This is a genomic window from Bacillus cereus group sp. N8, from assembly GCF_016483685.1.
GTDB lineage: Bacteria > Bacillota > Bacilli > Bacillales > Bacillaceae_G > Bacillus_A > Bacillus_A proteolyticus.
Genome location: NZ_JAEHBK010000019.1, coordinates 1 through 57671, shown reverse-complemented (window position 1 = coordinate 57671; position 57671 = coordinate 1). Strand labels below are relative to the sequence as shown.

The following is a 57671-nucleotide window of genomic DNA, read 5'->3' as shown; positions in this document are numbered from 1 at the left end:
CAAGATGCTTTTGTTATTGTAGGTGATTTCACAGATACAGGATCGTTGCAACAATATGATCGTTTCATGCAAGTGTATAACGAAAATGCAAATAAAGATGCGGTACGAATGAATTCTCTTGGTAATCATGATTATTGGAACGGTTTATCTGAAGAGGGAGCGCAGAAGCGTTTTTTAGAAAAGACAGGAATGGAATCGATTTATTATCATAAAGTGGTAAAGGGTTATCATTTTCTTGTTATGTCTCCAGAGAATGGAACAACACATGGATATTATTCGGACAAGCAAATTAATTGGTTAAAAGAAGAAATGGCAAAGGCACAAAAAGATGATCCGGAAAAACCGATTTTCGTATTTTTACATCAGCATATTAAAGATACAGTATACGGTAGTCATGAATGGGGAACACAAGATAGTGCAAAAATTAATGCAGTGTTAAAAGAGTACCCGCAAGCCATTACATTTTCAGGTCATTCACATTATCCATTAGATGATCCAAGATCGATTCATCAAAAAGACTTTACATCTGTTGGTACATCTTCTGTAAGTTATATGGAAGTTGAAGGTGGTAAAGTTCAAGGGAATATCCCGTCAGGAGCTAGCACGTTAAGCCAAGGGCTATTAGTAGAAGTGGATGATAAAGAAGTAACAATTAATCGCCGTGATTTCCATACGAATTCTTGGACAGGCGAGCCATGGAAAATTCAGTTGCCATCAAAGAAAGAAACATTTACGCATGTAGAAGATCGCGATAAAGAAAAGCCATCTTTCAAGAAAGATGCAAAGTTGGCAGTATCAAATGTAACGGAAAACGCAGCAACTGTGACATTCCCACAAGCAGTGGATAACCTTCTTGTTCATTCTTATCGCGTACAAGCGAAGGATAAGCAAACAGGTGAAATTAAAAATAAGTTATTAGCATTCTCAGAGTTTTATCGTGATCCAGTGCCAAAAGAACTTACATTCACACTTGCAGGATTAGATGGCGGGAAAGCATATACACTTGAAGTAGTCGCGATTGATTCGTTTGGAAATGAGAGCGTGCAGCCATTAACTGCAGAAATCACAACGAAAAAAGATAACATTGATCCGAATGTAAAGGTGCCAAAGGCAGACGTTTTTGATGTGAATTTCTTAGATGGTACATTTAAAGATAACTCACCGTTTGGGACAAAAGGTGATGTGAAAGGGAATGTATCTATTGAATATGATAAAGCGTTGAAAACAAATGTAATGAAATTAAATGGAAAAGCAAATACATTTGGGTATCTTCCATTTTCAGCAGCACAAAAAGAAAAAGTAGCAAATTCATTTACGTTAGAAACTGTATTTTCAATGAATGAAATTCGCGGACAAGGTATTTTGCAAAATACAGAGAGTGGTGGAATTGGTTTTGAGTCTACAGGAAGTGGCTATGTAGAATTATGGGCTCATATTGGCGGAAGCTATAAACGTGTGGGTGTTCAATTAGAAGCAAATAAAACGTATCATTTAACAGGAACATATAACGGCAGTGAAGTAGCAATTTATGTAGATGGTAAAAAAGTAAATAGTCAGCCAGCTCAAGGGAAAGTATATCACCCGAACGTACCATTTGCACTTGGTGCAGATCCTGATAGTAACGGAAATGGCGGTATTCCGTTAAATGGACAAATTACACTCGCAAAATTATATAGTAAAGCATTAAGTTCTTCAGAAGTAGTAGCGGCATATAACGAGTTTTCTACTCGTACAAAATTAGAGCAAGCAAATACGTTATATGAAGAAATCGGAAAAGCGAAAGAAGTATTGGCAGGTACTTATGAATTTGGTGAAAATCCAGGTCAATATTCTCAAGAAGCTTTTAAAGAATTACAAAAAGGCTATGACAATGCAAAGAAAGTGTTTGAGAATATAGCGAGTACAGGAGAACAAATTGTTCAAGTGTATAATGAATTAAAAACAGCAAACCAAACATTTGTACAATCAAAAGTGGCAGAAGAACAGCCTAAAACCCCGAAAGAAAAATTACAAGCGAATGTTGAATTTGCAAAAGCTTTAGTAAAGAAAGCGCAAGATGGAAATATAAAAGATGGTTCAGTTAAATCATTAAGTCAAAAAATCACTGTTGCAGAAGCTGTGTTAAAAGATAAAAATGTAAAAGATGAGTATGTAGAATCAATGAATCGTACGTTAGAGCATGCTATTTCACTCGTTGAAAAAAGTATCAATAAGTAAGGTATAAGAAAAAGAAGCTTATCATGATAGGCTTCTTTTTTGTTATACTAAAAGTAGTATAGAAAAAGGGAGCGAATAATTTGGAAGAGAAAAAGCTAAAAAGAATTCTTGAATATGTATGGATCGCCGTTGTGCTCCTTGTAGGATATTATTTATTAAAAGATAAAAGTATATGGGTTCTATTTCTAATGACATTTTTATTAGCGGGATTAGGAACGCTATTTATTAACTTTTTCTTTGATAGTGTAAACGCGTGGAGAAAGAAAAAGAAAGAGACGAAGTAAGGGAGAATAAAGTGAAACTTTAATCAGTGGGAGTCTTACTGACCGGCAAATAGCGGAATAAGTATACAAAAGTTGATCGGTATATTTTTCGTTTTACAATCGTTAATGAAAATAGCTCGCCTTTATTATAGGCGAGCTATTTTTTTATGCTTCTTTTGTCTCATCATTTGTTTTTTTAGTAGCTAAATGACTATGTTTTCTAGAGTAGAAGAAGTAGACGCATAAACCGACTATAAGCCAAACTGCAAAGCTGATCCATGTTGTTTTGGACAAATTAAACATTAAATATAAACAACAAAGAATAGCGACAATCGGTAATACAGGTACGAGTGGTGTGCGGAAGCCACGTTTTAAATCAGGATGGGTTTTTCGTAAAATAAGTACAGCAAAGCAAACGAATGTGAAGGCTGTTAACGTACCGATGTTTACTAAATTCGCTAGTAAATGTAGGTCTAAAAGTCCTGCTAATAAAGCTGCAAATACCCCAGTAATCCATGTGTTTAGTAAAGGGATTTTCACTTTTTTATTTACGCGTGATAACGCTTTTGGGAGTAAGCCGTCTCGGCTCATCGCATAAGAAACACGAACTTGTCCATACATAACGACTAAAAGAACGGTTGTCATTCCTGTCATCGCACCAACTGCAAGCAGCCCCGCAATTGTATCTTCACCAACGAAATGTAGTGCAAATGCAACTGGATCAGAAACGTCTAATTGCGTATAAGGAACCATGCCTGTTAAAACGAAAGATACGATCATGTATAAAACTGTACAAATAAGAAGGGAACCGATAATGCCAATTGGTAAATCACGCTGCGGTTTTTTCGTTTCTTCTGCCGCGGTTGCGATTGCATCAAAACCTAAAAAGGCGAAGAAGACAGTGGCAGCTCCAGTAATAATACCGTCGTACCCGAATGGAATGAACGGTGTCCAATTTTCAGGCTTTACATATTTTGCACCTGCTACGATAAAGGCGATAATAACTGCTAATTTTATAAGGACCATAATATTATTAATGCGTGCGCTTTCGCGTATACCAAAACTTAAAAGCCCAGTAATGAGAAGTAAAATACAAACAGCGGGTAAATCAATGAGACCACCTTTCCCTGTACCAGGGGCCGAGGAAATAATGGTGGGAAGGTGTATATTGAATCCTTGAAGCAATGATTGTAAGTATCCAGACCAGCCAACAGCTACTGCTGCAACAGCGAGTAAATATTCGAGCATTAAACACCAACCAACGATAAAGGCGACAACTTCTCCGACAGTCATATATGCATAAGTGTAAACACTGCCTGAGACTGGTATAGAAGAAGCGAATTCGGCATAACAAAAGGCTACACAAGCACAAGTAAATGCAGCAATAAGGAATGATAGCATAATACCAGGGCCAGAATGTTTCGCCGCTACGATGCCTGTTAATACAAAAATCCCTGTCCCAATTACGGCGCCGATTCCTAAAAACGTTAAATCGAGTGCCGTTAATGTTCGATCTAGCTGCCTTGGTGATTCAGTACTAAGCGCTTTTTTTCGTAATAATGACTTCACTTTGGACTCTCCTCCTTTAGTTTTCATCTCCATAACTGCGAATATAGTACGAGCCCATTGGAAAAGAGTATGTAAGTGAATGAAGATACAGTTATGGTATGTAGTTTTTTAAAATTTCTGGGTTAATCTTATTATAATTCAGAATATTTTGTCAAATAAAATTTTAACAAATAAAAAGCCGGTTGTAAGGAGAAACTATGTGCAGAAATAGATGCAGGTTAACAAAAAGATTTACTTTATATAGTAGGAGAAGATGCTATGTTATTTTATTTTGAACTTGTTGTCATTTTACTTTGTACGAAATTAGCTGGTGATATTAGCGTTAGGCTTGGCCAGCCTTCTGTACTTGGTAAGTTAATCGTTGGTATTATTATCGGTCCTGCTGTGCTTGGTATTATTAATAGCTCAGAACTTATTGATGAGCTTAGCGAGATTGGTGTTTTGCTACTTATGTTTATGGCGGGACTCGAAACAGATTTAGAAGAGTTAAATCGGAATTTAAAAGCTTCCTTTGCAGTAGCGGCTGGTGGAATTATTTTCCCTTTCATTGGTGGATATGTAACGGGACTGCTTTTTGGATTGATGCAATCCCACGCTATTTTTTTAGGATTATTACTTTGCGCAACATCGGTTAGTATTACGGTGCAAACGTTACGTGATTTAGGGAAGATGAATACGAGAGAAAGTACAACGATTTTAGGAGCGGCTGTATTTGATGATGTGATAGTCGTTATATTATTAGCGTTTGTAATGAGCTTTTTAGGAACGCAAGATGTGAAGATAACACTTGTTATTGCAAAGAAAATTATTTTCTTTGTAAGTATTGTTTTTATCGCATGGAAAGTAGTTCCGTGGATTATGAAAATGCTCGTACCACTTCGCGTGTCGGAAGCGTTAATTAGTGCGGCTCTTATTATTTGTTTCTCTTTTTCATATTACAGTGAAATGATGGGAATCGCAGGTATTATTGGAGCATTTGCAGCAGGAATTGCGATTTCTCAAACCGAGTATAAACATGAAGTGGAACATAAAATTGAACCGATTGCGTATGCGATATTTGTACCAGTTTTCTTCGTAAGTATTGGGATGGAAATTACATTTCAAGGTATCGGAAGCCAACTTTGGTTCATTATCATTATGACGCTCATCGCAATTTTCACAAAGCTAATTGGATCAGGTTTAGGAGCAAGATTAACAGGATTCAATTTACAATCTTCTATTAGTATTGGTGCAGGAATGGTATCGCGCGGAGAAGTAGCGCTTATCATCGCAGCAAATGGACTTACGGCGAATTTATTAGCGAAAGAAAATTTCACAGCGATTGTTATTGTTGTTATATTAACGACGATTATTACACCACCACTTTTAAAGAAGTATTTTGTATAGGAAGAAAGGGCTTATCTGATGTAGGTAAGCTCTTTTTTTATTAGAAAAAGCAATAGTCATATAGCGTGAATAGGTTGTAATTATGGTAAAATCTACGTATATGATAAGGCGAGGAGAAAAATAGGTGAAGATTACGAGGGGAAAAGTTATAGGTGTAGTTACACTTCTTTTATTGTGCATGCCATTTATTGTAGGAAAAGAATCAAAGGTGAAAGATTTTCCGGTTTCTATGTTTTCTTCTCACGTGGAAGGTCGTTATCCACAAGAATATAAATACACTGCATTTTTACCAGACTTTGCAGTTTGGATAAAAGGATGGGAAAAGAAGTGGACAGAAGGGGAAAGAACCGTTTATCAAAAAGGGAATCGCACTGTAAATGTGTTCCATCCTCCTGGTGATGATGGCTATTATCTCTATGAAGAAGGAGAAAATGCGAAATGAAAAGCAACCGTAAGAAGTGGAGGTTAAATAGTGAAAGCTTCAACATTACTATTTAAAATTGAAAATAATATGAATCAATTTTCACCAGCTGAAAAGAAGGTTGCCATGTACATAATGGAGAATGCAGAGATTGTTCCGAACTTAACTACGAAAGAAGTGTCAACGAATGCAGGCGCAAGTGAGGCGAGTGTTGTTCGCTTTTGTAAGTCGATTGGGATTGGGAGCTTTAAAGCATTTAAAATCGCGCTCGTTCGTGAATTAACGATTGCTGATTATAATATTAATGATTTTTCAGTGATGAATACGGAAGATGGACCGTACGATTTGTTTAATAAAGTTACATATGTGAATAAAGCTGCAATTGAGGCGAGCGTTACGGCGATAGATAAGAAGGAACTTGAGAGAGCTGCAGATCGTATTGTAAATGCGGATAAAGTTATATTTTACGGAGTAGGTGGGTCAGCTACACCGGCGATGGACGGAGCTTATAAATTTACTAGACTTGGATTTACTGCGATGATGCTATCTGATTTTCATATGATGTTGCCGCTTGTGACGAATTTAAAAGAGGGCGATATATTTGTGGCGATTTCAACATCGGGTCGTACGAAAGATGTACTTGAAATGGCGCAATATGCGAAGAAGCGAGGAGCTACAGTTATTGCGATTACAAAGCTAGATCAATCATCTCCTTTATATAAAGCGGCAGATATTCGCCTTTGTATGCCGGATGTAGAGCAAGACCATCGCATTGCAAGTATTGCTTCACGAATGACGCAGCTAAATATAATTGATGCTTTATATGTTATTACTTTTAACCGTATTGGTAATAATGTGATAGATCAATTTATGGAGACGAGAGAAGAGGCTTTGCGGTTACGGAAGTTAAAGTGAAAAGATGGGGCAACCCATCTTTTTTGTGTGGCTGGACATAAATTCGTCATGAAAAGAAAGAAAATTTCATAAAATAAGAAAGTAATATTGATTTTAAATTTCTTAAAGTTATAATAAAAATGTGAAATTAAATTTCGAAGAAGGTGACAATATGTTAGAAAATTTATCTACAGAACATCGCAATGAGAAGACGATGAATTTAGATGAGATGAGCATAAAAGAAGTGTTACAAAGTATGAATCAAGAAGATCGAACTGTTGCGTTAGCAGTTGAAAATGAAATAGAAGAAATTGAGAAGGTTGTACAAATTGTTATTAAGTCTTTTGAAGAAGCTGGACGGTTAATTTATATTGGGGCTGGTACGAGTGGTCGTTTAGGTATTTTAGACGCAGTGGAATGTCCCCCGACATTTGGAACAGATGACAAAATGGTGCAAGGATTTATAGCAGGTGGATTGAAAGCGTTTACTAAAGCGGTGGAAGGTGCCGAAGATCGGGAAGAGTTAGCAGAAGAAGATTTAAAAAGTATTGGATTAAATGAGAAAGACACGGTCATTGGAATTGCAGCAAGTGGTAGAACACCTTATGTAATTGGCGGATTGAAATATGCAAGTAGTGTGGGAGCGAGTACAGCGAGTATTTCTTGTAATAAAAATGCTGAAATAAGTAAATATGCAAAACTAAATGTGGAAGTAGAAACAGGCGCAGAAATATTAACAGGCTCAACACGTTTGAAGGCTGGCACAGCGCAAAAACTAGTACTGAATATGATTTCTACAGCGTCTATGATTGGTGTAGGAAAAGTGTATAAAAACTTAATGGTAGATGTTCAGTCTACAAATGAAAAATTGGTAGAACGTTCAAAACGAATTATTGTGGAAGCGACAGGCGCTAGTTATGAAGTAGCTACAGAGTATTATGAGAAAGCAGAACGTAATGTGAAAGCAGCAATCGTTATGATATTACTACAGTGTGAATATGGGGAAGCACTAGAAAAATTAAAAGCGGCGAAAGGATTTGTGAAGAAGGCACTTTAAACTATGGGGAGGGGGATTCTATTATGAAGAAAGAAGAGATAATGGCCAGTAGGATTACGGAGCAGCTTGGGGGAGTAAAAAATATTCGTGGCATTGCTCATTGTATGACGAGGTTACGACTAACGCTTCATGATGAAAGTAAAGTGAACATGGATCTTTTGAAAAAGGTTGAAGGCGTTATGGGCGTGATTGAAGATGAAACACTTCAAGTTGTCGTTGGTCCAGGAACGGTAAATAAAGTAGCGGCTGAAATGGAAGTTTTAACAGGACTCAGAATTGGTGAAGTGGCAGATCATCACCTTGAAGATCTTGGGCAAGAGATGAAGTCAGAGATTAAGAAGAAAAATAATACACCAGTGAAAAACTTTTTACGCAAAATAGGAAGTATTTTCATTCCGTTAATTCCGGGGCTTGTTGCGTCAGGTATTATAAACGGGGTCGCTAACTTTGCGAAAAACGCAGGTGCTGATCCGAATGCAACGTGGCTACAAATGTTACTACTTATTGGCGGCGGTATCTTTACATTCTTAGGCATTTTAGTCGGTTGGAATACAGCGAAAGAATTTGGCGGGACACCAGTTCTTGGAGCAATTGCTGGTATTTTAATTTTTAACCCGGCAATGGCGAATGTAAAATTATTCGGTGAAGCGCTAGTACCCGGGCGGGGGGGATTATTTGCAGTTATTTTTGCAGCATGGCTTATGGTTGTAGTTGAAAGACAAGTTCGAAAAGCAGTGCCAAATGCAGTTGATATTATCGTGACACCGCTCATTACTGTGTTAGTGGTGAGTATCGTAACGATGTTAGCAATTCAACCGGTAGCTGGTTTCTTATCTGAAGGAATTACAAGCGGAATTAATGCGATTTTAAATATTGGCGGAGCGTTTGCTGGAGCTGTGCTTGCCGGAACATTTTTACCTCTCGTTATGGTCGGCTTGCATCACGGTTTAACACCGATTCATATGGAATTTATTAATCAAACTCACGTAACGCCTTTATTACCAGTATTGGCAATGGCAGGTGCTGGGCAAGTAGGAGCGGCGATTGCGATTTTTGTGAAAACAAAAAACAAACGACTTCGTAATGTAATTAAAGGTGCATTACCAGTTGGTTTTTTAGGAATTGGCGAACCGTTATTATACGGGGTTACATTACCACTGGGGAAACCGTTTCTTACTGCTTGTCTAGGAGCCGCTGTTGGTGGTGCATTCCAAGCAGTTATGAAAACAGCAGCACTCGGAATCGGTGTATCAGGATTATCATTAATTCCGTTAATTGCCGATAATAAATATTTATTATATTTCCTTGGATTAGTAGTTGCATATACGTTCGGATTCATCTTTACGTACTTCTTCGGATTCAAAGAAGAAATGGCAGAAAACATATAGAGAAAGGGATTCCTTTCTCTTTTTCTATTCATAGAAAGGGAGATTCATATGATAGGAGTTTCAATTTATCTTTCAAAAGAACGAGTAACGAAACAAGAAGAGTGGCTAAAAGTAGCGAAGCAAAACGGGTTTTCATCTATTTTTACATCACTCCATATACCAGAGGATGATCCTGGTACATATAAAGAGTTGATTCAAATACTTGGGAAGCAGGCTCTTGAAAATGAAATGGAATTAATGGTCGATGTTTCTCCAAAATCGCTACACCATTTAGGAATGACGTACGAAAATATGGAAGAGTTAGTAGAGTGGGGCATTACTGGTTTACGAATGGATTATGGCATCACACCGAAAGAAATTGCACACGTATCTCATAAAATGAAAGTAGCTTTGAATGCGAGTACGATTACAGAATCATTTTGGAGAGAGTTACTTACGGAAAATATCCGAGTAGATCGTGTAGAAGCGTGGCATAATTTTTACCCGCGTCCAGAAACAGGACTAGCAAAGTCATTTTTACAAAAACAAAATAAGTATTTACATGAGTGCGGAATAAAAACGATGGCATTTATTCCGGGAGATGGTGAAAAACGCGGTCCATTATATGAAGGTTTACCGACATTAGAAAAACACCGCTATATGCGGCCGCTTGAAGCGTATTTAGAACTTGTGCAAGAGTGTGACGTCGATAAAGTGCTAATTGGGGATATAAGCGGGAGCATAGAAAGTGTACAAGAAATCGCAATTGCGAGTAATGGAATTATTCCAGTGAGATATCAATCATTTATAAATGATAGCGACACTGTACAACTGTTAGAACGAGTGCATACGAACCGGCTTGATCCAGCTCGTGATGTCATTCGCTCTGTAGAATCGCGCGAAGAAAATAAAGTTGTATTACAACCAATGAATACAATCTCAAGAAAGAAAGGCAGCATTACAATTGATAATGAATTGTACGGTAGATATGCTGGTGAAATGCAAATTGTTATAAATGATTTACTTGAAGATGAGAAAGTGAACGTTGTCGGAATGGTTATGGAAGAGGACGTGTCTTTATTGCCGTATATTGATGCTGGAAAAAAGTTTCAACTTTTTCTGTGTGATAGAGTAAAAGCTTGAATTAGAGCTATTTTGTAAAAGACATTATTCGTAAAACGGATAATGTTTTTTGTTTTCTTTAAAAAAAGCATTTGACGAATGAAAAGAAATACCGTATTGTTTTGTCTTGTGAATAAATGTTCACCATAACAAAACAAAAGGGAGAGTTCAAAATGAATCAATATATTGGGAATTTAATTATTCGTATCGTGTTAGGAGTTACGTTCTTTGCACACGGTTTAGCAAAGTTTCAATCAGGTATAGATAACGTGGCAGGATGGTTTACAAGCATCGGTTTACCAGGTGTTCTTGCGTATGGCGTAGCGACAGTTGAATTAGTAGGTGGTATATTATTAATTATCGGTTTAGGTGTCCGATACGTAGGATTGTTATTCGCTCTTATTTTAGCTGGAGCTATCGTAAAGGTAAATGGAGCAGCAGGATTATTAGGAGATGGAAAGAATCCAGGATATGAATTAGATCTTGCATTATTATCAATGGGTGCGTACTTATTCGTTGTAAAAGCAGAAGGATATGTAGATCGTTTCTTAAAAGAGAAAGTAATGAAAACGAAGTAAATTTTATTTATAAATTGTTGACTTAAAGAGTTATTGTAACTATAATAGTTACAATAACTGAATTAAGAATAAAATAATTTGAATATTTCTTTACACAAGATGTAACTAATTTAGTTACATCTTGTGTAAAGAATAAATAAACGAGGGAGGAAGTACTATGCCTAAATCAAATTTAGAAATTATTCGAAGCACATATGAGGGATCAGCTTCTTCGAATGCAAAACATTTAGCGGAAGCCCTCTCCGAAAAAGTAGAATGGACAGAGGCAGAAGGTTTTCCTTATGGCGGAACGTATATAGGTGTAGAAGCTATAATGGAAAATGTATTTAGCCGTCTAGGATCAGAGTGGAATAATTATAAAGCGAGTGTAAATACGTACCATGAAGTAAACGAAAAAGATGTAATTATTGCTGAAGGTGTTTATTCAGGGGTTTATAAAGAAACGGGAAAATCATTTGAAGCAGAATTCGTTCATGTATGGCAGGTTGAAAATGGAAAAATCGTAAAATTTAAGCAATATGTGGATAGTTATATTGTGCGAGAAGCGATGAAGGTTTAAAATGAAATAAGGAAACAAATGGAATCGGCTGTGTGCAGGCGATTCCATTTGTTTATGTGATTATTAGGGGAATGGGGAATACATAATATGAAAAAATGGATTATAGGGACAATTACAATGATTGTAATTGCGATAGGAGCTGTATTCGGTGGTACGAAACTTCTTAATTATATAGAAGAAGAGGAGAAGAGTCTGAAAGCACAAAATGTAACGGGGCAACAAGGGAAGAAAGAAAAGGAAGCGAAGCAACAAGCTAGTGAAGATGAAATTATTTCTACAATGCATAGGATGGTACATCAAAAAGTGAAGTCCTCTGAAAAATGGGGATTTATTGAAATGACAAATAAGGAAATTCGTAGTGCGAAGGAAGCAGTAGAAAGCAGTACAAATTTCAAATATAAATCAAAGCTACTTTCTACGTTGGAGCGCTGGGAGAAAGGCGATTTTTCACAAACGGTTGAGGAGCATAACTTTTTGTGGGAAATTCAAGGTGGTGATACTGGAAAAGCAACAGAACGTTTATCGCCAGAAGAAGAAAAGCAGTATGTGAAAGAAATGAAAGGTAAATAAAAACATCGCCACTTTGGTGGCGATGTTTGTTTGATTAAGAATGTTTTCGCATTAAAGCTCTAGTTGGCTGAACAGTAACAGTTTTGAAATGGGAAAATAAATAACATCCTGTAACGACGATAATTGTACCGAAAATTTGAATCCATGTTAGTTCTTCTCCAAGGAAAATAAATGCTAAAATCGCTGTAAAAATGGGATTGAAGTTTAGAAAAATACCTGATGTTGTAGCTCCTAATTTTTTTACGCCAATATTCCAAAACACCATACAAAGAACTGTAGAAATAATTCCTGTATATAAAAGTGATGTAATGAAAGAAGAATTAATATTGGAAACAGTGAAGCTACCTATGTTAAATGGCAGTAATAAAATAACGCCGAAAATACCAGAATATAATGTTGCCATGAGTGGTGTAGTTGTTTTTGTAGCCCATTTACTGCAAACAGAATAGATTCCCCAAATACAAACTGCCGCCATCATCCATAAATCTCCGCTATTAAAATGTAGTGAAAATAAAAGTGAGAAATCACCTTTTAATAAGACAAGAACCACACCGAAGAATGAAAGAATCATGGATAAAATTTGAAGAGTATTTACTTTTTCTTTTAGAAATAACACAGAAAATAATGCGATGGAAATCGCGTTTAATGTAGAAATAAGACCTACATTTGTAGCAGATGTTTTTTCTAATGCTAAAAATTGAAAGATGTTAAAGAGGGCGACCCCTGAAATTCCCATCAGTATTAACGGAAGTATTGCAGCGCGCGGCGGAATAATTTTCTTTTCTTTAAACCATACCATCGGTAATAAACAAACAATCGCAATCATCCATCTTAAATTTGTCAGTGTCATTGGTGATGCATGATCAACGAGCGATTTCCCAACGACGAAATTTCCTCCCCATAGTAAGCTCGTTAATAATAGTAAAAAGACGTAAAAATAAGGCATGTTAAAATCCCCTTTGTTGTAATCAATATGAATTGTAAATAATTTTAGCATTTTTCTTTATTTTGTAATATATTCTTTTGTATAATGGTTAAAAATCGATAAAATATTTTGTTTGGTTTATGTTTTGGAGAAAATTATTTAGTTTCGTTTGAATTAAGGTATGTTTTTTCGAATAATCATCGGTAAGAAAAAAGGGGGAATTATAATGGAGTCATCTGTTATTAAAGTGTTAGATGATTTAGATGTACAAATTTTAGATATATTGCAGAAGGAATCACAAGTAAGTAATGCAGAGCTTGCACGACGCGTTAATTTATCAGCGGCTGCGATGCATGCACGCATAAAAAGATTGGATGGGGAAGGTTTTATTGATAAGCAAGTAGCAATTTTAAATCAAGAAAAGCTTGGTTTTGATTTACTATGCTTCATTTTTATGAGTACAAATATTCATCAATCAGATAAGCTGGAAGTGTTGGAAAAAGAATTAGAAGCGATGCCAGAAGTGTTAGAATGTCACTGTTTAACAGGAGAGTATGATTATTTATTGAAGGTTGCAAATCGTGATCGTAAAGAACTGGAGCAGTTTATTAGAAAGTTGAACAAGCTTGGTATTACACGGATACAGACGAGTTTAGCGCTTCGTGAAATTAAATATTCGACGGTATTGCCGATACGAAATGAGGAACCGAGCATCGATTAGATTGCTTGGTTTTTTGTTTGTGTAATATTCAGGAAAGTGATTGACGGGGAGAAAAGAGAGATGTATTATTATATAAAATTATGAATTAAAATTCATTAGAAGTTATAAATATTAATACCAGAGGCAAGGGGATATAATATGAAAATTTTTAATGCGGTCACAAGTGATGTGCAAGAAATTTATAATCTCATTGAAATTTACGCAAAAGAGGGAGTTGTTTTACCGCGTTCTCTTTTGTCTCTCTATCAATATTTGCAATGTTTATATGTTATGAAAGAAGACGGGAAAATTGTTGGAGTTGCTGGATTGCATGTATTAGGGGAAGACCTTGCAGAAGTACGATCTTTAGTCGTTTCGCATACATATGCAGGGAAAGGGATAGGGCGCATGCTCGTAAATCATGTGATGGAGGAAGCTACGAAAATAAATGTGAAAAGAGTGATTTCCTTAACGTATGAAACAATATTTTTTCAAAAGTGTGGATTTGATTTTGTAAATAAAGAAGCATTGCCAGAGAAAGTGTGGATTGATTGCAGACATTGTCCAAAGGTTGATTATTGTGATGAGGTGGCGATGGTTCGGTATGTTGGGTGAAAATTTTATAGAGAAAAAGAGCCCACTATTATGTAAATAATAGTGGGCATCTATATTTCAATAAGAAATGAGAGTGTTATTAAGAATTTGAATTCGTTTGTCTCACGGCAAAATTATAAAGTGGATCTCTAAGTTCATAGTTATACGTAAAACCGTCGACAATCCCTACAACTTTATCGTTATCATAAAGGTCGAGCATAAATTGTGCCATTTGTTTTGCAGTGTGGAATTTCGGTACAACATTATCGTATTGAAATTCATCAATATCAAATGAGCGTTTCGCAAATTCTGTTTCAGTTGCAGCAGGGGCTAAAACTTTTGCTTGCAGTTTTGCGCCTTGTTCTTTCAGTTCGTGGGACAGTCCTTCTGTAAATGCACTTACATAGAATTTCGTAGCACAATACGTAACAGCATTAGCCACAATCGTATATCCACCGCCCGATGAAACGTTAATAAGCTGTGTTCCATCAACCATTGAATAATCTCGAACGAAAAGGGAAGATAGTATTGTTAGTGCTTCTATATTTAGATGCAACATCTTTTCTATTTTATTTAAATTTTGTTCAGCAATTGAGGCGAAATTACCAAAGCCTGCGTTGTTAATCCACGTTTCAATTTGAAAAGTTTGTAGGCTTTCATAAAGTTTATAAACATTTTCAGTGACGGATAAATCAGTTCTTCGAATGACAACATCCAACTCTGGATGGATTTCGTTAATTTTTAATTTTAATCCGTCTAATTCTTCTTGTCTTCGAGCTACAAGTATTAAATTTTTTCCGCGAGATGCAAAGGCTAAAGCCGATTCATAGCCAATTCCGGAACTAGCACCAGTAATAACAGTATATTTCATATAAAATCCCCCTAAGTTCAAATTAATTTAGTATGGTTAGATTTTATTTGTTAGAGTATACTCTAAGTCAAATGTTTTTTATAAAGCAGTCAAATATATGATGGTAAATGGCATGTGGAGGGAGTATGAGTATGTACACAATTAGCGAGGTAGCGAAATTATTAGGAGTGAGCACACATACATTACGTTATTATGAAAAAGAGAACATATTAATTGCAAACCGCGATACAAATGGGAATCGACTGTATGAAGAATCGCATATAAAGTGGTTGCAGTTTGTAATGAAATTAAAACAAACGCAAATGCCGATAGCGAAAATAAGAGAATACGCTAGATTATATTTAGAAGGGGAGCATACAACAGAAGCTCGTTTACAACTGTTAGAAGATCATAGGAAATCTATTCAAACTCAAAGAGAAAACTTAGTAATTACAGAGAAGATGCTCGAAAATAAAATTATTGCATACAAAGACTCGTTGAAAAATAAATAGATTAAAAAATACTCTGTTCCTTGTTACGTGATGAAAAATGGATCTGATCTATGGGTATTTCACCATAGTGTGCCGACAAATAAAAAAGAGCAGTTAGCAAAAGCTAACTACTCTATTTAAGGGATCTCCAAGGGGGAATGGAGAAAATATTATGTTACTCTTATTATTAACAGATTATTTGGAAATATACAGGTGAAAATGAATTTTTTTCCTCAATGTATTTCGTTTCGTTTTTTATTATGCTGCTGTCCATATTCAGTATGAAAATTTACAGTTGACATATTGTGAATTATTCACATACAATATTAATGAATGACATTCAGTCATTTTAACTTTTGAAAGGGTGCTGATAATATATTTTTGGATGCATGCAAGAAGGTTAGGGGAGACGAGAATTCATTGATTAAGGATGTTAAAAGTACATTAAATAATTTTTGAATTTAGTTAACTATGTAACGAAATAAATGATAAATGAGGATGATAGTTGTTTTATATAGTAGTGATTGAAGAGTATATTTTTTTAAAACGAAAATGACTGATAGTCAGTCATAAGAGGTGGTAAGTATGAAAAATAAAGCTTGGTTATATGTGATATTAACATGTATCTTTGAAATATTTTGGGTGTTTGGTTTTAATACAGCTTACACTTGGTGGCATTGGGTCATTATTGTAGGAGTTATTGCTGTTGATTTTCATTTTCTTTCTAAAGCGTGCGAACATATTGCAACAGGGACTGTATATGCTGTGTTTGCCGGAGCTGGTACGGTAGGTACTTTCCTAATGGATGTATTCCTTTTCGGCGGCAGTTTCAGTGTAGGAAAACTATTCTTTATCGTGATGGTCGTAGCAGGCGTTATCAGTTTAAAACTGGCTGATAATAAAGAAGAAACCGCGGAAGAAATTGTGAAAGGAGCTGCTTAAAAATGGGTTGGATTTTCGTATTTTGTGCCGCAGTTAGTGAAATAGTCGGTGTGATAGGCCTTAAAATGTATAGTAAAGATAAGACGTTAGCAAATGGAGCGATTTATATAGGTGGATTTGCAACTTCCTTCGCATTCTTATACACTTCTTTCTTGTTCTTACAAGTAAGTGTGGCTTATGCGGTTTGGATTGGCATTGGAACAGCAGGCGCAGTTTTATTAAATATGTTTCTGTTTGGTGAATCGAAAAGTAAGGCGCGTTTGATTAGCGTAGCTCTTATTGTATGTGGAGTTACGGGATTAAAGGCCCTTTCATAGGAAAAGGATATTAAAGTTAAATCTCCTAACGATCTGTTGGGGGATTTTTATTATGAAAAGTGCACGATGATTGACAGTACAGCTAGTTATTCTATAAAATGAGTGACAGTCATTCAATACGCGTGTGAAAGGGTTCAGATGATGAATAAAAAAGAAAAAATTGTCTATGCAGCTATTGACGTGTTTCAGGAAAAGGGCGTTGAAAAAACGAAGATTTCTGATATCGTGAAATTGGCTGGCATTGCACAAGGAACTTTCTATTTATATTTTCCTTCTAAGTTATCTGTTATGCCTGCAATAGCAGAAGTGATGGTTGAGAAGATGATACTTGCAGTGAAAGAAAAAGTACAGAACGATGCACCTTTTTCAAGTAAAGTTGAGCAAGTAATAGATGCAGTGTTTAACTTTATAGCTGAATATCGTGAAATACAAGCGTTAATGTATGCGGGTCTTGCATCTACTGAACATATAAAAGAATGGGAAGCTGTGTATGAGCCTCTTTATATGTGGCTAAGCGAATTTTTAAGCGAGGCAAAAGAAGCTGGTGAAATTCGTGATTCGGTTCACGCAGAGCGAGCGGCCAAGTTATTTATTGCTCTTGTTGAATCAGCAGCGGAACAAGTGTATTTATACGATCACAAAGATGATGAGCAAGTGGGCTTGCAAAAGGCAGAAGTACTAGATTTTTTAACACATGCATTACATATAAAGAAATAGTAAGATGAACCTGTCTGAAAAGGTAGGTTCATTTCTGCGGGAAACTGAATGATAGTCATTCACTCTGTATTTATATATGTGTGGAAGGGTAGAGTGAAATTCTAATGAGTGGGGGCATCTTCACTCATTATTAGCCCACAAATAGCAGGATAAAGAAAAAGCTTCTTGGGCATTATTTTTTGAGAGGAACTTACGGGAAGAGGTGTTAAAAATTGAAGAAACCGATAAAAGAACAAAAGATGGTATTGATCATTCTTTTGAGTAATATATTTATCGCTTTTTTAGGGATTGGATTAATCATTCCGGTTATGCCGTCCTTTATGAATGATATGGGTTTAACAGGGAAGACGATGGGTTATCTCGTTGCAGTGTTTGCAATGGCTCAGCTTATTGCTTCACCTATTACGGGGCGCTGGGTCGACCTTTACGGTAGGAAGAAAATGATAATCATTGGATTATTTATTTTTGGTGTTTCAGAGCTTCTTTTCGGATTAGGAACAGATGTATGGATGCTCTATGCAGCGAGGGTGTTAGGTGGAATTAGTGCTGCGTTTATTATGCCTGGTGTTACGGCATATGTTGCTGATATTACATCTATTAAGGAACGTCCAAAGGCGATGGGATATCTTTCAGCGGCTATTAGTACCGGATTTATTATAGGGCCTGGAATCGGTGGGTTTATTGCAGAATACGGTATACGTGTACCGTTCTTTGTGGCAGCAGTGATTGCTTTTGTCGCATGCGTGATTTCTATATTTATTTTGAAAGAGCCGTTAACGAAAGAAGAACTTGCAGAGATTTCCGCTAATACGAAAGAATCAAGTTTTATCGGGGATTTAAAGAAATCATTAAATCCAATGTATGCAATCGCATTTATTATTGTATTTGTACTCGCATTTGGATTATCAGCATATGAAACTGTGTTTAGCCTGTTCTCTGATCATAAATTTGGTTTCACGCCGAAAGATATTGCGGCAATTATTACGATTAGCTCCATCTTTGGGGTAGTTGTGCAAGTATTTATGTTTGGCAAGTTGGTCGACATGTTCGGTGAAAAAGTATTAATTCAAATATGTTTAATTGTAGGTGCAGTATTAGCATTCGTCTCAACTGTAGTTTTTAATTATTGGATTGTACTTCTCGTTACTTGCTTTATTTTCCTAGCATTTGATTTACTTCGTCCAGCTTTAACGACGTTTTTATCAAAAGCAGCCGGAAAAGAGCAAGGATTCGTTGCTGGTATGAACTCGACTTATACGAGTTTAGGAAATATCGCAGGACCAGCGATGGGCGGAATATTATTTGATATGAATATTCATTATCCATATGCATTTTCAGGAGTTGTTTTAATAGTTGGTCTCGGCATTACATTTATGTGGAGAGAGAAACAGCTAGCTGAAAGCTTTGCGAAGTAATAAAACCCCTTACGACGGTAAGGGGTTTTTGTTTTATAAACTTAATCCAAACCGCTTTAATTCAATAAAAATCCCCTCTAATTGCTTTCCTTTATCCGTTAAAGTGTACTCTACACGAGGCGGAACTTCTGGATATACTTTTCTTGTTATAATCCCTTGTGCTTCCAATTCTTTTAGGCGAAGAGATAATGTTTTCGGACTAATCCCGTCCATTGATTTTTGTAAATCACTAAAGCGTAATGTTCCTTCGATAAGAAGGTCGCGAATAATTAAAAACGTCCATTTTGTACTAATTACGTCAAGTGTTTTAGCGATAGGACAAGGTATGCCTGGTAAACCTTTCGTTAATTCAACTGGATCTATATTGTTCATGGAACTAGCCTCCATAAAATTTTTTTGGATGAATTTGCTTTATAGTATCACAAAACTATACTTTTGGTAACTATATGAAAAAAATATCACTACTTCCATAAAGGAAGTTAATGCATATACAATAGCAATACGAAACACAAAGGGTTTGTATGAGGAGGTGATTTTCATGGAGATAAAAAAGTTGTTTGGGTTCCTTAGTTTGTTTGTTATTTGTATTGTGCTTGTAGCATGTAGCGGGGAACAAAAAACGGAAATCCAGTTATTAAAAGAAATGCCACAGCCAAAAGCAATGACAATTGATCCTTCACTCAGTAAAAAGGAAGCGACAGAAAGAGTTCATGCAGCACAGCGTTTTTATGCATTTTGGGATACAGGTAAAGAGGAACTTATTCCGCAGACTGTTACTGAAAATTTTTTCGATAATACATTGCCGAAAGGGCGACCACAAGGCACGGAAGGATTAAAGTTTGCGGCGCAAAACTTTCATAAAGTTGTTCCTAACATACATTGCGAGATTGAAGATTTATTAGTCGTCGGTGATAAAGTAACAGCTCGTCTTTCTTTTACAGGCACTCATAAGGATAAGAAAATCAGTTTTTTTGCAATTGATATTTTACATGTGAAAGACGGAAAGATAACGGAGGATTGGCATTTAGAAGATAATCTTACGCTGAAACAGCAACTTGGGTTAATAGCTGAGGAATAAAATAAGGGAGAGAAAAGCGATGAAAAATATATTCATTATAAATGGACATGAAAAATATGGTACGAAAGAAGGACGATTAAATAGAACGCTAGTTGATTATATGGTAACGGTATTAAACGAGAATCATCATGTGAAAACGACAACGATTCAAGATGGCTACAATATTAAAGAAGAACAAGAGAAGTTTTTATGGGCTGATGTTGTAATTTATCAAACACCAATTTATTGGTTTAGTGTACCGGGATTATTTAAAACGTATATGGATGAAGTATATGAATACGGTTTGTTCTTTAAAGGTGCAGATGAATATGGAACTGGTGGTTTATTAAAAGAGAAAGAGTATATGTTTTCTACAACTTGGAATGCACCTGAAAAGGCATTTGGAGATAAGACGAAGTTCTTTGAAGGAGAAAGTTTAGAATCAGCACTTAGTCATTTACATCGCGTGCAGAAGTTTCTTGGTATGAGTCCATTAAAGAGTTTTGCTTGTTATGATGTGGTGAAGAATCCGGATATTGAGCAATATTTATTGAACTTGAAAGATCACTTAGATGGAGTAATTAAATAATAGTTTGTATCTTTGTGCGCAAGAAGGTACTACTAAGGATGTAGTACCTTCTCTTTCATGAAATACGTTGAAAATCTTTACTTATACAGGACTGTTTTAGTTTTTTTGATTTGATTAGATGTTTAATATCAGAGATGTTATCGTATGAAAGCTGAGTATGATAATAGTTAATATACTCAAGTAATGCAAAAATATAAATAAATAGAGTGAATGATAGCCCACCTAAAGGTAAGTGGGGGTACCAAATTACAAAATCAATAGTAAACGTAATAAATCCTGTGATAATCAATGCTATATTTATCTTTTTAAGTACTTTTAAATATTGAATCATCCTAATAGGCGTAACAGATGTTTTTTCTTTTTTTAATCTTTTCCACTTTACGTACCAGTAAGCAGTTCCTTGTAATAAGATAAACTCTAAAAGAAGAAATGAGACCCAAAAAGAATATAGGGAATATAAATGTAACGTAGGATAAGCATAATTAAGTAAGTAACTTGTGAAAATAAAAGTAATGACTGAAAATAACTCACCTTTGTATAGATAGGAAAGTCTTTTTTCTAGGGTGCGTTTCATGGTTCTTCTCCTTTTACCCAGCTATTTGCGGGCAGTAAGACCCACACCCAAAAATTCAGCGGAAGCAAAGAAGTTAGGTGGGGGATCAACTGCCCGTAAAAGCCCGATTGGTGAAGGCTAATAATCAGTGGGGATGAACAAAACCCCCACTGATTAAAGTTTCACTTTATAAAAACTCACATTTTAATACGTGGATGGCTGTATCCATAACTTCGCAAAATTTGCCCAACCGAATGAATCAATTGTTACGTTTTTTAAAGAAGAAGGGTATGTTTTTCTTTTTAAAACGTGATAGTTAAATAAAATGATGTGTTCTGCTTGTAAAAACTCTTCGATCTCATACATAAGTTTATACCGTTTTTCTTTATTGTCTTCTAATAAAAAGGTATCAAGTAAACAATTAATTTGTTTTGCATAGTGCGGGTCCATAAACCGATTTACGAAGCAACTTTTATTTTTAAATACATTTAAAAATGCAATTTCATGATCGGCAGCAAATACTTCTCCCATTAAAATAATATCGGCATGTTTATCGATAGAGCGATCCGTATAATCTGAAACGAGAAATGGATGAAGTTCTACTTGTATACCTAAATTTTCACAACGTTCTTTTAGGAAGTCTGCGTCATTTGCACTATCTTTAAATGCGAAGAAGTATATATGGATTGTTTCTCCATTATATGTGCTCTTTTTTAAATGCTCTTTCGCTTTTTCAAGAGAGTAGGACCTTTTAGGAATTTGGCGACTTCTTTCAGGGAAAAAGCTCGATGCAGCAATTGTTCGTCTGCCTTCTATGTTTCGAAGGATCGTTTCAACGTCATATATTTCTCTCCAAGCTTTACGAAAGTAAATGTCATGGTGGGGACCGGTTTTTGTAAAGTTGAAGCTAGCATAAATACAACCTATTTCTTCTATTTGTATATCATGCCTTTCATTTTCCTCTTCATTAGGTAGTTCATAATCAGCATCGATTTGTACATGATCTGGAATACGCCAAAACTCAATGCGGTCTAGTAAAGCTCGCTCTTTAAAATAATGGGTGAAAGCTTCAAGTATGATATTGTCTTCAGAGTAATGAGCAAGTTTAAAAGGTCCAGTACCTATATAATGATGATCTTGAATACTAGCATCACACGGCAAAATTGCTAGTTGCATGGAACTTACATAGTGTAAGAAAAATAAATTTGGTTTTGCTAAATGAAATCGAATTTGCAGTGGTGATGGTGTTTCAATTTGGACAATTTCTTCTGTTAACCATTCGAAAGGAGAATGCACTTGCTTTAATCGTTCAAATGAGAATTGTACATCTTTAGAAGTTAAAACTGTTTCGTTATGAAAATGTATATCCTTTCGTAAGTAAAAGGTCCACGTAAGCCCGTCTTCACTTAATTCCCACGTATGTGCAATGTGAGGCTCCATCTTTTCAGTAACATCGTTATAAACGACTAACGTGTCAAAAATTTGACTAGTAAGATGGCTCTCTGTTGTGACAGCTGCAAAAGCCGGATCTAGCGGCATTACTTTTCGTGATATGGGGATTTTTAATATATCATACATATCATTTGAAGGTTCATAGCCAAAATGATGATGGAGTTTACCTTCAATGTTTTTATGAAGTGCGGGAGGCAGTGGCTCTTTTAAAAGAAGAAAGATATCCTTTAATTTTTCTTGCGCTAACAGTTCATCTGTATAGAATTCAATCGCTTCTACGAAACTATGTATAAATAGAATTTCTGTTTTATTCCCGCGACCTTTCCCTGGTGTCCAGCGAATTAATTGTTCCTCGCTCATTTTCTTTAATAAAATTTTTACGTTTTTCGTACTGCAATATAAAACATCGGCTAATTCTTGTAAGCTATTTCGCATATGTTGTTGGTCTTGTGCATGTAATCTTAAACGAATGTAATAGTCCATAACTTTCATATATACACTTCCTTCTATAATAAAGTGAAACTTTAATCAGTGGGGGTCTTAATGCCCGTTAATGCGGGATAAAAGGGGAAACTCTTTAGAATATTCTAACCTTTTTCTTCCTCTTTTTCAAAGTAAAATAAGTAAGCATAAGGAGGGGGAAACAATGGGATTTTGGAGTATGCATCGAAATATAAAAATTAGAATTATAACTTCGTTTTTAACACGTACTGTGTCCACGATGATTTTTCCATTTATGGCGATTTATTTTTCAATAAAGTTAGGTAGTGCGATGGCTGGTGCGTTACTACTCATTAATGTCATAGCTTCATTAGTAATTGGTTTATACGGTGGATATGTTGGTGACCGACTTGGACGTAAAAAGGTAATGATTATCGGTCAAAGTATACAAGTCATTTCCATTGCTTGTATGGGAGTTGCGAATTCGGATTATGTAGATTCACCGTGGCTAACATTTGTGTTTATGTTAGTTAATAGTTTAGGATCTGGACTTATGAATCCTGCGACAGAGGCGATGTTAATCGATGTGAGTACACCTGAGAATCGAAAGTTGATGTACAGCATTAACTACTGGGCGATTAATTTATCAATGGCAATTGGAGCGATATTTGGTGGATTACTATTTGAAAACTATAGATTGCAATTGTTTATCGGATTAACAGTTATTGCAGTTATTACTTTATATGTGATGGCTGTATATATGGAAGAAGTGTATGTAGCGAGAAAAACGGTAGAGAAGAAACATGTATTAAAAGATATGGCAGATAGTTATAAAGTCGTGATGAAAGATAGAGCGTTTTTAATTTTTTGTGCAGCAAGTATATGTACATTATCTTTAGAGTTTCAAATTAATAATTATTTAGGGGTACGTTTGCAGAAGGAATTTGAAACGGTGCACTTTTTATTCGGGAATGGTTTTACATTTGATTTAACAGGCATTCGAATGCTGAGCTGGATTTCAGCAGAGAATACAATTTTAGTTGTATTATGTTCAGCGCTTCTTATTAAAATGCTGAAAAGCTTCAACGATTTGAAAATCTTATATGTAGGTTTATTCATTTATACGATTGGCTTTACAATACTCGGAACGAGCAATAGCTTATGGATTTTATTAATTGCAGGGCTTTTCCAAACGGTAGGTGAGATGATGTATGTGCCAGTACGACAATCTATTATGGCAAATATGGTGCCGAATGAGGCAAGAGGTTCATACATGGCGATTAATGGAATGGTCTTTCAGGTGGCGAAAATGAATGGAGCATTAGGTGTTATGTTAGGTTCATTTATTGTATCTTGGGGCATGAGTGCTCTGTACTTTATCGTTGGTATGAGCAGTATTTTATTATTTATGAAGGCGATTGGGAGAGAGAAGTATGAGGACGAGAGGGAGGTTCCTCAGATTGGATAAAACTATATAAAAAGCGAACCAGTTATACTGGGACTCGCTTTTTATATAGTTTTTAGAACGGATCAACTTCAGCTAAATTTGGAGTAGTGCTAGGCTGTAGCAAAAGATTTTTTAACGTTCCTACTTCAGAAAGAGCGACTAATATGTAGCCACTAATCAGTACAATAAGCCCAATGACGCGTAACGTTTGTAAGCTCACTTCACGATTATTCGTTGCTGTTGGATTTGGGGGCGTTGAAGGTGGATTGTTATTCATAAATAAGGCTCCCATCTTTTTATATTTATATATGTGTAAAATCATTATTTAACTTATGGATAGGAATTGTATAGTCATTTTCACTATATGAGAACTGCCTATGAAGAGTGAATAGAAATTTTAGGACAAAAAAAGAGGCTGTGATGTGCAGCCTCTTTTCTCGTTAAAATGAAGAAAGTCGTTTCTTCGTTTTTGGTACAATAATAAATTTGATCCAGAGTAACCCGATACCCATAATGATAAGGCTATGTAAAAATTGTACGGTAGCAATGAGTATAACACTTGAAAATACAATGAGTTGAATGATTAGCAATATAAAGATTAAGCGAAGAAATTGGTTCATTCGTTTTTCAGTATTAATTGGATATAATGCTACAATAATATTTCCCGAAAAAAATTTCCACAGGGAACGTAGCTGCATAGAAATCATGTATAGGACGATATATGCGATGGCGCCTTTTACGTATATGTTTGGTATAAAATATAAGGCGAAGGCACCAATCAATCCTAAGCGAATATATATACCGAAATAATCATTCCCACGTAAAAACGCTAGTGTATGTAAATAGAAGAAAGTTGCTCGTTTTTTATGTAATAAAGGTTCAATCCAATTTGTAAGCCATTTTCTTTTATTTACTTGCTTATTCAGTTGCGGAACATCGGTGAAAATGCTAGCAAATTGATAAAAACGAACGTCCATTTTTTCTTCTTGTTCGATTATGTAATCCCACGGTATTCGTTTTGTAGGCTGTTTTTTCGTATATAGAAGCAGGAAAGCAAGTAGTAAGAGTAATCCGGCCAATATGAGAACATTTGCTGAGTAAAACAGCATGTAAATGATTAGGGCGTTACAAGTAATACGAATAATGAACCATATGTTTTTTTCATGACTATCACGCCACATCCAATGTATGTACATATTCCAAGCTTTCGTAATCATTAAAACGATAAAGATTGTACATAAGAAAGGTACAGTTACTTGTAATGATTGCAGTGCAAGTGGAACGAGAATCAGGAACGTAAATAATAATGGGAAAAGCTGAATGATGTAATTATATAGAAGAGATTTTTTAAAATAAGATGTTAATTTCTCTTCTAATGCAAGCAAATAGACAGCATCAGGTTTTTGAATAAATGTACGGATTGGGCATCTCGTTATAATGAATGTCAGTACAACGGTGATGAGTAGTAAAGATATTCCTTTAGAAGGAGATGTTTTTAGAAACTGAGCATAGTAGTATGCGCCAACGCATGAAATAAAGATAAAGCTATATAGTAAACCGTTAATCATACGTGCAAAGTATGTAATGATATTTTGCATATGTTGTTGGAAGCGACTGCTCCATAGTGATTCAATTGACATGTTTTTCACCTCTTTGTTCTATTATATATGTTTTATTAAGCAAAAAACGAGCAAATTGCGTTACGCAACTTGCTCGTTTTTCTTTTCGTTATTTTTTTTCTGATCACGATTCATTAATGGATAGAAGGCAAAGCCAATTACGAATAAACCGATTCCGAGAAGGAACGTTTTTATATCGGATGCGCCTGTTTTAATAACCCATAGCGCATAGCAAAGCGCGATCACTGCGACTATACCATCTGTAATTCTTGCCCGCATTTCATTTTTATACGTTTCACCAGTTGCGACTAGTTTTAACTGGAAGATTGGTGAGACGAGATATGGAATGAGGTAGGCCAGTGTTGATACGGTAATAACGAATGTATAAGCTTCTGCAATTGTTCCTGATAATGTTGAGAATAAGAACACTTGCGACATAATGTTTGTTAATCGTAGTGAATGAATTGGACTTCCTTTTTTATTTGTTTTCGCGAAGAAGGAAGGGAAGAAACCTTCTTTTGCTGCTTGATAAGGTACTTCTGAGCTTAATAAAATCCAGCCTAAGATGGAACCGAATAGGGAAGTAAGAGCAAGTAATGCCATAAGTTTCCCACCGCCATGACCCATTGCAGCGTTTAATGCATCTGCTAATGGACGTTCCGAAGCTTGTAATTTATCAACGTGAAGTACACCCATTGTTAAAATTGTAATTCCTAGGTAAATGGCAACTGTAATTAGTAACCCTGCAACTGTTGCACGCTTTACTGTTTTTGGAGAAGTAGCACGATTTGATAAAAGAACTGCTGATTCAATTCCGATAAATGCCCAAAGCGTTGTAAGAGCCGCTAAATTCACTTGTGAAAGGAGACCGTGTGATACGCCTTCTTTATCGATCATCGGTGTGTACCATTGTCCAAACTTTGAAGCTTCGAACGCAAATAACGTAACGACAATGAATAGAAGGAATCCAGTTACTTTCGTTGTTGTTGCTAAGAAGTTTAGTTTCCCAGCTCCGCTTACACCGTTTGTTAATATTAAATGAGTTCCCCAAAGTAAGACGGAACAAATAGTAAATGTAATGAGCTTTCCAACTTCTATATCGAACGAGCCGATTGAAAATAATAGTCGCGTATCTTTCATAATCGGGAAGAAGAGTGATAAATATCCCGCGAAAGATGTAATGATGGCAACGTTACTTGCCCAGTTTGCAACCCAATATCCCCATACCATGCTGAAACCAGCCATTTTCTTTCTTTTTGGTGTTGAGAATAAAGCATATGCATGACTTTGTGGTCCTGTCGTTAAATCAGGACGACGAATTGCTAAATTACCGAAAACAAGAGCTAGCATTAAAACACCAAACCCTGTTGTTAACCAAGCTAAAGTGACACCGAGTGGGCTTGCTGTTTGTGCCAACGTACTTGGCACCATGAAAATACCAGCGCCAACCATGTTACCGACAACGAAAGCTGTTAGTACCCAAAAGCCCCATTTTTTTTGTTGCATAGAAAATACCTCCAAAGTTAGTATAACCAAGTCAAGCGAGGAGATATGTATGTCTTCCGAAGTCAGGAAGAGAAGTCCCAAACAAAACAAAAAAAGCACGTAATTTGCCGCTACATGCTTTCTATCTTATAAGAAACCCACGACATACCTCTCGATAGCTCTCCACAAACGGAAACGTTTGTGACAGTTCTGCACTTATTAAATGCAGACCCAGCAAGCGTGCATGGTGGACACGACTTACTTCGGCAATCATTCCTTTCTCATTTCTTCATCAATGCCACTACATCTCCTGAAATGATACTCTTAATGACTGCAACCTCTACCTCACCGAGATACGAATGAGGATTTAAATATTAAATTAACGTATTTAAGAGTAACAAATGTATTTTTATACGTCAATGGATATAGCAATAATCAGATTATAGAGAAGAGTTTGTGATTAAAAGGGAGAGGGATTATTATGTAATATCGAATTTTCATAATATAATAAATGTTATTGGCGCTAGAAGATTGAGAAGGGGATGAATTATATGTCTGCATGTAATAAAAATTCAGTAATAGGTGTACTAGACTCGGGAGTTGGGGGATTAACAGTTGCGAGTGAAATTATAAGACAATTGCCTAAAGAGAGCATTTACTATATTGGTGATAATGAGCGTTGTCCGTATGGGCCAAGAAGTGTAGAGGAGGTACAATCTTTCATATTTGAAATGGTTGAGTTCCTCAAGCAGTTTTCATTAAAAGCTCTAGTGGTAGCATGTAATACTGGTGCAGCTGCTGCATTGACTGATTTGCAAGAAGTACTATCCATTCCAGTTATTGGTGTTATACATCCGGGAGCAAGAGCTGCAATTAAAGTGACAAAGAAAGGGAAAATCGGGGTAATTGGAACTGTAGGTACGATAAAATCTAATATGTACGAAAAAGCATTACACGAACTTGATACATATTTGGAAGTGCATAGTCATGCGTGCCCGACTTTAGCTACAGTTGTAGAAAATCACTTAGAAGATACAGCATATGTAACGCAGCAAGTAAAACAAGCTTTACTGCCATTAACGAAAGAAGATATAGATACGTTAATTCTTGGGTGTACGCATTATCCACTTTTAGAGTCCTATATAAAAAAGGAGTTAGGAGAGGCTGTGACGATTATTAGTTCTGCAGAAGAAACAGCGATAGAGTTAAGCACAATTTTACAACACAAAGGAATTTTGTCGGACAATCTGAATCCGAAGCATCGATTTTTTACAACAGGCTCTGTTTCATCATTTGTACATATTGCCGAGCGATGGCTAGGGTATCAAATTTCTGTAGAATATGTGAATTTACCTATGGAGAAACAACTCGTGAACTAAATTGTATAAAAAGAAGCTGATCTAAAACTAGATCAGCTTCTACATATAAGATTAAACTAAGTTTAATACAGTTACTTTTTCACGTGTCATAGACTCAAGGCTCTTACGAATACCTTGTGCGCCCATACCTGAACCTTTTACACCGATGAATGGGAAGTGGTCAGGGCCGCGCTCTGTGCGTCCGTTAATTTGAACAGAACCAGTTTCGATTTTGTTAGCAATTGCAAATGCTTTGTTAATGTCTTTTGTGAAGACACTTGCTTGCAAGCCGAACTCTGATTTGTTAGCAATTTCAATTGCTTGCTCATCTGAAGAAACACGGATGATTGGAAGGATTGGGCCAAATGGCTCTTCCCAAGCAACTTTCATTTCTTCTGTTACGTGGTCGATTAATGTTGGGTAAATTAAGTTACGCTCACGTTTGTTACCGATAACGATCGTTGCACCTTTTTCTACAGCATCATCAACTAAACCTTGAACGAAGTCAGCAGATTTATCGTCGATTAATGGAACGATTGTGCTGTCTTGTTCTGGAGATCCAACTGATAGTTCAGCTACTTGCGCTTTTACTAAGTCAACAAGCTCGTCCGCTACGTTTTCGTGTACAAGTACACGTTTAATAGCTGTACAACGTTGACCAGAGTAAGAGAATGCACCGCTTACGATATGGTTTGCAGCATCTTGTAAGTCAGCATCTTCACGAACGATACCAGGGTCTTTACCACCAAGTTCTAATACAAGTGGAATCATTGAAGCTTTTTTCGCTAAGTGTTTACCTGTGTTTGTACCACCTGTGAACGATACCATATTGATACCTTCGTGTTCTACTAAGTAGTCACCAATTACAGAACCGCGTCCTGTAGCTACATTTACAAGACCTTTTGGAAGGCCAGCTTTATGAAGTGCTTCAACCATTTTAATACCGCTAATTGCACCTTGAGTTGCTGGTTTGAAAATAACAGCGTTACCCATAATTAATGCTGGTGCAAGTTTTGCAGCAGATAAGTTTACTGGGTAGTTAAACGGTGCGATTGCTAATACAACACCAAGTGGTGCGCGTTGGATAATCGCAAGTTTTGATTTTGTTCCGCCAGGGAAGCTATCGCCCATCATGCTTTCTCCGTGCATATGTAGAGCTTCTTCAATTGTGTAACGAATGAAGTCCGCTGTACGAACAACTTCTTTCTTCGCATCTTTATATCCTTTACCGACTTCTTTCATAATAATATCGGCAATTTCATCTTGCATATTTACGAGCTCATCAGCCCATTTATATAAAAATTTTGCGCGATCTTGTAGAGAAGCTTCAGCCCATGATTTTTGAGCTACTTTTGCAGATGCAATTGCTTCATCTACTTCTCCGCGAGTAATTGCTTGTACTTGCCCAATTACTTCGTGTAAGTATGGAGATGGAATGTCGATTGTTTGTCCTGAAGAGCTTTCTCTCCATTCTCCGTTTAAATAAAATTTGTACGTATTGCTAGTTGTCATGATTAGTCCTCCTAAAATAGCAACTTGTAAGAGTGAGTATAAGGTGATTGTAGGGGGTTTGATAATATTTTTCAAATGAAATATTTGTGAAAACGATTTCTTATTATTTTTTTAGTTTGTATGCCCTTTCTTGCAGAACATTCCCTCATTTCAAACTGTAAGTAGAATGCATCACTTTCATTTTTTGTGATAAAAGATTATTTTAAAACGAAAAAAATAATTGACAGAATACTCAATAAAGTTGTAAGATTATAAATGGAAAATAAATGAAGGGGGTGTGCGTAATGATTGTAATCGTAAATGTAATGGGCTTAGCTGTATTAAACGGCGGAAAACATTCATATTATTACGCAACCCGTGCGGATATATAGGACTTTTTTGTCTTATGAGAAGCGTACGTTGCGTATATCGTAACGTACGCTTTTATGCATTTTTGTGCATATCGTCAAGCGACGGTATGCTTTTTTTTGTCCAATTTGCTTGTTTCCATACTTTGTATGGTTACTATAAAACTGAAATTTGGAAGGTGGAAAAATGTGATGAGATTGTATGGGTTACGAAATGTAAATGTGATGGGTTTGGATAGCGGATAAAGAAATGAGGGTTAAACGAAAACGAGAAGGGAGAGGTTACGTTGTTTTCAGTATTACTAAAGTTAAGATGGTTTTTTAAAGAGCATTGGAAGAGATATAGTATCGCAATTGGTGCGCTTTTAATTGTAAATATAGTTGAAGTCATTCCCCCAAAAGTACTAGGGGTTACGATTGATAATATAAAAACAGGAACGTTAACGAATGCAGCAATTATGGAGTCTATTCTTATTTTAATAGGAGTTACGATAGTTGGATATGGCCTTACTTTTGTTTGGCAACATCAATTGTTTGGAGGTGCGTTCGTACTTGAGAAGACGATGCGCTCGAAATTTATGGGGCATTTGCTCAAGATGACACCGACGTTTTATCAAAAAAATCGTACTGGCGATTTAATGGCGAGAGCAACAAACGATTTAAAAGCAATCGCTATGACAGCTGGTTTCGGTATATTAACGCTTGTAGATTCTAGTTTATATATGCTTACAATCGTTTTTATGATGGGATTTACAATAAGTTGGGAGCTTACATTAGCGGCCCTTATACCGCTTCCGATTATGGCATATGCGATGAATATATATGGAAAGAAATTGCATGAAAGATTTACAGTTGCGCAAGATGCGTTCGGTGATATGAATGATAAAGTACTTGAATCAATTGCTGGCGTGCGCGTGATTCGTGCATACGTACAAGAGAATGCAGATCAGGAAAGATTTCATCATTTAGGAGATGACGTCTACGAAAAAAATATGAAGGTAGCAAGAATCGATGCGTTATTCCAACCAACTGTGAAAATGCTTGTCGGACTTAGTTATTTAATTGGTTTAGTGTACGGTGCATACCTTGTATTCCAATCAAAGGTGACACTTGGTGAGCTTGTTTCCTTTAACGTGTATTTAGGGATGATGATTTGGCCAATGTTTGCAATTGGTGAATTAATTAATGTTATGCAAAGAGGAAATGCGTCGCTCGACCGTGTGAATGAAACGTTAGCGTATGAACCAGATGTAAAGAATCCGAAAAATCCAAAGCTTGTACAAGAGCCGGATTATATTCAGTTTGATGAAGTTTCTTTTTCATATCCTTCATCAGCTGAAGAAAATTTAAAAAAGGTTTCTTTTACATTAAAACAAGGAGAAACGCTAGGGGTTGTCGGAAAAACAGGAAGCGGAAAAACGACGCTTGTACGTCAGCTTCTTCGTCAATATCCGCTTGGAGAAGGGGATATTGCAGTTTCTGATGTGACATTAGATAAAATGACGAGTGAAAATGTACTCGGGTGGATTGGATATGTACCTCAGGAGCACATTTTATTCTCAAAAACAGCGAGGGAAAATATTTTATTCGGAAACAGGGAAGCGACTGAAGAAGAGCTCGAGAAAGCCATTGAAATTGCTGCGTTTACAAAAGACTTAGAGTTTTTGCCAGAAGGATTAGAAACGCTCGTTGGAGAGAAAGGTGTTTCGTTATCAGGAGGGCAAAAGCAAAGGATTTCGATTGCGAGAGCGGTTATTCAAAATCCAGAAATATTAATTTTGGACGATTCGTTATCAGCTGTCGATGCTCGTACGGAAGCGGCGATCATTGAAAATATAAGAACGGAAAGAAGCGGAAAGACGACGATTATTACGACGCACCGTTTATCTGCAGTACAACATGCAGATTGGATTCTCGTTATGGATGACGGCGAAGTCATGGAAGAAGGCACGCATGACCAGCTTCTTCGAAACGGAGGCTGGTATGCTGAGCAGTTTGAAAGACAACAAGGTGAAAATGAAAGTACGGATAGTGGGGTGAAAATATGAGTGTTTCAAAACGATTGTTTCAATATGCGATGAAAGTAAAAGGGACGATTTTTGCAGCGATGGCGATGTTATTTATTTTCGTTATCGCAGAGCTTGCCGGTCCGTTCGTCGCTAAAACGATGATTGACGATCATATCGTTGCGATAGAGAAATCTTGGTATGAGACAGAAAAGAGTGAAGATGCTGTTTCATATAATGGCGCCTATTATAAGCGAAGTGATCGCTTTGAACAAGGTGAGAAAAAAGGAAAAGAAGTACGCGTGATGCAAGTCGGTTTTCAATATTACTTTGTACCAAATAAAGTGAATATTGAAGGGTCACGTTCTGTAAAAGATGATATGATTACCGTTCAAAATGGTAAGGCGGTGCAAGTGTATAAAGCGAAAGCATTAACGAAGGAAGAAGTGTTTGCGTTTTATAAGCCAGAAATAAACCCCTTACTATTACTTGGTGGAGGCTATTTTGCTCTATTAGTAATTGTGTCATTATTTGCATATGGAAAGCAGTTTTTCTTACAGAAGGCAGCGAACAAAATTATTCAAATTATGAGGGAAGATGTCTTCTCTCATATTCAAACGTTACCGATCAGGTACTTTGATCATTTACCAGCAGGGAAAATCGTTTCGCGTGTAACGAATGATACAGAGGCCATTCGGGATTTATACGTAACAGTACTTGCGACATTTGTCTCCAGTATCATTTATATTATCGGGATATTTGCTGCGCTATTTTTACTCGATGTGAAACTTGCGTCGTTCTGTTTATTAATTATCCCGATTTTAATTGTTTGGGCGATTTTATATAGAAAGTATGCATCTGTATACAATCATAAAATGCGTTCACGTTTATCCGATATTAACGGTACAGTGAATGAATCAATTCAAGGGATGCCGATTATTCAAACGTTCCGTCAAGAACGTGAAACGAAAAAAGAGTTTGAAGAATTAAATGGCGATTATTTTAAGTATCAAAATAAAATTTTAAATTTAAATGCAGCAACTTCGCATAACTTAGTGTCTGTATTACGAAATATCGCTTTCACGGGTGTGATTTGGTATTTCGGGGGAGCTTCATTAAGTGCTTCGGGCATCATTTCTCTAGGGATACTGTATGCGTTCGTTGATTATTTAACGAGATTGTTCTCACCAATTACAAATATGGTAAATCAGCTTGCTAACTTAGAACAATCGCGCGTTGCATCAGAGCGTGTCTTCGAATTGCTAGAGGAAAAGGGAGAGGCAGTGGAAGAAGATCGTATGCCTCGCTTAAACGGAAATGTGAAATTTGAAAATGTTTCGTTTTCTTACAATGGAAAAGATGAAGTGTTAAAAAATATTTCTTTCGAAGCGAAACAAGGAGAGACGGTGGCACTTGTTGGTCATACTGGGTCAGGAAAAAGTTCCATTATGAATGTGCTCTTTCAGTTTTATGAATTTCAAAAAGGAAAGCTTACGATTGATGGTCACGATGTAACAGAGATGCCGAAACAAGCAACTCGTGAACATATGGGAATTGTACTACAAGATCCGTTTCTATTTAGCGGGACAGTGGCATCCAATGTTAGCTTAGAGAATGAAAAAATTTCAACAGATCGCATCGTAAAGGCGTTACGTGACGTTGGTGCTGAAAGGTTTGCAAACAATATAGATGAAGAAATTACGGAGAAAGGGAGTACACTTTCAACCGGAGAACGACAACTTATATCGTTTGCTAGGGCGCTTGCTTTTGATCCGGCGATTTTAATCTTAGATGAAGCAACGTCTAGTATTGATACAGAAACAGAGGCGATGATTCAACAAGCACTAGAAGTTGTGAAAAAAGGAAGAACGACGTTTATTATCGCTCACCGACTTTCAACAATTAAAAGCGCAGATCAAATTATTGTGCTTGATAGAGGAACCATTTTAGAAAAAGGCTCTCATGATGAGTTAATGAAAAAGCGCGGACGTTATTACGATATGTACAAAACGCAAATGGAAGGAAACCAGAGCGCTTAATACAGGGAAGAACTTGCGATTGTTGCAAGTTCTTTTTTGTTGGCAAAATGTCGGCGATAAAGGTACATAATAAGAAGTATTATTTTACCTTTCCTACAATAAATGCTATATTAAAAAATGTTACTTATTTTTTGTATGTAGCGTTATTTTTCCCTTTTGTTTGATTATGAAGAAAAAGGATAAACTAAATAAGAACATTTTCATTGAAAAATTGCTCAAGATTGCATACAATCAATATAGTTTTTAAATTCCTATCAGAATACTTGGAGGATTACCATCATGAAAAAATTATTTTCAGTGCTTGCAGTAACTACATTAGCGATCGGGATTGTAGCCGGCTGCGGTAAAGAAGAGAAAAAAGATACAGCTAGTCAAAACGCGTTACAAAAGATTAAACAAAGCGGTGAACTTGTAATTGGTACAGAAGGTACATATCCACCATTTACGTTCCACGATTCAAGCAATAAATTAACTGGATTTGACGTTGAACTATCGGAAGAAGTTGCAAAACGTTTAGGTGTAAAACCTGTATTTAAAGAAACACAATGGGATAGCTTACTTGCTGGTTTAGACGCAAAACGTTTCGATATGGTTGCAAACGAAGTTGGTATTCGTGAAGATCGTCAAAAGAAATACGATTTCTCTAAACCATACATTTCATCTTCAGCGGCATTAGTTATCGCAAAAGATAAAGATAAGCCTGCTACATTTGCTGATGTAAAAGGGTTAAAAGGAGCACAATCTTTAACGAGTAACTATGCAGATATTGCTAAGAAAAACGGTGCAGAAATCGAAGGTGTAGAAGGATTTAGCCAAGCGGCAGAATTATTAGCTTCAGGACGCGTTGATTTTACAATTAATGATAAGTTATCAGTATTAAATTATTTAGAAACGAAAAAAGATGCAAAAATTAAAATTGTAGATACAGAAAAAGAAGCTTCACAAAGTGGATTCTTATTCCGTAAAGGTAGCGATAAGCTTGTACAAGAAGTAGATAAAGCGTTAGAAGATATGAAAAAAGACGGTACGTATGACAAAATAACGAAAAAATGGTTCGGTGAAAATGTTTCTAAGTAGTGTAGAGGTCTCAGATCGACTGTCTACTTGGATAGATATTATGCAGTCTTCCTTCATGCCTATGCTGAAGGAAGCTGTATTTACGACAATTCCATTAACGCTTATTACATTTATTATCGGTATTATACTTGCGACGCTAACAGCGCTCGCTCGTATTTCAGGTAGTCGTATTTTACAATGGATTGCTCGTATCTATGTATCTATCATTCGCGGAACGCCACTTCTTGTACAGTTATTTATTATTTTCTATGGTCTTCCAACTCTTAATATTGAGGTTGAGCCATATACAGCAGCAATTATTGGTTTTTCATTAAATGTTGGTGCATATGCATCTGAAATTATTCGTGCTTCTATTCTTTCAATTCCGAAAGGACAGTGGGAAGCAGCTTACACAATTGGGATGACATATCCACAAGCATTAAAACGTGTTATTTTACCGCAAGCAACGCGTGTATCAATTCCGCCGCTTTCGAATACATTTATTAGCTTAGTGAAGGATACTTCATTAGCATCGTTAATTTTAGTAACAGAAATGTTCCGAAAAGCGCAGGAAATTGCGGCAATGAACTATGAGTTTTTAATTGTTTATTTCGAAGCAGGTCTAATTTATTGGGTAATTTGCTTCTTATTATCTATCGTGCAACAAATATTAGAAAAACGTTCAGAACGTTATACTCTAAAATAACCCTTTCATAAAAGGAGTTTTTGTTTTTATGATTTCAATTCAACATTTACAAAAAAGTTTCGGAGATAATACCGTACTAAAGCATATAGATTTATCAGTTGAGAAGGGCGAAGTGGTTGTTATTATCGGGCCATCTGGATCTGGTAAAACAACGTTCTTACGTTGCCTCAACGTGTTAGAAACGCCGAACGCTGGTAGCATTCGTATCGGCAATAAAGAGCTTGATTTCGCTCAAAAAGTATCGAAGAAAGATATTGTAAATCTTCGTACACAAACAGGAATGGTGTTCCAAAATCATAACTTATTCCCGCATTTAACAGCACTTCAAAATGTAATGGAAGGGCTCATTACAGTGAAAAAGATGGGGAAAGAAGAAGCGAAGAAAAAAGCAAACTACTTCCTTGAAAAAGTTGGTTTAGCAGATAAAGTGGATTTATATCCGTTCCAATTATCAGGCGGACAACAACAGCGCGTTGGAATCGCTCGTGCGCTTGCGATGGAGCCGGAAGTGTTACTATTTGATGAACCAACATCAGCACTTGATCCTGAACTAGTTCAAGAAGTTTTAAAGGTTATGAAAGAACTTGCTAAAGAAGGAATGACGATGGTCATTGTAACGCATGAAATGCGCTTTGCTCATCAAATTGCGAACCGTGTTATTTTCATGGATGGCGGTGTCGTTGTCGAACAAGGTACACCGGAAGATGTATTTACAAATCCAAAAGAAGAACGAACGAAGAAGTTTTTACAAATGTTGCAATAAATTAAGGAAGGTCTCAAGGCATATGCCTTGAGACCTTTTTGCCATATATATTTATTTTTGGAATCCGCCAAGGCTTTGCTCAGCCATTGCAACTAAACGTTTTGTAATTTCTCCACCAACAGAACCGTTAGCACGAGCCGTAGAATCTGCTCCTAATTGTACACCAAATTCTTGAGCGATTTCGTACTTCATTTGATCGATTGCAGCTGTTGCTCCTGGTACTACTAATTGATTGTAAGAACTTTGGTTTGCCATAGGAATATATCCTCCTTAGAGTTATAAAATTTTTTTTGGTTGGACTAGCTGGATTTGAACCAGATTATCGCCCCGTTTGGCGCTAATCCATCGGTAATTAAGTTTGTACTCATAGTATGGATGTTACCTAGAAAGATATACAAAATAATAATTTGTAAATTTTGTAAAAAAATCTTCGCTATTTTGTAAATTATGAAATAAGAGTAATCGTTGTATTTTTAAGAAAGAAGGCTAAACTAAGAGCGAAATCATCTGCGTTTAAATTCTATATATAATCAGCTGTGCTTACAGCTTAGTAAAATAAAAATTACATTGGTATCAGCTTCATAGTTCTGTTTTAATCCGGGATGGGGCAGGAAAAGGTACTGACTGACCGCTCCTATGCACGGCTAGAATCTAAAAAACATATGGAGGAATCACGATGGGAATTTGCCCGCTTTGCAATGCATTAGAATCACAAACATATTCTTGTCAAAATTGCCAAGGAATACTCCAAGATTATGGGAAAGCTGTAGATTACATAGATGATTACAGTGCGTATATGGATCAGGAATTATTAAGTGCGGTAGATGGTTTAACACATAATAATTCAAATGAATATTGCAATCATATTTTTTATTGCGGAGTATGTAATGTGGAAATGGAAGTTGTAGTGAAGTTTGTATAAAGTGAAACTTTAATCAGTGGGGAGTGTTCATCCCCCACTGATTATTAGCCCGTACCAATCGGGCGTTTACGGGCAGCAGGATTTCCGCTTAACTTCTTTGCTCCAGCCGAATTTTGAGGTGGGGGTTTTACTGCCCACAAATAGCGGGATAAATAGAAAACTTCCACCTTATGAATGAGGTGGAAGTTTTTGTTTTTTTATTTGTGAGTTAATCATAGGGGATGGGATATTTTCAGTGTTAGGTGCAGGGTTTGATTGTATTTGAGATACTTTTTCTTTCGAATCGCGCAAAGAATGTTCAGTTAAATAGATGGCATATTCATAAAATAATTGGCGCGTAAGCTCGCTTTGTTCTTTTAACTTTTCATCTTGGAATACAGTTCGCCCTGGTTTAGAATTTGCCTCAAATAACCACGGATTTTCCGCTGTATCTAAACCGATATCGAAACCAATCTCTCCAATGTTCCCAGTTACTTGTCGATCAAGTGCATAGCTGATTTGTAAGGCTGTTTGTTTTAGTTTATTTTCAATTTGAACCTGCTTTGTTGAATCGGGAAATAGTTCCTGAAGTAATTTCGTATCACCGCCGCTATTTACATGAGTTGTTAAGCTACCTTTACCGGCGATTTTTGCGACGATTGCACTGACTACCCAATTACCAAAATGGTTTTTATTTGTATGAATGCGAAAATCGACGGGTTGCCCTTCAAAGCGGAGCAGTGAGATACCTTGTTGTACGATAAATTTTTTTAAATCATGTCCTTTTAACACATGGTTAAGAAGTGCTTCTAATGATTGATACTTTCTTAGTTTATTTTGTTCATTTTCACGATAACGACAATAGTAGCGATTTTCAGTTTGAGAATAGAGTATTTGATGAATGTTTCTTCCGAAGCTACCATGTATCGGCTTCATATAAATGTACTTATACGTACCGAGAAGTCGTTCTACTTGTTCAAAATGTTGAAATGCTTCTGTTTTTGGTAAGAATGGTTTCATTGAATCTTCTTTCATTAGAAGGCGATGCACTTCCCATTTGTTGAAAAACCCTGGATTAAACCATGGAATCGCATAGTCGCTTTCTAATCGTTTTTTTGCTCTTATGATAGGTTTGTAATTTTCTGCTTGGCGATTTGGTAAACGGTCGTAAATGACATTTGGTAAAGGGACTTTGTTTTTTACCCATTTGCTATCTTGAAAGAAGTACCCTTCAATTGTTTCCTCTGCCCAGTTTATATGTTGAAGGCCAAAGACAAATACAAATGGCTGCAATGTGAATGGTGGTGTTAATAACTCACCGAGAGAGATGGAACGACTCCCTAAAGGAGAATTAGAATCATCGTTAAAGCCAGTTGTGAAAATCCCGATTAATGGGCCGAAAACAATGGTTTGATTGTGTAAGAAGGCATGGATTGTTGCTGAATGCGGTAGTAAAAGATTGGCTGCAATTTGTTCGCCAATAATGATTTCTCGCGTGAATGAATAGTGAATTTTAATATTCTCACATGCAATATAACGTAAGCCAAAGGAAAGGGATGTAATTGGCGGTGTAATAGAAAAAACGTAAGGTAAAGTAATACTATTTGGATGCTCATCTGAAATACTTAATGTATATATGTGTTCTTTCAACGGGGGGCTCCTCCTTTCGTTATGGTGTAAATCGGCTAAATTTTAATGGACCATGAAAAATTTGTTCAGCCAGTTCGTCGTTGTACCTAGTATAAACTTCGTAAGAAGGCATCGTATTAACGTACATAAGCCAAATGGCACCTTTTTGATCCATAATGGTAGAAAGCTCTAATTCAAATAATGACGAATAGGACTGATCGAGTGTTTTGAACACTTCATTTACAACATCATGCAAAGCATCTTTCAATAATTGAACACCAGTTGAAGAAAGCAAATATTTAATTTTGGAAAATGGATGTATCATGGAACGCTCTGTTACGGGAAGTAAAAATTGTGCTGGGAATGAAGCTTTTTGTATGAATTGACCGAGCACTACCCAGTTCTGTTCTTTATTTTTTTGCATAATGGTTCGAATATGAATCGGATATGATAGTTGATTTGGAGCATGTAACATTGGATGAATCATATAACGGGATGAGTGTATGTTCGATTGGCACCATGATATAAAGTCATCTGTCCGTTTGAATTGAGTAGAAGTACGATGCTGTTCATTTATTGTATCGACATGAAATGTTTTATGTTTGTAAGTGACTCGATATAAATTTTCATTAGAATGTATATTGATTGGTCTTATAATAATATCTCTTGTTTCTAGTAGTAATTTGAAAATTCCTTGTACCGTTCCTTTTTTAATTTTTGGAATGTAAGGGGAAAGACGTTTGTTAGTAAGAAAAAGATTGTGTAAATCACTTGGATTAATAAGTGTGTTATTTAAAAAAGTAGTCGAGGAACGTTTGCGTAATGAATGAATAATCGATTTTGCTTCGTGGAATTCTGTATCTTCTTTGAAATGACAGCGATCATATATGTATGAAGGAATGGGAAAGGTTTGATCTATCCAATTTCCTGTATCTGTATCATAAATAAGACCAGAAACAAGATCTGTCTTTGAATCAATGCTAAACGGTGTGAATTGAGCAACGACGTTATGATACAGACGAGCTCGCTTAGCGATTTCGGTGTAATACATTTGCTCGTGATGAAATTTAGAAGTTAAAAGACCAAGAACCAACGAAATCACTCCTTTATTAACAAGATGTTTGCACAATAGGCGAAGCTATATATTGCAAATACATTTTTATACCATTATACTTTTGTCCGTATGACGATATGCTATAGTTTTGGAGAAGTGAAAGGTTGATTATGATGAATATATGGTTGAATATGTTAACAACGACAGGACTCGGGGCGATTATTGGAGGATACACAAATCATTTAGCAATAAAAATGTTATTCCGTCCTCATCGTCCGATTTATATTGGAAAGTTTCAAGTTCCATTTACGCCAGGGTTAATTCCGAAGCGTCGCGATGAGCTTGCGGTTCAATTAGGAAAAATGGTTGTAGAGCATTTGTTAACGCCAGAAGGAATTGGAAAGAAGCTAACAAATGAAGAGTTTCAAAAAAGTTTAATCCACTGGGCACAAGCAGAAGTGGATAAAGTAATTACGAATGAACAGTCGTTACGACAAATGTTAGAAAAATGGGATGTAGCACATGTAGAAAAAGAAGCAACTGGGAAAATCGAACATGTGATTACAGAAAAGATTCAGGCATTTTTAACGGAGTACTATACATATACATGGGAACAAGCTTTACCTCATTCTGTACATGAAAAAATAGAGAATACGATCCCAAATGTCTCGGCGTTTATTTTAGAGCGAGGAATTAAATTTTTTGAAAGTGAAGAAGGGAAAGCGCGTCTTTCAAAAATGATTGATGATTTTTTTGCTTCTAGGGGAACGCTGCTTAACTTAGTCGGGATGTTTTTAGGAAATGTAAGTGTAGTGGATCGTGTGCAGCCAGAAGTCATTAAGTTTTTAGGGCAAGATGGCACAAAGCGGCTTTTAACTGATGTACTGCAAAAAGAGTGGGAAAAGTTAAAAGGAAGAGATGTAAAAGAATTAGAAACGTTTGTAGAAAAAGAAATGATTGTGAAATCCATATTGTCAGCAGTTAAAGTTGAGGAAACAGTGAGTAAATTTTTAAATCAATCTGTTCAGCAAGTATGTGAGCCAGTTCGAGAAACAATCATGGAAAAGGTAGTCCCAAGTGCAGTAACGAAAGGATTGAAGTGGGGGACAGAAAACGTAGAAAGTATATTAAACAATCTCCACCTTGCGGAAATTGTCCAGCAAGAAGTGTCTACATTTTCAACGGAGAGACTAGAGGACCTAGTCTTGTCCATAACGAAAAATGAATTGAAAATGATTACGTATTTAGGGGCATTATTAGGGGGAATGATTGGACTCGTGCAAGGGGTGTTACTTCTGTTCCTTAGGTAATAAAGCGAATACATAGAAATAAAAGTGAAATTTCTTCACATCTCTTGCATAGTTTGATATGGTAAGAAGAGGTGCGTATGTAAATGCACTTAAAAGGCGGTGCGAGCGAAAAGCGTTAGCCTTCTAAAGGAGGAAAAATAAAATGACAAAAAACATTCATGATGTTGCATATGAATTACAAAAAACAATCGCTGAAAACGAAGATTTCCAAACATTAAAAGCAAGCTACGCAGCAGTACAAGGAGATGCAGCTTCAAAGAGCTTATTCGATGAGTTCCGCATGATGCAACTTGGCCTACAACAAAAAATGATGCAAGGTCAAGAAATTACTGAAGAAGATAACCAAAAAGCACAAGAAGTTGTAGCTCGTATTCAACAAGATGCTAAAATTACAAAGTTAATGGAAACTGAGCAACGTTTAAACATCGTTATCACTGACGTTAACAAAATTATCATGAAGCCACTTGAAGAATTATATAACGCGCAACAACAAGCGTAATAAGGGAAGACGCTCCTAGTATAGGGGCGTCTATTTTATTGTAGAAAAATGTAAGGGTTTTCCTTTTGTTTGTCAAAAAACTGTCAAATTCATATCGTTGGAAAAATAATGCATTTGTACTATAATGATAAGCGGGATATATTACACCACGTTAATTAATGTGGTGAAGTATATAAAATAAAAATCTTTATTACACACATTATGAAATAAAGGGATGATTAGTTTGAGTACAGGTGTAAAAGCAAACGACGTGAAAACAAAAACAAAAGGAGCAGATCTTGTTGTTGATTGTTTAATTAAACAAGGTGTTACACATGTTTTCGGTATTCCAGGAGCGAAGATTGACTCTGTATTTGATGTACTGCAAGAAAGAGGACCAGAGTTAATTGTTTGTCGTCATGAACAAAATGCAGCATTTATGGCAGCTGCTATTGGTAGATTAACAGGGAAACCGGGTGTGTGTCTTGTAACTTCAGGACCAGGGACATCGAATTTAGCGACAGGTCTTGTTACTGCGAATGCGGAGAGTGATCCCGTTGTTGCTTTAGCTGGTGCGGTTCCACGTACGGATCGATTAAAACGTACGCACCAATCTATGGATAATGCTGCACTATTCGAACCAATCACAAAATATAGCGTAGAAGTAGAGCATCCTGATAATGTGCCAGAAGCGCTATCAAATGCATTCCGAAGTGCGACTTCCACAAATTCAGGAGCTACTTTAGTAAGTCTTCCGCAAGATGTTATGACTGCGGAAACGACTGTAGAGTCTATCGGTGCGCTTTCTAAGCCACAGCTTGGAATCGCTCCCACACATGAAATTACATATGTAGTAGAAAAAATAAAATCAGCGAAATTACCAGTTATTTTACTCGGTATGAGAGCGAGCACGAATGCAGTAACGAAAGCGGTTCGTGAATTAATTGCTGATACAGAACTTCCTGTCGTTGAAACATATCAAGCAGCTGGCGCGATTTCACGTGAGCTAGAAGATCATTTCTTCGGCCGCGTTGGATTATTCCGTAACCAACCAGGTGATATTTTACTAGAAGAAGCCGATCTTGTTATTTCAATCGGTTATGACCCAATTGAGTATGATCCGAAATTCTGGAATAAACTTGGAGACAGAACGATTATTCATCTTGATGACCACCAAGCGGATATCGATCATGATTACCAACCAGAGCGTGAATTAATTGGCGATATCGCTTTAACTGTAAATAGCATTGCAGAGAAATTACCGAAGCTTGTATTAAATACGAAATCAGAAGCAGTTTTAGAACGATTACGCTCGAAATTATCAGAGCAAGCATTAGTTCCAAATCGTGCTTCAGAAGGTGTTACGCATCCACTTCAAGTTATTCGTACACTTCGTTCTTTAATTAGTGACGATACAACCGTTACATGTGACATCGGTTCCCATTCTATTTGGATGGCGAGATGTTTCCGTTCTTATGAACCACGTAGATTATTATTTAGTAACGGTATGCAAACGTTAGGTGTTGCACTTCCTTGGGCAATTGCTGCTACTTTAGTAGAACCGGGTAAAAAAGTAGTCTCAGTGTCAGGTGACGGTGGTTTCTTATTCTCAGCGATGGAATTAGAAACAGCGGTACGTTTAAATGCTCCGGTTGTCCATCTCGTATGGAGAGACGGTACGTACGATATGGTTGCGTTCCAACAAATGATGAAATACGGCAGAACATCAGCTACAGAGTTTGGCGATGTTGATCTTGTGAAATATGCGGAAAGTTTCGGGGCATTAGGTCTTCGTGTCAATACACCAGATGAATTAGAAGATGTATTGAAAACGGCATTAGAAGCAGACGGTCCTGTCATTATTGATATTCCAATCGATTACCGTGACAACATTAAATTAAGCGAAAAATTATTACCAAACCAATTAAACTAATGGGGGCAGACTTGAGATGAATGTTGCGCAATTAATTGATATTGATGAAAAAAGAACGAAAACGAGTAATGAAGTATATCAAACATCTACAATGCTTGCGCTATTAGATGGTATATATGATGGTGTTATTAACTTTGAGGAATTGAAAGAACGTGGTGATTTTGGCATCGGCACATTTGATCAATTAGATGGTGAAATGATTGCGTTTGATAATGAGTTTTATCATTTACGTTCAGACGGTTCAGCGGAAAAGGTAGAACCGGAAGAAACAACACCTTTTGCGACGGTAACGTTTTTTGAAAAAGAAATGAGTTATACGGTAGAACACCCGATGAATCGTGAAGAAGTTGAAGCGTTATTACATGAATTGATGCCGAGTAAAAACTTATTTTACGCTATTCGAATGGACGGTACGTTCCGTGAAGTAAGAACGAGAACTGTTCCAAGACAAGAAAAACCATATACGCCGCTCGTTGAAGTGACGAAATCACAACCGATTTTTTCGTTTAAAGATACGGATGGGACGATGGCTGGATTTTGGACGCCGGATTACGCGCAAGGTATTGGTGTAGCTGGTTTCCACTTACATTACATTGATGATGAAATTCGCGGGGGTGGACATGTTTTCGATTATGTTGTAGAAAACTGTACGATCCAAATTTGTCAAAAAGCTCATATGCATTTAGCGCTTCCGGAAACAGCTGACTTTATGACGGCTGAACTATCAAGAGAAAACTTAGAGAATGATATTGCGACTGCGGAAGGTGCGGAGTAAAAGGAATCGAAATCATGTATTCTCTATATAAGAACCGAAGTCTTGTTCAGGCTTCGGTTTTTTTATTGATGCGCAATCTTCTCGTGAAATTCCCCTGTACCGCCTCATTATGTTTCATTTGTAAAATGAAAACTCAATTTTGAAGCAAAAGAAATATAAATTTCTCCCTAAACATATACATCAAAAGGATAGGGGGGATATGATGGGAAACTCAATTACTATTAGTTTATGCATGATTGTAAAAGATGAGGAACAAACTATATCGAAATGTTTAGAATCGGTCAAAAGTGTTGTGGATGAAATTATTATTGTAGATACAGGTTCAACAGATGCTACAAAAGAAATTGTGAAGAAGTATGATGCGAAAGTTTATGATTTTCAATGGATTGAAGATTTTTCAGCGGCACGAAATTTTGCATTTTCTAAAGCTACAAAAGAATATATTCTTTGGCTAGACGCAGATGACATAATAGATACGGAAGATATAAAGAAATTGTTGCAGTTAAAAAGTACGTTAGATCGTAGTACGGATGCAGTATCTATGAAATATTATTTAACTTTTGATATAGAAGGAAATCCAACACATTCTTTAAGGCGATATCGATTAGTCAACAGAAGTAGAAATTTTCAATGGCATGGATTTGTTCATGAATATTTAGAGGTGTATGGAAATCTTATAAATAGTGATGTAGGGGTAAGTCATAAAAAAATAAAAGCATATACTAATCGTAATTTGAAAATATATGAAAAGCATCTTGAGAGTGGAAAAGAATTTAGTCCCCGTGATGTGTACTATTATGCAAATGAATGTAGGGATCACAGATTATTTGATAAGGCTGTTAAGGGGTATTCTAAATTTTTAGATGAAGAAAAGGGTTGGGTTGAAGATAATATTCAAGCGTGTTTAAAAAGAGCCGAATGTTATTTAGAATTGGGGGACTTAAAAAAATCTATACAGTCTTGTTTGCAATCATTTACGTATGACACGCCTAGAGGAGAACTTTGTTGCCACTTAGGACGTGTATTTTTGCAACAAGGGGAATATTCTAAAGCGATATATTGGTACCATGCAGCAATTGACGGGCCAAGGCCAAAGGATTCTCCGTTTGTCCGAGAAGAGTGTCATACATGGTTGCCGCATATTCAACTATGTATTTGTTATGATCGAATACAAGAATATGAAAAGGCAATTTATCATAACGAACAAGCTGCGGAGTTCATACCTAATAATCCAAGCATTGCATATAATAGAAAATATTTTGATAGTTTATTACAAAAATAGTATTTAATAATACTAGATAATCATTTTGGCTGCTGAGAGGAGTTTGATTCATGCTCACAAGTATAATTATATTGACTCATAATCAATTACAATATACAAAAGAATGCATCCAAAGTATTAGAACTTATACAGTGGAACAAGAGTATGAGTTAATAGTTGTGGACAATGCGTCAACAGATGGTACTGTAGAATGGTTACAAAAACAATCGGATATTATGCTAGTGGAAAATGCGGAGAATATGGGTTTTCCAAAGGGATGCAATCAGGGGATTAAAGAGGCAAAAGGTGATAATATTCTATTATTAAATAATGATGTGGTCGTAACTGAAAATTGGCTAAGCAACTTAATTCGGTGTTTATATGAAAGTAAGGATACTGGAGCGGTAGGGCCCGTAACTAATAATGCAGCTTACTATACTGCTATACCAACCTTTTATAAAGATATTGAAGGAATGCAGAAGTTTGCAACTTTATATAATCAAAGTGATAAAGATAAATGGGAAGAACGTATGAAATTAATCGGATTCTGTATGCTTATAAAAAAATCAGTGTTAGATGAAGTTGGATTATTAGATGAACGATTTACACCGGGGAATTATGAAGATGATGATTTGTCACTAAGAATGTTTGAAAAAGGATATAAATTGTATTTATGTAGAGATACATTTATTCATCATTATGGAAGTGTCTCATGGAAAGAAGATAGTATGAAATTTTCTGTAGTTTTACATGCGAATAATATAAAATTGTATGAAAAATGGGGATTTTATGGTGAAAGTTTATACATTCATTATGATTTACTAGCGATATTAGAGCGATTTGCACCTGATAAAGTAAATATTCTTCATATAGGAGCTGGATGTGGTGCCACTTTATTAAAAATAAAAGGGTGTTATCAGGCAGTTTCTTTATTCGGAGCAGAAAGTAATGAAAAAGCGGCAGCTCTTGCAAATAGGGTAGCTCCTACAACTTCTGCTGAATATGACAAGTTACATGAGGTATTTACAGATGAAAAATTCCAGTACATCCTACTATCACATCCCATTGAGCCAGCGAAATTACCGCATGTCATACAATCTATGTCACAACTGTTAACGCCAACAGGAACTTTCATTATGTCGAAATTCAATTTGGATAATTATTATGCATTAAAAAAATAATACTTTTAAGATTTTCTCTGTGGAGATGAACTGTATTTGGCAATGTTGGAGGAACAACGGTTTCTTTTATAGAAACAAAACCGAAATCCGAGCCCGGATTTCGGCTTTTCGACGTGTGATGAATTATGAAAAAAGAGCTATCCTATAAGCTGGTTTCGCATACTTATAGGATAGCTTCTTTACTTTGAAACAAACGGATGCTTTTCATAATAAAACCGCCATGGGTAGTGAATGGCTTCTTCTGCGTAATCAATATTAATACGAGGGCCAGCTATTATGTTATGTGTGGATGATAAATGTTCTTCTTTTGGAACTAACTCAATATGTAATGTATCACTTTGTAATGATACCCCGCGTTCTTCTAAAGTGATTCCGAGTGCGCGGCATAGTTTTCCAGGTCCATTTGTTAAGTTTTTATATTGCTTATTCGTAATATCGGTTTTGTTGTAGCGCGCTAGTTTCATTTCTTCGATTCCGTCTATAGGCTCAAGAGCACGAATGAGAATTCCTTGCGGGGTGCCGACTGGTGCTGTAATTACGTTAAAACAATGATACATACCATAAATAAGATATACGTAAGCATGTCCGGGTGCACCGAACATTACTTCTGTTCGATCTGTTCGTCTGCCACCGTAACTATGTGCGGCCTTATCATCTGGACCTTTGTATGCTTCTACTTCTACAATAATTCCGCTTCGTTTTATTCCATCTACAATATGAACAAGTTTATGTCCGAGTAACTTCTTTGCGACTTCTAACGTATCGCCTTCATAAAAAGAAGGTGGTGCCTGCATTGTACTATCTCCTTTGCTGGTTGTATATGTATATAGTAAACCAAATTTTGAGTAGTAATTCTAACTCGTTCTATTTGCTACGTTTATTTCATAAATTATGGATAGAGTACAACAGCGAAGAGGGGGAGTGCGACATGATTTATCGCTTACTAGCTCTTAATATAGATGGGACACTACTATACAACAACGGAAAAATCGCAAAAGGGTTACGGGAAACAGTTGAATTTGTGAAAAGAAAAGATGTATACGTTACATTATTTACGAATCGTAATTTTCAATCGGCTCATAAAATTGCCAAGGCGTTAAAATTAGATTCTATATTAGTTACACATGGCGGAGCTTTCGTTTCAGCATCGTTAGATAAGCCTTTCGCTCAAAGGAGATTATCTGAAGAGAAAACCTTTAATATTGTGCAAGTGTTAGAGCATTTTGATTGTAATGTTCGCATTTCTCATGAACGATTTTCAATTGGGAATCGTGAGAGAAATACACCAAACTTAATTGCACGTACTGTATTATCGAGCGCAGATCCGTTATTTTATCCAGTTCAATTTGTAGATTCGCTAGGGGATGCACTGCGTGATCATCCAGTAGCTGCACCAAAAATTGATATTGTTTTCCATACGAAAGGTGAAAAAGAAAGAGGGATGAATACGTTAAGAAAGGCATTTCAAGATGTAGAGTACGTCGAATGTGATGCGGGGCGTATAGAAATTCTCCCTCAAAATGTATCGAAACTACGTGGTTTACAATTACTTGGGGAGCATTTAAATATTCACCTTAGTGAAATGGTTGCGATTGGGGATAGCATGGAAGATTTAGAGGTCATTGAAAACGTTGGACTTGGGGTAGCGATGGGGAACGCGCCTGTAGAGTTGAAGCAAGCAGCTGACTGGATTACACGTTCGAATAGTGAGAATGGTGTAGAGTATATGATTAAAGAACATTTTCGCAAACAATTTCCGCTTCCTTTTTTGAAAAATCATAAAAATACACCGAAACGATGAAAAAAGAAACGTAGCATTTTCGCTACGTTTCTTTTTTGTTTTTATGCTTCGATTACTTTAAGCATTCTATTTAAAAATGCAGCAGCTTCACCACGTGTTGCTGTACCTTTTGGGACAAACTCGTTTCGTTCATTACCTTTTACAATTCCGTATGCATAAACGTTTTGTAATGCTTTGTTATTGTATGCTAAGTCTTGGTCAGTGAATGGTAATTTCACTTCTTTTCTATAAATCCATTTGTATTCTAGTGCACGATCAATCATAATAACAGCTTCATCACGTGTTATTGTAGCATTCGGATCAAATTTATTATTCCCACGACCATTAATTATACCTGCGCTAGCGGCACGATTAATTCCATCTACTAAAGATGAATGTGCTTCGTTTAAGTCCGTAAATTTAGAATTTCCAGCAGGTAATTTTAAAGAGCGGGACATTAAGTTTGCAAATTCGGCACGTGTTACAAGACGATTTGGCCAATAAGAACCATTACCGTCGCCGAACATAATTTTTTTAGCTGCTAACTGGCGAATATCTTGCTCATACCAGCCACCTGTAATGTCGTCTTTTTCATGTGGGATTTCTTCAGGGATAACATCTTTACGATTTTCATTATAATAAGCATTTGTTCCTTGTAAGAAAGCATTCCATTGTCCACGTTGAATCATAAATGCAGGACAGTTTTTTCCACTCCAAAATTGGTGCTTTTGAACGTGATCTAGTGAGATATTTAGTTCATTCATTAAATACGCAGCTAATTTGCGGGCGTTTTCTACTGCTTTAACATAATCGCCATCGCTATTTACAGCAATTTCAATTCCGATTGATTCATAATTTCCAGTTTTATTTCCAGCATGCCATCCAACTTCATTTAATGGAAGGTGTTGATAAATTTCTTTATCATCGACAGTAAAATGCCAAGATGCTGAACGATCGGTGTTTCCACGTGCTTGACTATCTAAGTACTTTGCGTGATTTAAAGCGTTAGCACCTTTGCTCGTATTAGCAGTTTCATGAATTGTAATGTATTTTGGATCCATTGCGTATCCAGGTCGAATGTTTTCATTACCTTTTGGGACAATCATTTCTTTAAATGTCACACCATAAATAGTGCTTGTATATAAATTTGCGGGCGTTCTATATAAAGTTTTCTTTTCTGTAGAACTCTTATTTTCTAATAAGGATGCTTTCGTACCTTCAAACGTAGCTGAAGGGGCGTAAATCCATTTTGATGTTTCGTTTACTTGAATTTTAAACCAATTCCCAGATTGTTCAGTAGGAATGATTATTTGTGGCTGTATTTTGTTTTCTTCTTTAAATGGTTCGAAAGGAAGTGAATATGTAAAAGTCTCTTCTTTTATAATTAATTTTTTATTGGAAAGTTTATGAATCTCTCGTACTTCTAAACTATTATCGTCATTATTGATCCAGCCAGAACCAGATGCAGTTTGTACATAATATGTAGTATCTTTTTTCTTTGTTGCCTTTACGACTTGTTCAGTAACTTCGATATTTGTTTTGTTCTGTAAATTGTTTGAGTCATATAGTGGAAGTTTCTTTGATAAATGGAGAAGATATTCACCATTTATTTCAAGATGATTCGCTTCATCATGTCTATGTTTTTTTGCATGTTCTTCGATGCTGTTTAAAGCTTGTTCATCAGTAGATAATTCCATGGTTTTCTCTACATTCTCTGCGAATGAATAAGTAGGTGCCACAAAAATTTGTAGTGCAAGAGAGAGTGCTAAAATGTTGTAAAACTTTTTCTTCATAGTTGTTTTAACACGTTAGGTTTTTAATCTCGTGTTAACAGGCCTCCTTTATATGTATTTAAACTAGTAGTTAGTACTAATACGTTTTAGATTGTAACAAGGGCATGTTATAATATCTATACAACTAGGAGATGTTTATGAAAAATCAATATTCAGTATGTTGTAAATGTGATATGGGAATAAGGTAAAACCTTCTGTATTGACCTGCAAACGCCCTTCAAGTAAACTAAAGAGAGTTTGCAAATGAAAAGGTGATAATGTTGTTAATTTCAATTAAAACGTTACAAGATGATCGTTTTTTACGTCCGCTACAAAATATTGGCGGTTTATTTTTTGAAGAGAGCACGATAGGGTTTGAGAAAGAAGAAGCAGATCTGATCGTTGATATACAGATAGAAGGTAATGTGACAGCATCAGCTCATTTAACAGATGTTGCAACCGGAAATGTGTATGAAGAAACATTCTCGAAAGATTTATCTGCTTTTACAGATGAAAAAGAACGTATGAAGCAAGTGAAACATGTTGTTTCTTACGTATATCTTTCTGTACTTCAACAGCTAACTGGACTTGAACAGAGCTGGGGTATTTTAACGGGAGTACGCCCAACGAAGCTTCTTCATAAAATGCTTCAAAATGGTATGACAAAAGAAGAGGCGCATAAAGAACTTCGTGAAAGTTATTTAATTCATGAAGAGAAAATTGAGCTTCTTCAGCGTATCGTGGATTGCCAATTAGCGGTAGTTCCGGATTTATACCGTTTGAAAGAGGAAGTAAGTATTTATATCGGTATTCCATTCTGTCCAACAAAATGTGCATATTGTACATTCCCGGCTTATGCAATTAACGGACGCCAAGGGTCAGTTGATTCGTTCTTAGGTGGCTTACATTATGAAGTTCGTGAAATTGGTAAGTTTTTAAAAGAAAAAGGTGTTAAAGTTACGACGATTTATTACGGTGGTGGTACACCGACGAGTATTACAGCAGAAGAGATGGATATGCTGTATGAAGAAATGTACGAAGCGTTCCCAGATGTGAAAGATGTACGTGAAGTAACAGTTGAGGCAGGTCGCCCAGATACGATCACACCAGCGAAGCTAGAAGTGTTAAATAAATGGAACATTGACCGTATTAGTATTAATCCGCAGTCATACCATCAAGAGACACTAAAAGCAATTGGACGTCATCATACTGTAGAAGAAACGATTGAGAAGTATCATTTAGCACGTGAAATGGGAATGAACAATATTAACATGGACTTAATTATTGGTCTTCCTGGTGAAGGATTAGAAATCTTCAAGCATACGCTAGATGAAACAGAAAAGTTAATGCCAGAATCGTTAACAGTTCATACGTTATCATTTAAACGTGCTTCTGAAATGACGCAAAACAAACGTAAATATAAAGTAGCAGGTCGCGAAGAAATCACTGCGATGATGCATGAGGCGGAAGAGTGGACGAAGAACCACAATTACGTGCCATACTATTTATATCGTCAAAAAAATATTTTAGGGAACTTAGAAAACGTTGGGTATGCAATGCCTACGCAAGAAAGTATCTACAATATTGTTATTATGGAAGAAGTACAATCGATTATCGGACTTGGTTGCGGTGCATCAAGTAAATTTGTTCACCCACAAACAGGAGCAATTACACACTTTGCGAATCCGAAAGATCCAAAATCATATAACGATGGCTTTGTGAAATATACAGAAGATAAACTGAAAATTTTAGAAGAGCTATTTGTGTAAGGAGAAATAGACTGTTCCGACTTGGAACAGTCTATTTTTTATCCCGCTATTTGCCGGGCTGATTAAAGTTTCACTTTATATTGTCAGTTTTTGTCGGTAAGTCGATATATTCGAAAAATCGCTGATATAAATTGAGTTGCGGTCGATATATTTTAAAAATCGCTGATATATTTCAAGTTGCGTCGATATATCTTGAAAATCGCTGATATATTTCAAGTTGCGGTCAATATATTTTAAAAACCTTCAATATAATTTCATTTACCGTTAAGTGGCACCGTTTGTAAAACCATGTCGATAATAATCAGAAAAATTAGTCATATTATTAGAGGACAATGTCTACTTATAGACGAAATGATAGATTTATGAAAGAGAAAAGGGGGAAATTGTTGGCATGTACATGACGATAGGGAGAATTTTTGATTTAGCAGTTGGCAAGTATCCGAATAAAGAGGCGTTAGTAGAGCCAGAAAAAAATATTCGCTGGACATATAAACAGTGGGATGAGCAAATAAATAAAACGGCGCAAGCTCTATTGAAAGAAGGAGTAAGAAAAGGAGACTCTGTATCTGTTTACTTATATAACTGTCGTGAATTTGTAAACGTTTACTTAGCCTGTGCCAAAATTGGGGCGATCTTTAACCCGATTAATTTCCGCTTAAAAGCAAAAGAATTATCGTATATCCTCCAAGATGCAGCCTCGAAATTAGTTGTCTTTGAAAAAGCAGTCGAATCAACTGTTGCTATGATTGAACGAGATTTTCCAAATACGTCTTTTTGGTATGTAGAAGACGATACACCTTCCTATGCGAGTTCTTACCATGAAAAAGTAAATGAAGCATCAGCTGAAAAAGTAGATATTGTAGTAGATGAGATGGATTATTGTTCTATGCTTTATACGAGTGGTACGACTGGCCATCCGAAAGGTGTACTACATCGCCATCGTGATATGGCTGAGCATAGTATGATTTGTACGTATTTCATAAAATATAACAGGGATAGCGCCGGACTTGTGGTAGCGCCTTTATATCATTGCGGCGAGTTAAATGCTGGAATTATACCGCGCATTCAAGTTGGCGGAAAGAATGTTATTTTACATCATTTTGATACGGATAGAGTGTTACATACAATTCAAGAAGAGAAGATTACGACGTTTTTTGCAGCACCAACGATGTGGAATATGTTACTGCAAAAAGATCTGACTAAGTATGATTTAACTTCGATGAAGATTGGTGTATATGGCGGGGCTGCGATGGCACCAGCACTAGTGAAGGAATGTAAAGAGCGTCTTTATATTGATCTTGTCCAAATTTACGGAATGACAGAAATGGGACCGGTTGTTGCGTTTCTCGTAGAAGAGGATCAAATTACGAAAGCTGGTTCAGCTGGAACACCGTGCTTTAGCCATGAAATTCGAATTGTTAAACCGAACGAAGATGCACCGGCAGAGCCAGACGATGTCTTGCCTCCTTATGAAGTAGGGGAAATTATTTTACGCGGCCCAACTATGATGGCTGGTTATCATAATCGAGAAGAAGCAAATGCAAAATCAATGTATAAAGGCTGGTATCATTCTGGTGATTTAGGCTACTTCGATAAAGACGGTTATTTATTCGTTGCAGATCGTGTTGATGATATGGTAATTAGCGGTGGGGTAAATATTTATCCTCGTGAAGTTGAAGATTTTCTTCATAGTCACCCTGGTCTATTAGATGTTGCAGTACTTGGTGAGCCGGATGAACTATGGGGAGAGCGTGTCGTTGCGGTCGTTGTAAAGAAAGATGAAAATATTTCAGAAGCTGATTTAGAAATGTATTGTAAAGAAAGTGACGAATTAGCAGACTATAAACGCCCGCGTCATTATTTATTTGTGGATGAACTTCCTCGTAATGCGAGTGGAAAACTACAAAAATTTGTGCTGAGAGAGACGCTGAAAGGCGCGAAAAAATAATTAGTAGGACAGTTGTCTATACAAATAAGGCTATCTTTCTTCATAAGGAAAGGTAGCCTTATTTTTTTAATATAATCAAGTAAGGGAGGTAGTTTGGTCAAAAAATAGTATATACCTTTTATTTTAAATTACGTTCTTATATTATAATGAAATAATTTTATTTTTACTGTTTTAGCCCAGAAATCATGTTTTCTATTTTGATATAGAAGTGTTTTTGGTTGGATGAGGAATACTAAAATAGTAATAGTTAGTTTGTAATTACGAAACATCTTCATATATTAGTACGAGTTGAATAAATAAATTTGAGGAGAATGTTGGTGGGGCATATTTGTAAAGAAAGATAGTCAGTCATCAGATGACCATATGAGTGAATTGGTCATTCAGTACTTTTGGTTACTACTATTATAGTAACAAATTAAAGTGTAAATGAACAGTCTTGTAATGCATTTTTATAAGTACTAATATTTATTGTTGGCTGCCAAAACAAGAGAACAATACGGTTAATGAATCGCTTTGTTACTGCTTTGTTTTGCATAATTAAAGATGGTTTGATGCTGCAAATATTCTTTAGTTGTAACCTTTTTTTAAGGTGGTTTAGGGTGGAAAGGATTTCACCGCAGGAAAATTTGATAATTAAAGATGGAGGCGTTATGAGTACATATTTAAAAAGAATATCTGTGATTTGTTTTATTTTTACTGTTTTTATTGGACAAGTTTTTATGCCTATTATAAGTCATGCTCAAGAATTAAACACAACAGGATTTGTCGATAGTTTTGCATTTGAAAAGACAACATTAAATTATGGAGAAAAGACTAGCATACGTGTAAACTTTAGTGAAAAGCCTGGAAAGAAGATGAAGTCTGGGGATACATTAACGTTAGCACTACCTCCAGAATTAAAGGGATATAGCGGAACGATTGCATTAAAGGATGAATCGGGGCGTGTTTTTGGTACGTGCCAGATCAATACAAATAATGTAGTTTGTACATTTAATGATACAGTAGAACAGCTCGAAAATATTCGAGGGAATTTTAATTTCGCTGTTCAAGGTACGAATGTAGAAGCAGGAAAAACGAAAGATGTACAAACGAATTTAGGGACAAATTTAGAAAAACAAACGGTTAGCATTACCCACTCGAAAGGGGGCGGTACAGAACCGGGGATCTTTTTCTATAAAGCTGGTGATATTCAGCCAGACAAAAGTAATGAAATACGTTGGTTTTTAAATATCAATCTAAAGAAACAATATTTACATGACAATATCGTTTTGAAAGATACTTTACAAGAAGGACAAATGCTTAATAAAGATAGTTTTTATATAACTATTAATAGTAGAGAAAATTTGTCTCTTGAGCAGTTTCAACAGCGAGGTTATGGATATATTAAGTTTACTAGTGATAACTCATTTGAAGTTGTAATCTATAGACATATGGCGAACGCTACTTCATTTACTGTTGCTTATAAATCAACTATAACTGAGAGTGGAAAAAGTTTAAAATTCCTACAAAATGACTATAAACTTGATTATCAAATTTTATATGAGAAACCTATTTCTGAATCTAATAGTGCAAAGGTTGAAAATATATCATTTGGCGGCGGAGCTGAAGGGGATTTACCGGCGAAAGGAACGCTGCAAATTGTGAAACATATTGAAGGAAACGAAGGGAAAGTTATCCCGGGTGTTTCTTTTAAACTGTATACAGAGTCAGGACAGCAAATTGGTGATTCTTATACAACGAATAAAGATGGAGTAGTTGAGGCATCGAATCTAACTCCAGGTAATTACTATGTACAAGAAATTTCAGCACCGAACTATGTAGAGTTCGATCCACAAACGAAAATTCCTTTTACAATTAAGAAGGATGATGTAAATGGAATAAAACTTATGGTTCCAAATAAGTTAAAAACTACATCAGTTATGGGAAAGAAAACATGGGAAGGCGACAAAGTAAATGATCGCCCAGAAACAATTAAAGTAGATTTACTGCAAGATGGTAAAGTCATTGCAACGAAAGAAGTTACGGCAGCAAATGATTGGAAATACGAGTTTGAAAAGTTACCAGCAGTTAATAATGAAGGAAAAGCTCATAAGTATGAAGTAAAAGAACAACCAGTAACGGGATATCAATCGAAAGTTAATGGTTATGATATTACAAATATAAAGATCCATGAAGTAACAGAAGTAGAAGAGCAAGGTAAAGAAGAAACAACAGAAGAGACGGAAGAGCTATCAAAACCGGAAGAACCAAAGGTGACAGAAGAACCGAATGAGTTAGAAGCACCAGAGGTAACAGACAAACCGGAAATCTGGGTAAAACCAGAAGAAGAAAAGATTGAAGAAGAAACAACAGAAGAAATAGAAGAGTCATTAAAACCGGAAAAGCCGACGGTGACCGAAGAACCGAATGAGTTAGAGAAACCAGAGGTAACAGACAAACCGGAAATCTGGGTAAAACCAGAAGAAGAAAAGATTGAAGAAGAAACAACAGAAGAAA

At 36.2% G+C, this 57671-nt stretch carries 53 protein-coding genes and 1 riboswitch (1 of these 54 running past the window's edge); of the genes, 38 read left to right on the top strand and 15 right to left on the bottom strand.

Features of this window, described 5'->3' with window-relative positions; all coding sequences use genetic code 11:
* Window positions 1–2217: the 3' portion of a LamG-like jellyroll fold domain-containing protein gene (locus tag JDS80_RS22195; protein WP_199639983.1), read on the top strand. Its footprint begins 246 nt before the window's first position; only the last 2217 of its 2463 coding nucleotides appear in the window; the start codon falls outside the window, past its left edge; it ends in the stop codon at window positions 2215–2217.
* A gap of 80 nt (window positions 2218–2297) precedes the next feature.
* Window positions 2298–2501 carry a hypothetical protein gene (locus tag JDS80_RS22190; RefSeq protein ID WP_000391508.1) on the top strand — a complete coding sequence of 68 codons (204 nt, stop codon included), beginning with the start codon at window positions 2298–2300 and terminating at the stop codon, window positions 2499–2501.
* Window positions 2502–2645: 144 nt separating this feature from the next.
* Here the strand turns inward: JDS80_RS22190 and JDS80_RS22185 are convergent, their stop codons facing one another.
* Complete coding sequence (locus JDS80_RS22185; protein WP_346011392.1) at window positions 2646–4049, bottom strand: branched-chain amino acid transporter BcaP; 1404 nt, start codon at window positions 4047–4049, stop codon at window positions 2646–2648.
* Window positions 4050–4307: 258 nt separating this feature from the next.
* On the opposite strand from JDS80_RS22185, the gene JDS80_RS22180 reads away from it, so the two are divergent.
* The 9 genes from JDS80_RS22180 to JDS80_RS22140 all read left to right on the top strand — a co-directional run bounded on the left by JDS80_RS22180 (window position 4308) and on the right by JDS80_RS22140 (window position 12003).
* Window positions 4308–5435 carry a cation:proton antiporter gene (locus tag JDS80_RS22180; protein ID WP_199639981.1) on the top strand — a complete coding sequence of 376 codons (1128 nt, stop codon included), beginning with the start codon at window positions 4308–4310 and terminating at the stop codon, window positions 5433–5435.
* 124 nt (window positions 5436–5559) lie between these two features.
* Window positions 5560–5877 (top strand): outer surface protein, encoded by a 318-nt coding sequence (locus JDS80_RS22175; RefSeq protein WP_071771149.1) that lies wholly within the window; start codon window positions 5560–5562, stop codon window positions 5875–5877.
* 30 nt (window positions 5878–5907) lie between these two features.
* A complete protein-coding gene (locus JDS80_RS22170) occupies window positions 5908–6771 on the top strand; it encodes an SIS domain-containing protein (protein ID WP_199639980.1) in 864 nt (287 codons plus the stop codon).
* Window positions 6772–6922: 151 nt separating this feature from the next.
* Window positions 6923–7807, top strand: coding sequence for an N-acetylmuramic acid 6-phosphate etherase (gene murQ, locus JDS80_RS22165; RefSeq protein WP_071771147.1), 885 nt, complete (start codon window positions 6923–6925; stop codon window positions 7805–7807).
* Window positions 7808–7830: 23 nt separating this feature from the next.
* Entirely contained in the window at window positions 7831–9195 is a 1365-nt protein-coding gene (locus JDS80_RS22160) for a PTS transporter subunit EIIC (RefSeq protein WP_071747833.1), read from the top strand.
* A gap of 48 nt (window positions 9196–9243) precedes the next feature.
* Window positions 9244–10317: a DUF871 domain-containing protein gene (locus tag JDS80_RS22155; protein ID WP_199639979.1), complete on the top strand. Its 1074-nt coding sequence runs from the start codon at window positions 9244–9246 to the stop codon at window positions 10315–10317.
* Window positions 10318–10469: 152 nt separating this feature from the next.
* Window positions 10470–10874, top strand: coding sequence for a DoxX family protein (locus tag JDS80_RS22150; RefSeq protein WP_071771145.1), 405 nt, complete (start codon window positions 10470–10472; stop codon window positions 10872–10874).
* 157 nt (window positions 10875–11031) lie between these two features.
* Window positions 11032–11433, top strand: a complete 402-nt coding sequence (locus JDS80_RS22145) for a nuclear transport factor 2 family protein (RefSeq protein WP_071771144.1) — start codon at window positions 11032–11034, stop codon at window positions 11431–11433.
* An 87-nt stretch (window positions 11434–11520) separates the two neighbouring features.
* A complete protein-coding gene (locus JDS80_RS22140) occupies window positions 11521–12003 on the top strand; it encodes a PRK06770 family protein (RefSeq protein WP_199639978.1) in 483 nt (160 codons plus the stop codon).
* A gap of 34 nt (window positions 12004–12037) precedes the next feature.
* Here the strand turns inward: JDS80_RS22140 and JDS80_RS22135 are convergent, their stop codons facing one another.
* The gene (locus JDS80_RS22135) at window positions 12038–12949 is read right to left on the bottom strand and encodes a DMT family transporter (RefSeq protein ID WP_199639977.1); all 912 of its coding nucleotides are present in this window, start codon (window positions 12947–12949) and stop codon (window positions 12038–12040) included.
* 205 nt (window positions 12950–13154) lie between these two features.
* On the opposite strand from JDS80_RS22135, the gene JDS80_RS22130 reads away from it, so the two are divergent.
* Entirely contained in the window at window positions 13155–13649 is a 495-nt protein-coding gene (locus JDS80_RS22130; RefSeq protein ID WP_199639976.1) for an Lrp/AsnC family transcriptional regulator, read from the top strand.
* Window positions 13650–13787: 138 nt separating this feature from the next.
* Window positions 13788–14243 carry an N-acetyltransferase gene (locus tag JDS80_RS22125; protein WP_199639975.1) on the top strand — a complete coding sequence of 152 codons (456 nt, stop codon included), beginning with the start codon at window positions 13788–13790 and terminating at the stop codon, window positions 14241–14243.
* A gap of 79 nt (window positions 14244–14322) precedes the next feature.
* Here JDS80_RS22125 and JDS80_RS22120 read toward each other — a convergent pair whose 3' ends face one another.
* Window positions 14323–15093: an SDR family NAD(P)-dependent oxidoreductase gene (locus JDS80_RS22120; RefSeq protein ID WP_199639974.1), complete on the bottom strand. Its 771-nt coding sequence runs from the start codon at window positions 15091–15093 to the stop codon at window positions 14323–14325.
* Between the two features lie 131 nt (window positions 15094–15224).
* Here JDS80_RS22120 and JDS80_RS22115 point away from each other — a divergent pair, with 131 nt between their 5' ends.
* From JDS80_RS22115 to JDS80_RS22095, 5 genes are all read left to right on the top strand, one after another.
* Entirely contained in the window at window positions 15225–15584 is a 360-nt protein-coding gene (locus JDS80_RS22115; protein WP_071771139.1) for a MerR family transcriptional regulator, read from the top strand.
* A gap of 564 nt (window positions 15585–16148) precedes the next feature.
* Entirely contained in the window at window positions 16149–16505 is a 357-nt protein-coding gene (locus JDS80_RS22110; RefSeq protein WP_199639973.1) for a DMT family transporter, read from the top strand.
* 2 nt (window positions 16506–16507) lie between these two features.
* Window positions 16508–16822, top strand: coding sequence for a DMT family transporter (locus tag JDS80_RS22105; RefSeq protein WP_199639972.1), 315 nt, complete (start codon window positions 16508–16510; stop codon window positions 16820–16822).
* A gap of 138 nt (window positions 16823–16960) precedes the next feature.
* A complete protein-coding gene (locus JDS80_RS22100) occupies window positions 16961–17539 on the top strand; it encodes a TetR/AcrR family transcriptional regulator (RefSeq protein WP_199639971.1) in 579 nt (192 codons plus the stop codon).
* 212 nt (window positions 17540–17751) lie between these two features.
* Window positions 17752–18954, top strand: coding sequence for an MFS transporter (locus JDS80_RS22095; RefSeq protein ID WP_071771136.1), 1203 nt, complete (start codon window positions 17752–17754; stop codon window positions 18952–18954).
* A 33-nt stretch (window positions 18955–18987) separates the two neighbouring features.
* Here the strand turns inward: JDS80_RS22095 and JDS80_RS22090 are convergent, their stop codons facing one another.
* The gene (locus tag JDS80_RS22090) at window positions 18988–19326 is read right to left on the bottom strand and encodes a winged helix-turn-helix transcriptional regulator (protein ID WP_063223780.1); all 339 of its coding nucleotides are present in this window, start codon (window positions 19324–19326) and stop codon (window positions 18988–18990) included.
* Window positions 19327–19492: 166 nt separating this feature from the next.
* Between JDS80_RS22090 and JDS80_RS22085 the strand changes: the two genes are divergently transcribed.
* Both JDS80_RS22085 and JDS80_RS22080 read left to right on the top strand, forming a co-directional pair.
* Window positions 19493–20032, top strand: coding sequence for an ester cyclase (locus JDS80_RS22085; RefSeq protein ID WP_071771134.1), 540 nt, complete (start codon window positions 19493–19495; stop codon window positions 20030–20032).
* 19 nt (window positions 20033–20051) lie between these two features.
* Window positions 20052–20600: an NAD(P)H-dependent oxidoreductase gene (locus tag JDS80_RS22080; protein ID WP_199639970.1), complete on the top strand. Its 549-nt coding sequence runs from the start codon at window positions 20052–20054 to the stop codon at window positions 20598–20600.
* Between the two features lie 55 nt (window positions 20601–20655).
* On the opposite strand, the gene JDS80_RS22075 is transcribed toward JDS80_RS22080, so the two are convergent.
* Both JDS80_RS22075 and JDS80_RS22070 read right to left on the bottom strand, forming a co-directional pair.
* Window positions 20656–21174 (bottom strand): general stress protein, encoded by a 519-nt coding sequence (locus tag JDS80_RS22075; protein WP_199639969.1) that lies wholly within the window; start codon window positions 21172–21174, stop codon window positions 20656–20658.
* A 183-nt stretch (window positions 21175–21357) separates the two neighbouring features.
* Entirely contained in the window at window positions 21358–23097 is a 1740-nt protein-coding gene (locus JDS80_RS22070) for an SgrR family transcriptional regulator (RefSeq protein WP_206774654.1), read from the bottom strand.
* Window positions 23098–23251: 154 nt separating this feature from the next.
* On the opposite strand from JDS80_RS22070, the gene JDS80_RS22065 reads away from it, so the two are divergent.
* A complete protein-coding gene (locus tag JDS80_RS22065) occupies window positions 23252–24514 on the top strand; it encodes an MDR family MFS transporter (protein ID WP_199639968.1) in 1263 nt (420 codons plus the stop codon).
* A 52-nt stretch (window positions 24515–24566) separates the two neighbouring features.
* On the opposite strand, the gene JDS80_RS22060 is transcribed toward JDS80_RS22065, so the two are convergent.
* The 3 genes from JDS80_RS22060 to JDS80_RS22050 form a co-directional block, all read right to left on the bottom strand.
* Complete coding sequence (locus JDS80_RS22060) at window positions 24567–24770, bottom strand: hypothetical protein (RefSeq protein WP_199639967.1); 204 nt, start codon at window positions 24768–24770, stop codon at window positions 24567–24569.
* A gap of 163 nt (window positions 24771–24933) precedes the next feature.
* Window positions 24934–26133 (bottom strand): ABC transporter permease, encoded by a 1200-nt coding sequence (locus JDS80_RS22055; RefSeq protein ID WP_199639966.1) that lies wholly within the window; start codon window positions 26131–26133, stop codon window positions 24934–24936.
* A gap of 60 nt (window positions 26134–26193) precedes the next feature.
* The gene (locus JDS80_RS22050; RefSeq protein WP_071747854.1) at window positions 26194–27618 is read right to left on the bottom strand and encodes an amino acid permease; all 1425 of its coding nucleotides are present in this window, start codon (window positions 27616–27618) and stop codon (window positions 26194–26196) included.
* A gap of 147 nt (window positions 27619–27765) precedes the next feature.
* A riboswitch (Lysine riboswitch) is annotated at window positions 27766–27948 on the bottom strand.
* A gap of 200 nt (window positions 27949–28148) precedes the next feature.
* Here JDS80_RS22050 and racE point away from each other — a divergent pair.
* Complete coding sequence (gene racE, locus JDS80_RS22045) at window positions 28149–28976, top strand: glutamate racemase (protein ID WP_199639965.1); 828 nt, start codon at window positions 28149–28151, stop codon at window positions 28974–28976.
* Between the two features lie 51 nt (window positions 28977–29027).
* Here the strand turns inward: racE and gapN are convergent, their stop codons facing one another.
* A complete protein-coding gene (gene gapN, locus JDS80_RS22040) occupies window positions 29028–30467 on the bottom strand; it encodes an NADP-dependent glyceraldehyde-3-phosphate dehydrogenase (RefSeq protein ID WP_098889068.1) in 1440 nt (479 codons plus the stop codon).
* 634 nt (window positions 30468–31101) lie between these two features.
* Between gapN and JDS80_RS22035 the strand changes: the two genes are divergently transcribed.
* The 5 genes from JDS80_RS22035 to JDS80_RS22015 all read left to right on the top strand — a co-directional run bounded on the left by JDS80_RS22035 (window position 31102) and on the right by JDS80_RS22015 (window position 37384).
* Entirely contained in the window at window positions 31102–32862 is a 1761-nt protein-coding gene (locus JDS80_RS22035; RefSeq protein ID WP_071747857.1) for an ABC transporter ATP-binding protein, read from the top strand.
* On the top strand, window positions 32859–34859 hold the full coding sequence (locus tag JDS80_RS22030) for an ABC transporter ATP-binding protein (RefSeq protein ID WP_199639964.1): 2001 nt from the start codon (window positions 32859–32861) through the stop codon (window positions 34857–34859). Before JDS80_RS22035 ends, JDS80_RS22030 begins: the two co-directional genes overlap by 4 nt.
* Before the next feature lie 279 nt (window positions 34860–35138).
* A complete protein-coding gene (locus JDS80_RS22025) occupies window positions 35139–35936 on the top strand; it encodes an amino acid ABC transporter substrate-binding protein (RefSeq protein WP_199639963.1) in 798 nt (265 codons plus the stop codon).
* Window positions 35923–36621 carry an amino acid ABC transporter permease gene (locus JDS80_RS22020; RefSeq protein WP_199639962.1) on the top strand — a complete coding sequence of 233 codons (699 nt, stop codon included), beginning with the start codon at window positions 35923–35925 and terminating at the stop codon, window positions 36619–36621. The genes JDS80_RS22025 and JDS80_RS22020 overlap by 14 nt, the downstream gene beginning before the upstream one ends.
* A 28-nt stretch (window positions 36622–36649) precedes the next feature.
* Window positions 36650–37384, top strand: a complete 735-nt coding sequence (locus JDS80_RS22015; RefSeq protein ID WP_199639961.1) for an amino acid ABC transporter ATP-binding protein — start codon at window positions 36650–36652, stop codon at window positions 37382–37384.
* Between the two features lie 51 nt (window positions 37385–37435).
* Here JDS80_RS22015 and sasP read toward each other — a convergent pair whose 3' ends face one another.
* A complete protein-coding gene (sasP, locus tag JDS80_RS22010) occupies window positions 37436–37639 on the bottom strand; it encodes a small acid-soluble spore protein, SasP family (protein WP_000013349.1) in 204 nt (67 codons plus the stop codon).
* Between the two features lie 421 nt (window positions 37640–38060).
* On the opposite strand from sasP, the gene JDS80_RS22005 reads away from it, so the two are divergent.
* Window positions 38061–38306, top strand: coding sequence for a hypothetical protein (locus JDS80_RS22005; RefSeq protein ID WP_071747861.1), 246 nt, complete (start codon window positions 38061–38063; stop codon window positions 38304–38306).
* A 168-nt stretch (window positions 38307–38474) separates the two neighbouring features.
* Here the strand turns inward: JDS80_RS22005 and JDS80_RS22000 are convergent, their stop codons facing one another.
* Together JDS80_RS22000 and JDS80_RS21995 are read right to left on the bottom strand one after the other, a co-directional pair.
* A complete protein-coding gene (locus JDS80_RS22000; RefSeq protein WP_199639960.1) occupies window positions 38475–39935 on the bottom strand; it encodes a YheC/YheD family endospore coat-associated protein in 1461 nt (486 codons plus the stop codon).
* Window positions 39936–39954: 19 nt separating this feature from the next.
* Window positions 39955–41007: a YheC/YheD family protein gene (locus JDS80_RS21995; protein WP_199639959.1), complete on the bottom strand. Its 1053-nt coding sequence runs from the start codon at window positions 41005–41007 to the stop codon at window positions 39955–39957.
* A 134-nt stretch (window positions 41008–41141) separates the two neighbouring features.
* Here JDS80_RS21995 and JDS80_RS21990 point away from each other — a divergent pair, with 134 nt between their 5' ends.
* The 6 genes from JDS80_RS21990 to JDS80_RS21965 all read left to right on the top strand — a co-directional run bounded on the left by JDS80_RS21990 (window position 41142) and on the right by JDS80_RS21965 (window position 47906).
* Entirely contained in the window at window positions 41142–42278 is a 1137-nt protein-coding gene (locus JDS80_RS21990) for a DUF445 domain-containing protein (protein ID WP_199639958.1), read from the top strand.
* Window positions 42279–42420: 142 nt separating this feature from the next.
* The gene (locus JDS80_RS21985; RefSeq protein WP_071747864.1) at window positions 42421–42777 is read left to right on the top strand and encodes a YlbF/YmcA family competence regulator; all 357 of its coding nucleotides are present in this window, start codon (window positions 42421–42423) and stop codon (window positions 42775–42777) included.
* 223 nt (window positions 42778–43000) lie between these two features.
* Window positions 43001–44689 carry an acetolactate synthase AlsS gene (alsS, locus tag JDS80_RS21980; RefSeq protein WP_199639957.1) on the top strand — a complete coding sequence of 563 codons (1689 nt, stop codon included), beginning with the start codon at window positions 43001–43003 and terminating at the stop codon, window positions 44687–44689.
* Window positions 44690–44705: 16 nt separating this feature from the next.
* Complete coding sequence (gene alsD, locus JDS80_RS21975) at window positions 44706–45464, top strand: alpha-acetolactate decarboxylase (protein ID WP_098889071.1); 759 nt, start codon at window positions 44706–44708, stop codon at window positions 45462–45464.
* A gap of 202 nt (window positions 45465–45666) precedes the next feature.
* Window positions 45667–46746 carry a tetratricopeptide repeat-containing glycosyltransferase family 2 protein gene (locus tag JDS80_RS21970; protein WP_071747867.1) on the top strand — a complete coding sequence of 360 codons (1080 nt, stop codon included), beginning with the start codon at window positions 45667–45669 and terminating at the stop codon, window positions 46744–46746.
* 50 nt (window positions 46747–46796) lie between these two features.
* Complete coding sequence (locus JDS80_RS21965) at window positions 46797–47906, top strand: glycosyltransferase family 2 protein (protein WP_071747868.1); 1110 nt, start codon at window positions 46797–46799, stop codon at window positions 47904–47906.
* A 179-nt stretch (window positions 47907–48085) separates the two neighbouring features.
* Here JDS80_RS21965 and JDS80_RS21960 read toward each other — a convergent pair whose 3' ends face one another.
* On the bottom strand, window positions 48086–48700 hold the full coding sequence (locus tag JDS80_RS21960) for a DNA-3-methyladenine glycosylase (protein WP_098889072.1): 615 nt from the start codon (window positions 48698–48700) through the stop codon (window positions 48086–48088).
* A gap of 134 nt (window positions 48701–48834) precedes the next feature.
* On the opposite strand from JDS80_RS21960, the gene JDS80_RS21955 reads away from it, so the two are divergent.
* Window positions 48835–49707, top strand: coding sequence for a Cof-type HAD-IIB family hydrolase (locus JDS80_RS21955; protein WP_071747870.1), 873 nt, complete (start codon window positions 48835–48837; stop codon window positions 49705–49707).
* Between the two features lie 41 nt (window positions 49708–49748).
* On the opposite strand, the gene JDS80_RS21950 is transcribed toward JDS80_RS21955, so the two are convergent.
* Window positions 49749–51479, bottom strand: a complete 1731-nt coding sequence (locus JDS80_RS21950; RefSeq protein WP_199639956.1) for an S-layer homology domain-containing protein — start codon at window positions 51477–51479, stop codon at window positions 49749–49751.
* Between the two features lie 257 nt (window positions 51480–51736).
* Between JDS80_RS21950 and JDS80_RS21945 the strand changes: the two genes are divergently transcribed.
* From JDS80_RS21945 to JDS80_RS21935, 3 genes are all read left to right on the top strand, one after another.
* Window positions 51737–53227, top strand: a complete 1491-nt coding sequence (locus tag JDS80_RS21945) for a coproporphyrinogen III oxidase (protein WP_199639955.1) — start codon at window positions 51737–51739, stop codon at window positions 53225–53227.
* Between the two features lie 391 nt (window positions 53228–53618).
* Window positions 53619–55175 carry a fatty acid--CoA ligase gene (locus JDS80_RS21940; RefSeq protein WP_199639954.1) on the top strand — a complete coding sequence of 519 codons (1557 nt, stop codon included), beginning with the start codon at window positions 53619–53621 and terminating at the stop codon, window positions 55173–55175.
* Between the two features lie 650 nt (window positions 55176–55825).
* On the top strand, window positions 55826–57671 hold a 1846-nt coding region (locus JDS80_RS21935), incomplete at its 3' end, for a Cna B-type domain-containing protein (RefSeq protein ID WP_199639991.1).

Excerpts from the sequence above, each read along its gene's own strand:
- JDS80_RS22180 (WP_199639981.1), top strand. The coding sequence starts at position 4,308 with ATGTTATTTTATTTTGAACTTGTTGTCATTTTACTTTGTACGAAATTA.
- JDS80_RS22075 (WP_199639969.1), bottom strand. The coding sequence starts at position 21,174 with ATGAAACGCACCCTAGAAAAAAGACTTTCCTATCTATACAAAGGTGAG.
- JDS80_RS22070 (WP_206774654.1), bottom strand. The coding sequence starts at position 23,097 with ATGAAAGTTATGGACTATTACATTCGTTTAAGATTACATGCACAAGAC.
- JDS80_RS21945 (WP_199639955.1), top strand. The coding sequence starts at position 51,737 with ATGTTGTTAATTTCAATTAAAACGTTACAAGATGATCGTTTTTTACGT.
- racE (WP_199639965.1), top strand. The coding sequence starts at position 28,149 with ATGTCTGCATGTAATAAAAATTCAGTAATAGGTGTACTAGACTCGGGA.
- JDS80_RS22020 (WP_199639962.1), top strand. The coding sequence starts at position 35,923 with ATGTTTCTAAGTAGTGTAGAGGTCTCAGATCGACTGTCTACTTGGATA.
- JDS80_RS22115 (WP_071771139.1), top strand. The coding sequence starts at position 15,225 with ATGTACACAATTAGCGAGGTAGCGAAATTATTAGGAGTGAGCACACAT.
- JDS80_RS21990 (WP_199639958.1), top strand. The coding sequence starts at position 41,142 with ATGAATATATGGTTGAATATGTTAACAACGACAGGACTCGGGGCGATT.
- JDS80_RS21940 (WP_199639954.1), top strand. The coding sequence starts at position 53,619 with ATGTACATGACGATAGGGAGAATTTTTGATTTAGCAGTTGGCAAGTAT.
- JDS80_RS22105 (WP_199639972.1), top strand. The coding sequence starts at position 16,508 with ATGGGTTGGATTTTCGTATTTTGTGCCGCAGTTAGTGAAATAGTCGGT.
- JDS80_RS22005 (WP_071747861.1), top strand. The coding sequence starts at position 38,061 with ATGGGAATTTGCCCGCTTTGCAATGCATTAGAATCACAAACATATTCT.
- JDS80_RS22145 (WP_071771144.1), top strand. The coding sequence starts at position 11,032 with ATGCCTAAATCAAATTTAGAAATTATTCGAAGCACATATGAGGGATCA.
- JDS80_RS22090 (WP_063223780.1), bottom strand. The coding sequence starts at position 19,326 with ATGAACAATATAGATCCAGTTGAATTAACGAAAGGTTTACCAGGCATA.
- JDS80_RS22135 (WP_199639977.1), bottom strand. The coding sequence starts at position 12,949 with ATGCCTTATTTTTACGTCTTTTTACTATTATTAACGAGCTTACTATGG.
- JDS80_RS22060 (WP_199639967.1), bottom strand. The coding sequence starts at position 24,770 with ATGAATAACAATCCACCTTCAACGCCCCCAAATCCAACAGCAACGAAT.
- JDS80_RS21985 (WP_071747864.1), top strand. The coding sequence starts at position 42,421 with ATGACAAAAAACATTCATGATGTTGCATATGAATTACAAAAAACAATC.
- JDS80_RS22055 (WP_199639966.1), bottom strand. The coding sequence starts at position 26,133 with ATGTCAATTGAATCACTATGGAGCAGTCGCTTCCAACAACATATGCAA.
- murQ (WP_071771147.1), top strand. The coding sequence starts at position 6,923 with ATGTTAGAAAATTTATCTACAGAACATCGCAATGAGAAGACGATGAAT.
- JDS80_RS22120 (WP_199639974.1), bottom strand. The coding sequence starts at position 15,093 with ATGAAATATACTGTTATTACTGGTGCTAGTTCCGGAATTGGCTATGAA.
- JDS80_RS22125 (WP_199639975.1), top strand. The coding sequence starts at position 13,788 with ATGAAAATTTTTAATGCGGTCACAAGTGATGTGCAAGAAATTTATAAT.
- JDS80_RS21955 (WP_071747870.1), top strand. The coding sequence starts at position 48,835 with ATGATTTATCGCTTACTAGCTCTTAATATAGATGGGACACTACTATAC.
- JDS80_RS22150 (WP_071771145.1), top strand. The coding sequence starts at position 10,470 with ATGAATCAATATATTGGGAATTTAATTATTCGTATCGTGTTAGGAGTT.
- JDS80_RS22130 (WP_199639976.1), top strand. The coding sequence starts at position 13,155 with ATGGAGTCATCTGTTATTAAAGTGTTAGATGATTTAGATGTACAAATT.
- JDS80_RS22160 (WP_071747833.1), top strand. The coding sequence starts at position 7,831 with ATGAAGAAAGAAGAGATAATGGCCAGTAGGATTACGGAGCAGCTTGGG.
- JDS80_RS22100 (WP_199639971.1), top strand. The coding sequence starts at position 16,961 with ATGATGAATAAAAAAGAAAAAATTGTCTATGCAGCTATTGACGTGTTT.
- sasP (WP_000013349.1), bottom strand. The coding sequence starts at position 37,639 with ATGGCAAACCAAAGTTCTTACAATCAATTAGTAGTACCAGGAGCAACA.
- JDS80_RS22110 (WP_199639973.1), top strand. The coding sequence starts at position 16,149 with ATGAAAAATAAAGCTTGGTTATATGTGATATTAACATGTATCTTTGAA.
- alsD (WP_098889071.1), top strand. The coding sequence starts at position 44,706 with ATGAATGTTGCGCAATTAATTGATATTGATGAAAAAAGAACGAAAACG.
- JDS80_RS22085 (WP_071771134.1), top strand. The coding sequence starts at position 19,493 with ATGGAGATAAAAAAGTTGTTTGGGTTCCTTAGTTTGTTTGTTATTTGT.
- JDS80_RS21970 (WP_071747867.1), top strand. The coding sequence starts at position 45,667 with ATGGGAAACTCAATTACTATTAGTTTATGCATGATTGTAAAAGATGAG.
- gapN (WP_098889068.1), bottom strand. The coding sequence starts at position 30,467 with ATGACAACTAGCAATACGTACAAATTTTATTTAAACGGAGAATGGAGA.
- JDS80_RS21950 (WP_199639956.1), bottom strand. The coding sequence starts at position 51,479 with ATGAAGAAAAAGTTTTACAACATTTTAGCACTCTCTCTTGCACTACAA.
- JDS80_RS22030 (WP_199639964.1), top strand. The coding sequence starts at position 32,859 with ATGAGTGTTTCAAAACGATTGTTTCAATATGCGATGAAAGTAAAAGGG.
- JDS80_RS22050 (WP_071747854.1), bottom strand. The coding sequence starts at position 27,618 with ATGCAACAAAAAAAATGGGGCTTTTGGGTACTAACAGCTTTCGTTGTC.
- JDS80_RS21960 (WP_098889072.1), bottom strand. The coding sequence starts at position 48,700 with ATGCAGGCACCACCTTCTTTTTATGAAGGCGATACGTTAGAAGTCGCA.
- JDS80_RS22015 (WP_199639961.1), top strand. The coding sequence starts at position 36,650 with ATGATTTCAATTCAACATTTACAAAAAAGTTTCGGAGATAATACCGTA.
- JDS80_RS22065 (WP_199639968.1), top strand. The coding sequence starts at position 23,252 with ATGGGATTTTGGAGTATGCATCGAAATATAAAAATTAGAATTATAACT.
- JDS80_RS22025 (WP_199639963.1), top strand. The coding sequence starts at position 35,139 with ATGAAAAAATTATTTTCAGTGCTTGCAGTAACTACATTAGCGATCGGG.
- JDS80_RS22155 (WP_199639979.1), top strand. The coding sequence starts at position 9,244 with ATGATAGGAGTTTCAATTTATCTTTCAAAAGAACGAGTAACGAAACAA.
- JDS80_RS22080 (WP_199639970.1), top strand. The coding sequence starts at position 20,052 with ATGAAAAATATATTCATTATAAATGGACATGAAAAATATGGTACGAAA.
- JDS80_RS22140 (WP_199639978.1), top strand. The coding sequence starts at position 11,521 with ATGAAAAAATGGATTATAGGGACAATTACAATGATTGTAATTGCGATA.
- JDS80_RS21965 (WP_071747868.1), top strand. The coding sequence starts at position 46,797 with ATGCTCACAAGTATAATTATATTGACTCATAATCAATTACAATATACA.